The sequence below is a fragment of the Gordonia oryzae genome (assembly GCF_003797185.1).
GTDB classification, from domain to species: domain Bacteria; phylum Actinomycetota; class Actinomycetes; order Mycobacteriales; family Mycobacteriaceae; genus Gordonia; species Gordonia oryzae.
Window position 1 is genome coordinate 1 of record NZ_RKMH01000016.1, and the last position, 57,671, is coordinate 57,671.

General features: G+C 66.9%; 48 protein-coding genes, 1 tRNA gene and 1 pseudogene. 23 read left to right on the forward strand and 27 right to left on the reverse strand.

The features are described from left to right. Positions 1 to 456: 456 nt before the first annotated feature. The 3 genes from EF294_RS17955 to EF294_RS17965 form a co-directional block, all read right to left on the reverse strand. Positions 457 to 912, reverse strand: coding sequence for a nuclear transport factor 2 family protein (locus EF294_RS17955; protein ID WP_123932331.1), 456 nt, complete (start codon positions 910 to 912; stop codon positions 457 to 459). A gap of 54 nt (positions 913 to 966) precedes the next feature. After that, entirely contained in the window at positions 967 to 1,839 is an 873-nt protein-coding gene (locus EF294_RS17960) for an SCO6745 family protein (RefSeq protein ID WP_123932332.1), read from the reverse strand. A gap of 63 nt (positions 1,840 to 1,902) precedes the next feature. Beyond that, a complete protein-coding gene (locus EF294_RS17965; protein ID WP_123932333.1) occupies positions 1,903 to 3,021 on the reverse strand; it encodes an EamA/RhaT family transporter in 1,119 nt (372 codons plus the stop codon). A gap of 258 nt (positions 3,022 to 3,279) precedes the next feature. Here EF294_RS17965 and EF294_RS17970 point away from each other — a divergent pair, with 258 nt between their 5' ends. Further along, complete coding sequence (locus tag EF294_RS17970) at positions 3,280 to 4,443, forward strand: ATP-grasp domain-containing protein (RefSeq protein ID WP_123932334.1); 1,164 nt, start codon at positions 3,280 to 3,282, stop codon at positions 4,441 to 4,443. A 70-nt stretch (positions 4,444 to 4,513) separates the two neighbouring features. After that, positions 4,514 to 5,920, forward strand: a complete 1,407-nt coding sequence (locus tag EF294_RS17975) for an amidohydrolase family protein (protein WP_123932335.1) — start codon at positions 4,514 to 4,516, stop codon at positions 5,918 to 5,920. Here the strand turns inward: EF294_RS17975 and EF294_RS21565 are convergent. Both EF294_RS21565 and EF294_RS17980 read right to left on the reverse strand, forming a co-directional pair. Next, entirely contained in the window at positions 5,881 to 6,039 is a 159-nt protein-coding gene (locus EF294_RS21565) for a hypothetical protein (protein ID WP_185091145.1), read from the reverse strand. The genes EF294_RS17975 and EF294_RS21565 overlap by 40 nt on opposite strands. 137 nt (positions 6,040 to 6,176) lie before the next feature. Next, positions 6,177 to 6,557, reverse strand: coding sequence for a PLDc N-terminal domain-containing protein (locus tag EF294_RS17980; RefSeq protein ID WP_123932336.1), 381 nt, complete (start codon positions 6,555 to 6,557; stop codon positions 6,177 to 6,179). Positions 6,558 to 6,742: 185 nt separating this feature from the next. Here EF294_RS17980 and EF294_RS17985 point away from each other — a divergent pair, with 185 nt between their 5' ends. The 3 genes from EF294_RS17985 to EF294_RS17995 are packed head-to-tail and all read left to right on the forward strand — an operon-like array spanning position 6,743 to position 8,905. Next, positions 6,743 to 7,174 (forward strand): DUF6325 family protein, encoded by a 432-nt coding sequence (locus EF294_RS17985; protein ID WP_425459451.1) that lies wholly within the window; start codon positions 6,743 to 6,745, stop codon positions 7,172 to 7,174. A gap of 22 nt (positions 7,175 to 7,196) precedes the next feature. Then, positions 7,197 to 7,499: an SHOCT domain-containing protein gene (locus EF294_RS17990; RefSeq protein WP_123932338.1), complete on the forward strand. Its 303-nt coding sequence runs from the start codon at positions 7,197 to 7,199 to the stop codon at positions 7,497 to 7,499. Further along, positions 7,496 to 8,905 carry a DUF2252 domain-containing protein gene (locus EF294_RS17995; RefSeq protein ID WP_123932339.1) on the forward strand — a complete coding sequence of 470 codons (1,410 nt, stop codon included), beginning with the start codon at positions 7,496 to 7,498 and terminating at the stop codon, positions 8,903 to 8,905. The genes EF294_RS17990 and EF294_RS17995 overlap by 4 nt, the downstream gene beginning before the upstream one ends. A 180-nt stretch (positions 8,906 to 9,085) precedes the next feature. On the opposite strand, the gene leuA is transcribed toward EF294_RS17995, so the two are convergent. The 5 genes from leuA to EF294_RS18020 all read right to left on the reverse strand — a co-directional run bounded on the left by leuA (position 9,086) and on the right by EF294_RS18020 (position 17,097). Then, positions 9,086 to 10,936, reverse strand: a complete 1,851-nt coding sequence (gene leuA, locus EF294_RS18000; RefSeq protein ID WP_123932340.1) for a 2-isopropylmalate synthase — start codon at positions 10,934 to 10,936, stop codon at positions 9,086 to 9,088. Between the two features lie 226 nt (positions 10,937 to 11,162). Continuing rightward, positions 11,163 to 12,785, reverse strand: coding sequence for an FUSC family protein (locus tag EF294_RS18005; protein ID WP_123932341.1), 1,623 nt, complete (start codon positions 12,783 to 12,785; stop codon positions 11,163 to 11,165). A gap of 174 nt (positions 12,786 to 12,959) precedes the next feature. After that, entirely contained in the window at positions 12,960 to 14,237 is a 1,278-nt protein-coding gene (locus EF294_RS18010; RefSeq protein WP_123932342.1) for a condensation domain-containing protein, read from the reverse strand. Beyond that, positions 14,237 to 15,634, reverse strand: a complete 1,398-nt coding sequence (locus EF294_RS18015; RefSeq protein WP_123932343.1) for a condensation domain-containing protein — start codon at positions 15,632 to 15,634, stop codon at positions 14,237 to 14,239. The genes EF294_RS18010 and EF294_RS18015 overlap by 1 nt, the downstream gene beginning before the upstream one ends. Next, positions 15,631 to 17,097: a condensation domain-containing protein gene (locus EF294_RS18020; RefSeq protein WP_123932344.1), complete on the reverse strand. Its 1,467-nt coding sequence runs from the start codon at positions 17,095 to 17,097 to the stop codon at positions 15,631 to 15,633. Before EF294_RS18020 ends, EF294_RS18015 begins: the two co-directional genes overlap by 4 nt. A gap of 612 nt (positions 17,098 to 17,709) precedes the next feature. On the opposite strand from EF294_RS18020, the gene EF294_RS18025 reads away from it, so the two are divergent. The 3 genes from EF294_RS18025 to EF294_RS18035 are packed head-to-tail and all read left to right on the forward strand — an operon-like array spanning position 17,710 to position 21,453. After that, positions 17,710 to 18,672, forward strand: coding sequence for a glycosyltransferase family 2 protein (locus tag EF294_RS18025; protein ID WP_123932345.1), 963 nt, complete (start codon positions 17,710 to 17,712; stop codon positions 18,670 to 18,672). A gap of 58 nt (positions 18,673 to 18,730) precedes the next feature. After that, positions 18,731 to 20,056 carry a hypothetical protein gene (locus EF294_RS18030; RefSeq protein ID WP_246007940.1) on the forward strand — a complete coding sequence of 442 codons (1,326 nt, stop codon included), beginning with the start codon at positions 18,731 to 18,733 and terminating at the stop codon, positions 20,054 to 20,056. Positions 20,057 to 20,079: 23 nt separating this feature from the next. Then, a complete protein-coding gene (locus tag EF294_RS18035; RefSeq protein WP_123932347.1) occupies positions 20,080 to 21,453 on the forward strand; it encodes a glycosyltransferase in 1,374 nt (457 codons plus the stop codon). A gap of 17 nt (positions 21,454 to 21,470) precedes the next feature. On the opposite strand, the gene EF294_RS18040 is transcribed toward EF294_RS18035, so the two are convergent. The 6 genes from EF294_RS18040 to EF294_RS18065 all read right to left on the reverse strand — a co-directional run bounded on the left by EF294_RS18040 (position 21,471) and on the right by EF294_RS18065 (position 30,035). Continuing rightward, entirely contained in the window at positions 21,471 to 22,790 is a 1,320-nt protein-coding gene (locus tag EF294_RS18040) for a hypothetical protein (RefSeq protein ID WP_123932348.1), read from the reverse strand. A gap of 1 nt (position 22,791) precedes the next feature. After that, positions 22,792 to 23,640: an ABC transporter permease gene (locus EF294_RS18045; protein ID WP_123932349.1), complete on the reverse strand. Its 849-nt coding sequence runs from the start codon at positions 23,638 to 23,640 to the stop codon at positions 22,792 to 22,794. Beyond that, a complete protein-coding gene (locus tag EF294_RS18050) occupies positions 23,637 to 24,620 on the reverse strand; it encodes an ATP-binding cassette domain-containing protein (RefSeq protein WP_123932406.1) in 984 nt (327 codons plus the stop codon). Before EF294_RS18050 ends, EF294_RS18045 begins: the two co-directional genes overlap by 4 nt. A gap of 48 nt (positions 24,621 to 24,668) precedes the next feature. Continuing rightward, positions 24,669 to 27,665 carry an ATP-binding protein gene (locus EF294_RS18055; protein ID WP_123932350.1) on the reverse strand — a complete coding sequence of 999 codons (2,997 nt, stop codon included), beginning with the start codon at positions 27,663 to 27,665 and terminating at the stop codon, positions 24,669 to 24,671. A gap of 18 nt (positions 27,666 to 27,683) precedes the next feature. Then, positions 27,684 to 28,256, reverse strand: coding sequence for a nitroreductase family protein (locus tag EF294_RS18060; protein ID WP_123932351.1), 573 nt, complete (start codon positions 28,254 to 28,256; stop codon positions 27,684 to 27,686). 258 nt (positions 28,257 to 28,514) lie between these two features. Then, complete coding sequence (locus EF294_RS18065) at positions 28,515 to 30,035, reverse strand: MFS transporter (RefSeq protein WP_123932352.1); 1,521 nt, start codon at positions 30,033 to 30,035, stop codon at positions 28,515 to 28,517. A 116-nt stretch (positions 30,036 to 30,151) separates the two neighbouring features. On the opposite strand from EF294_RS18065, the gene EF294_RS18070 reads away from it, so the two are divergent. Next, positions 30,152 to 30,907: a TetR/AcrR family transcriptional regulator gene (locus tag EF294_RS18070; RefSeq protein WP_123932353.1), complete on the forward strand. Its 756-nt coding sequence runs from the start codon at positions 30,152 to 30,154 to the stop codon at positions 30,905 to 30,907. Between the two features lie 11 nt (positions 30,908 to 30,918). Here the strand turns inward: EF294_RS18070 and EF294_RS18075 are convergent, their stop codons facing one another. Next, positions 30,919 to 32,232, reverse strand: coding sequence for a hypothetical protein (locus EF294_RS18075; protein ID WP_123932354.1), 1,314 nt, complete (start codon positions 32,230 to 32,232; stop codon positions 30,919 to 30,921). A gap of 156 nt (positions 32,233 to 32,388) precedes the next feature. On the opposite strand from EF294_RS18075, the gene EF294_RS18080 reads away from it, so the two are divergent. Genes EF294_RS18080 through EF294_RS18090 form a run of 3 tightly spaced genes read left to right on the forward strand, consistent with a single transcriptional unit; the run spans position 32,389 to position 35,798 of the window. Further along, positions 32,389 to 33,654 carry an aspartate kinase gene (locus EF294_RS18080; protein ID WP_006369521.1) on the forward strand — a complete coding sequence of 422 codons (1,266 nt, stop codon included), beginning with the start codon at positions 32,389 to 32,391 and terminating at the stop codon, positions 33,652 to 33,654. Positions 33,655 to 33,688: 34 nt separating this feature from the next. Further along, on the forward strand, positions 33,689 to 34,714 hold the full coding sequence (locus EF294_RS18085; RefSeq protein WP_123932355.1) for an aspartate-semialdehyde dehydrogenase: 1,026 nt from the start codon (positions 33,689 to 33,691) through the stop codon (positions 34,712 to 34,714). Positions 34,715 to 34,769: 55 nt separating this feature from the next. Beyond that, on the forward strand, positions 34,770 to 35,798 hold the full coding sequence (locus tag EF294_RS18090; protein ID WP_123932356.1) for a fused (3R)-hydroxyacyl-ACP dehydratase subunits HadA/HadB: 1,029 nt from the start codon (positions 34,770 to 34,772) through the stop codon (positions 35,796 to 35,798). 73 nt (positions 35,799 to 35,871) lie between these two features. Here EF294_RS18090 and EF294_RS18095 read toward each other — a convergent pair whose 3' ends face one another. Then, positions 35,872 to 36,579, reverse strand: a complete 708-nt coding sequence (locus EF294_RS18095; RefSeq protein WP_123932357.1) for a FadR/GntR family transcriptional regulator — start codon at positions 36,577 to 36,579, stop codon at positions 35,872 to 35,874. Between the two features lie 154 nt (positions 36,580 to 36,733). Here EF294_RS18095 and EF294_RS18100 point away from each other — a divergent pair, with 154 nt between their 5' ends. The 5 genes from EF294_RS18100 to EF294_RS18120 all read left to right on the forward strand — a co-directional run bounded on the left by EF294_RS18100 (position 36,734) and on the right by EF294_RS18120 (position 42,215). After that, a complete protein-coding gene (locus EF294_RS18100; RefSeq protein ID WP_123932358.1) occupies positions 36,734 to 37,249 on the forward strand; it encodes a gluconokinase in 516 nt (171 codons plus the stop codon). Further along, positions 37,246 to 38,700 (forward strand): GntP family permease, encoded by a 1,455-nt coding sequence (locus EF294_RS18105; protein ID WP_123932359.1) that lies wholly within the window; start codon positions 37,246 to 37,248, stop codon positions 38,698 to 38,700. The genes EF294_RS18100 and EF294_RS18105 overlap by 4 nt, the downstream gene beginning before the upstream one ends. A gap of 51 nt (positions 38,701 to 38,751) precedes the next feature. Beyond that, positions 38,752 to 40,035: a lipase family protein gene (locus EF294_RS18110; RefSeq protein ID WP_185091146.1), complete on the forward strand. Its 1,284-nt coding sequence runs from the start codon at positions 38,752 to 38,754 to the stop codon at positions 40,033 to 40,035. Between the two features lies 1 nt (position 40,036). Beyond that, a complete protein-coding gene (locus tag EF294_RS18115; protein ID WP_123932361.1) occupies positions 40,037 to 41,476 on the forward strand; it encodes a hypothetical protein in 1,440 nt (479 codons plus the stop codon). 82 nt (positions 41,477 to 41,558) lie between these two features. After that, positions 41,559 to 42,215 (forward strand): hypothetical protein, encoded by a 657-nt coding sequence (locus EF294_RS18120; protein WP_123932362.1) that lies wholly within the window; start codon positions 41,559 to 41,561, stop codon positions 42,213 to 42,215. A gap of 27 nt (positions 42,216 to 42,242) precedes the next feature. Here the strand turns inward: EF294_RS18120 and EF294_RS18125 are convergent, their stop codons facing one another. Continuing rightward, positions 42,243 to 43,571 carry an amidohydrolase family protein gene (locus tag EF294_RS18125; protein ID WP_123932363.1) on the reverse strand — a complete coding sequence of 443 codons (1,329 nt, stop codon included), beginning with the start codon at positions 43,569 to 43,571 and terminating at the stop codon, positions 42,243 to 42,245. Then, positions 43,568 to 44,629: an isopenicillin N synthase family dioxygenase gene (locus EF294_RS18130; RefSeq protein WP_123932364.1), complete on the reverse strand. Its 1,062-nt coding sequence runs from the start codon at positions 44,627 to 44,629 to the stop codon at positions 43,568 to 43,570. Before EF294_RS18130 ends, EF294_RS18125 begins: the two co-directional genes overlap by 4 nt. Positions 44,630 to 45,193: 564 nt before the next feature. On the opposite strand from EF294_RS18130, the gene EF294_RS18135 reads away from it, so the two are divergent. The 4 genes from EF294_RS18135 to EF294_RS18145 all read left to right on the forward strand — a co-directional run bounded on the left by EF294_RS18135 (position 45,194) and on the right by EF294_RS18145 (position 48,526). Beyond that, the gene (locus tag EF294_RS18135) at positions 45,194 to 45,625 is read left to right on the forward strand and encodes an organic hydroperoxide resistance protein (protein ID WP_123932365.1); all 432 of its coding nucleotides are present in this window, start codon (positions 45,194 to 45,196) and stop codon (positions 45,623 to 45,625) included. 76 nt (positions 45,626 to 45,701) lie between these two features. Further along, entirely contained in the window at positions 45,702 to 45,833 is a 132-nt protein-coding gene (locus EF294_RS22490; protein ID WP_281276020.1) for a hypothetical protein, read from the forward strand. Positions 45,834 to 46,213: 380 nt separating this feature from the next. Beyond that, complete coding sequence (locus EF294_RS18140) at positions 46,214 to 46,810, forward strand: histidine kinase (protein ID WP_123932366.1); 597 nt, start codon at positions 46,214 to 46,216, stop codon at positions 46,808 to 46,810. A gap of 366 nt (positions 46,811 to 47,176) precedes the next feature. Then, positions 47,177 to 48,526, forward strand: coding sequence for a dipeptidase (locus EF294_RS18145; protein ID WP_123932367.1), 1,350 nt, complete (start codon positions 47,177 to 47,179; stop codon positions 48,524 to 48,526). A gap of 759 nt (positions 48,527 to 49,285) precedes the next feature. Here EF294_RS18145 and EF294_RS18155 read toward each other — a convergent pair. Both EF294_RS18155 and EF294_RS22780 read right to left on the reverse strand, forming a co-directional pair. Then, the gene (locus EF294_RS18155; protein ID WP_123932368.1) at positions 49,286 to 49,954 is read right to left on the reverse strand and encodes a lipocalin family protein; all 669 of its coding nucleotides are present in this window, start codon (positions 49,952 to 49,954) and stop codon (positions 49,286 to 49,288) included. Between the two features lie 130 nt (positions 49,955 to 50,084). After that, positions 50,085 to 50,222 (reverse strand): annotated as a pseudogene (locus EF294_RS22780) (DUF7144 family membrane protein); the annotation flags it as partial. Between the two features lie 253 nt (positions 50,223 to 50,475). Between EF294_RS22780 and EF294_RS18165 the strand changes: the two are divergent. After that, positions 50,476 to 50,549 (forward strand) — tRNA-Pro (locus EF294_RS18165). Between the two features lie 275 nt (positions 50,550 to 50,824). Here the strand turns inward: EF294_RS18165 and EF294_RS21570 are convergent. Both EF294_RS21570 and EF294_RS18175 read right to left on the reverse strand, forming a co-directional pair. After that, entirely contained in the window at positions 50,825 to 51,010 is a 186-nt protein-coding gene (locus EF294_RS21570; protein ID WP_185091147.1) for a hypothetical protein, read from the reverse strand. A gap of 609 nt (positions 51,011 to 51,619) precedes the next feature. Further along, positions 51,620 to 52,159: a hypothetical protein gene (locus EF294_RS18175; protein ID WP_123932370.1), complete on the reverse strand. Its 540-nt coding sequence runs from the start codon at positions 52,157 to 52,159 to the stop codon at positions 51,620 to 51,622. A gap of 125 nt (positions 52,160 to 52,284) precedes the next feature. Here EF294_RS18175 and EF294_RS18180 point away from each other — a divergent pair, with 125 nt between their 5' ends. Then, a complete protein-coding gene (locus EF294_RS18180; protein ID WP_123932371.1) occupies positions 52,285 to 53,073 on the forward strand; it encodes a crotonase/enoyl-CoA hydratase family protein in 789 nt (262 codons plus the stop codon). Between the two features lie 87 nt (positions 53,074 to 53,160). Here the strand turns inward: EF294_RS18180 and EF294_RS18185 are convergent, their stop codons facing one another. From EF294_RS18185 to EF294_RS18195, 3 genes are all read right to left on the reverse strand, one after another. After that, positions 53,161 to 53,856, reverse strand: a complete 696-nt coding sequence (locus tag EF294_RS18185) for a haloacid dehalogenase type II (RefSeq protein WP_123932372.1) — start codon at positions 53,854 to 53,856, stop codon at positions 53,161 to 53,163. A 13-nt stretch (positions 53,857 to 53,869) separates the two neighbouring features. Beyond that, complete coding sequence (locus tag EF294_RS18190; RefSeq protein ID WP_123932373.1) at positions 53,870 to 54,868, reverse strand: metallophosphoesterase; 999 nt, start codon at positions 54,866 to 54,868, stop codon at positions 53,870 to 53,872. A gap of 71 nt (positions 54,869 to 54,939) precedes the next feature. Continuing rightward, on the reverse strand, positions 54,940 to 57,390 hold the full coding sequence (locus tag EF294_RS18195) for a penicillin-binding protein (RefSeq protein ID WP_123932374.1): 2,451 nt from the start codon (positions 57,388 to 57,390) through the stop codon (positions 54,940 to 54,942). Positions 57,391 to 57,671 lie beyond the last annotated feature (281 nt).

The window sequence follows — 57,671 nt, forward strand, 5'->3', positions numbered from 1 at the left end:
TGACGCAACAACTCACGGCCGGTCTCGATGAGCCTCATCGCGTGGCATGGCTGCGATCGCGGCAGCATCGGCACCGGAATTGGCATCGGTGAACGTCACCACACTCGACACCCGAAACCTTCCCCTCCCACGATCGCACCCGGTGAGAACAAGTGTACGAATAGGTACCGACAAAACCAGTGCGGCGATCGCCAGGCCGGAGAAATCCGTGGACTAGAACTTTCGCGCGCGTCGACTGGGGATCAATGTGGTTGCGATACTTGTCATCTCGCCGGGTCGAGAGGCAAGGGCCGCTCATCGGTCGGGAAGCGGCCGTCGCCGTTCTGATGGTCGAGGTGCCCAGGAGCGCTAGCGACGCGCCACGAGACCCGTTGTGACGATGGGTATCCGGGCCACAGTGGTCGAGAATCGGCAGCGGTGAGAGCTGCTCGCCATAGCCTCAGGGGGACACTGAGGTCACTTGCCGGCCCGGATCGCCGGCCCCACCTTCAGGGTGAAGCCGGGAATCGCGGCCAGCGGTACATGGGCCTCGTAGGTGCGGTCGTAGCCGGTCGCGCAGATTCGCCAGCCGCGACCCGTGCGGCGATAGGTGTCGTCGTAAAACGCGGCGCCGATGAGCATGAACTCGAAGTCGGGCACGATCACCCGATCCGACAGGTACCAGCGACCGTGCGCAACATCGCCGGATACCTCGATCTCCGGATGCGAGACGTGGTGCTCGGTGATCACCCCGGGCCCCACCGACGTCCGCATGAAGCCGACGAGTTCATCGCGAGTGGTGAAGCTCAGGGAGTCGCCGTACTCGCCGGTGACATCGTCGGTCAAGGTGTCGGCGAAGGTGTCCCAGTCCTTGGTGTCGAGGGCGCGGAGGTACCGGTACTTGAGCGCTGTGATGGCGGCGGCGTCGTTCACCCTTCGAGGACTACCGCACCCGCATGGCCGATGACCCCGGAATCGCCGAGTTGATCAGCTCTTGCGGGTCGTTCCCGGCAGCACGCCGGCGTCGATGACCGCCTTGACGTATGGCCGGATCGCCTTCAGCGCATCGTCGAGTTCGGTGTGGGCCCAGAGTTGCTCACCGAGAGCATCGGTGGTGGCTTCGACGTCGTCGTAGAGAGCGGCACCTGCGGCGCTCAGTCGGTGCCCGTCACCAGCGCGTTCGGCCAGACCGCGGTCGACGAGCCGATCCACCGAGGCCTCCCAGTCCTGATCCGACCACCCGCGGGTGAGTAGCGTCATCTCGCGGCCCATCGACCGACGGCGCACCGTCGGATCGGGAAGTGTGGCCTCATGGAAGACCGCGGCGTCGATGCCGTTGAGCCCGTTCACAACCAGTGCGGCAATGTGGTTGTCGCCGCGCCATTCTCGCAGTATCGCGACCGCGTGCCAGAGTCGCAGGTGTGCAGCGGTGGGAGCCGGTGACTCCGCCCACGCGGCGGCCAACGGGCGACCGGTGTAGGGCAGCGTACGTCCGGCGTCGGCGAAGACATCGGCCAGACGGGCGATCTCCGGATCGTCGGCGCGTTCGCCGAGGATGGTCCGCAACTGCTCGTCGAGCATCGTCCACCGCGCCTGCGACACCCGCTCGAGGCCACAAGCCACCGCCTTGGGCCAGCTCTTCGCGATCGACGCCGGAGCGAAGTTGAAGAAGGCCGAGGTGACCACCGTCGGCGCGCACTCACCCAGTGGCGCCCCGCGAGCACCGACATAAAACGCGTGCGGATTCAGGCCCGTGGCCTGGTGTGCGGCACCGAGACCGGGGTTGAAATAGGCGAGGATGTGGAAGGGCTCGAGCGTCTCGTACGCGCGGCGCGCATGCGAGATCTGGTCAGACGACATGACCCACACGTTTGCCGCTGACTGGTCCGGGTGTCAAGACGAGGCCGGGATGTTGCCGTGACGTCACTGCGCTCGATCGCGCCTATTGCCGGTCGCCGGGCGATGTCCGTCGCCGCGCGGTATGCCGACGTCGGTCTCGAGGTCTTCTTCGACGAGAGTGAAGGCGGCGTCGCGGAAGCCGTTCTCGTTCGGGGACCTCTCCAGACGCGCCTCGTCGTCGAACTCTTCTGCGCCGTATTCCGCCTCATCGAAATCCTCACGGCCGCGCCGCCATCCACCCTTCATCGGTGGTGCCTCGCCGAAGTGGTCGGGATCTCCGGTCCCGTACCACGCGACGAGAACGGCACCGACCACGGCTCCGATGAAGCCGACCACGGCCAGCCATCCCAGCCCGGACTTGGCGGTGTCGCCGAGGAACAACACTCCGACGAGGCTCGGGCCCGCGGTCTCGCCGACCACGAGTACCGCGGTCACACCGTTGACCGCCCCAAGCTGCAGGGCAACGGTCTGCACGAAGAACCCGCAGGCACCGGCAACGGCGATGGTCCACGCGGCCGGGTCGAGCAGCAGCACTTTGAGGTCGAACGGGTGTACCCCATCGAGGATGCGCACGGCGATCGCGATCACACCGAACAGCAGACCGGCCATCGCGCCACCGACGATCGCGCCGTGGCGTCCGAGCCGGTATACCCCGAGCAGAGCCAAAGCCGACAACAGGATCGTCGCTGTGAACAGGCCCCAGTGGATGGTGTCTGCCTGGCCCTTTCCGGTGGTGTGTGACGAGGAGAAACCGAGTAGGCACAGCGAGAACACGACCAGCCAGATGGCAATCCAGTCGCGCGTGTGCAACGCAATGTTGAGCATGATCGTGCCGAGTAACGCCGTCACGACGAGATTCGCCGAGACGATGGTCTGCGACAGGAACAGCGGGAGGAACCGCGCGGCGACCGCACCGCCGGCGAATCCGACGATCACCATAACGGTGCCGAGGATGAAGGAGGGGTCGACGAGCGTCGACATCGTCGACTGCAGTGTCGGGCCGCCCGCGGCGTTGGTGCCGACGACGCCGTCCTCGCGTTCGGTCTGCGCGACCCGGCGCGCTCCGAGCGCGCGGAGCACCGTTGACATGCCGTAGGCAATGGCGGCCAGCGATGCCGAGATGACGCCGATCACAAACAGCATCGCCGCACCCCTTCCGTTCGACCGAACATAGCCAACCTAACAATCCAGACAATCCCAACGATGACCGCGGGTCCGCTATTCCGTGTCATCGGCCCTCCTACTCGATGCGATCGATGTATTTACCCCTTGTCCGACTTGTCGTCCCGCCCCAGATCGGGGCGAGGCGGTGCGAGGTGACTCTGCGGCAGGGGTCCGACAAACCATCGCGGCCCGGCAGCCGTCGCAGAGACTGGGACGAGCACGCCTACACTCGCCCCCGTGGCCTTCTCCGGTAAGCACATCCTGATCACCTTCGGCCGGTCCTTTCTCAGCCTGAACCTGGCGCGCCTGCTCGCGGCGGCCGGGCATCGGGTCACCACCGTCGACTCGATCCCGGTGGTGTTGACCAGGGTCTCGAAGGCCGTCGACTCGTTCCATCTTGTCCCGCCGCCCAAGTTCGCGCCGCAAGAATACTGCCGTGAACTGGCCAGGATCGTCGTCGATGAACACGTCGACATGGTGATCCCGATTCACGAAGAGACCGACATCCTGTCGATGATGCGGGGATTGTTCCCACCCGAGTGTGAGCTTTTCCTGTCCGATTTCGAGCTCGAGAACCGGTTGCACAACAAGTACGAGTTTCAGGAGATGCTCGACGCGCACGGCGTCGACACCCTGAAGTTCGCGCGGCTCGACGGTCCGGAGGACGTCGACAAGCTCGACTTCACCGGTCCCTTCGCGGTCAAGAAGTGCTACTCACGCGGCTCGCAGAAGGTGCACAAGGTGTACCCGGGCGACCGGATGGAGTGGCTCGATCACGATCCGAGCAACCCGTGGCTCGCGCAGGAGTGGTTGACCGGCGATCGATACTGCACGTACTCGGTGGTGCGGGAGGGCAAGATCTTCGCGCACGCGACCTATCCGGTTGAATACGCGATCGGTGGCAGCTCGTGCCTGTCCTTCGTCTCGGCGCACCACCAGCCGATTTTCGACTGGGTCGAGAAGTTCCTGGCCGGCACCGATTTCACCGGGCAGGTCGGCTTCGACTTCATCGACCACCCGGACAAGGGACTCTACTGCATCGAATGCAATCCGCGCGCCACCAGCGGGATCATGATGTTCCGGCCGCACAATCGCGTCGATGAGGCGTTCTTCGGTGAGAATGACGAGCTGATCGTCCCCGACGACGATGTGCACACCATGATCAAGGTCGGCATGACGATCTTCGGGTGGCGCCAGGACGCGCGGCAGGGACGAACCATGCGGCAGTACTTCCGGGACCTGCGCGGATTTGAGGACGTCATCGGTATGCGCGGTGACCGGCTGCCGGGTTACGCGCTTCCCGTCGCCTACCTCGGAATCGTGCGCAGCTGCCTGAAGTACCGCGTCGGCCTCGCGGAGGGCTTCATGCACGACCACGAGTGGGACGGGCAAGTCATCTGAGGTCCGGCGGTATCCGACACCCGGCGCTGTTCGCCGCGCCGAATCGGCGGCGCTGTGTTTTCGTGTTCCGGTGACCATCCACCTCGGCCATCTGATCCACATCACCGGTGCCCCGACGCTGCAGGAGGCCCCCGCGGCGGTGGTTGACATCGCCGACGGCGCACTGGTGATCGACGACGCGACCGGCGTCATTGTCTACAGCGGTCCGCGCGCCGGCCTGCCCGAGGACACCGGCGGCGTCACCGTCGACCATGGTGAGGCCTATCTGATCCCGGGATTCGTCGACGCCCACATCCACTTCCCGCAGACCTATTCGCTCGATGCCTACGGGGGTGGGCAATTACTGGAGTGGTTGAGCACCTGCATCTTTCCCGCCGAAGCGCGACTCGCCGACCCGCAGTTCGCGCGGCGCATCGCCCGTGACTTCACCGCGCGACGGGTCTCTACCGGCACGACCGCGGCCCTGGTGTTCGGGTCAGCGTTCGGCCACGCCCAGGACGCATTGTTCACCGAGACCGCCCGGGTGGGGCTGCGACTGGTCAGTGGACGTGGAATCCAAACGGTTGGACCGGATTCAGCCGAGCCGCTGCTCACCTCCGAGGCCGACGCCATCGCGCTGACCCGTGCGGAGATCGAACGCTGGCATGGTGCCGATACCGCCGACCCGGCGACGTCGTTGTTGCACACCGCGATCGTGCCGCGGTTCACGCTGTCGGTGACCACACAGACGTTGCGGGCACTGGGCGAGCTGTATGCGGAAGTGGCCGATACCGGGGTGTATGTCCACACCCACCTCAACGAGAACAATCGGCCAGGCACCGGTGAGATTGATTCGGTGAAACAGCTTTTCGAGGTCGACACCTACCTCGACACCTACGATGGGAAGTTCCTGCCGGGCTCGGCGTACGGCGGAGAGGGTCTGCTGGGACGTCGTACGATCCTGGCGCACGCCGTGCACTGCACCGACGCCGAACTTGACCGGATGGCGCAGACCGGGACGTCCATCGCGCACTGCCCGACCTCGCAGCTGTTTCTCGGATCGGGCACGATGCCGTGGCGCAGAACCGTGGGTTCCGGGGTGACGGTGGCGGCCGGAAGTGATTGCGGTGCAGGCGATGAGTGGCTGATCTCCCGCGTGCTCTCCGATGCGTTCAAGGTGCACATCTCCGAGCCGGGAGACGCGGGTGTGTCGATTCATCCGGCACAGTTGTTGTTCACCGGAACGCTGGCCGGCGCACGAGCTCTCGACGCCGAGGATCGGTTCGGCAACCTCGACGTCGGCAAGGAAGCCGACTTCCTGGTCATCGAGCCGTGGCGATGGCCGCCGCTCGAGTCCGTCTTGGCGAACGGGATTCGCGCCGACGACGCCGATCTCGCCCGCGAACAGGAGCTGTTCGCGTTGCTGATGGCGTTGCGCGAGCCCGCGATCGCCGAGGTCTACGTCCGCGGCCGGCGGGTGAGCTCGGACGAGGTGTGAGTCCGGACGTGGGTGCCCGGCCCGGACTGGGCGATGATGCCGATGAGTGCACCGATTCCCGCGGCGCAGGCCACGAGTACGAACACTGCGGAGAGTGCGAGGAATTCCATGGTGGTCATGTGGTCCCATTGTCCGTGGCAGCGCCCTCACGTCCACTCACCAGCGCATATGGTGTCCATCCTCACCCGTCCGTCGCTGATGTGACCCGGCTCGGATCGGTCGCGGGCGAGCGCCGATCCGAGCGCGTCGGCGCCGGTCAAGCCAGTGCTTTGGCCTTCAGCGCCCCGAGCTCCGCCTCGGTGATGGTCCCGGCGTCGAGGAGGGACTTCGCGTCGGCGATCTGCTCGGCCGCCGATTTCCCGGCAACGGACCTGATGTAGTCGTTGGTCTGATCCTGCATCTGTTGCTGCGCGGCGATCGTTCGCCGGCTCATGCCGCGTCCGCGGGCGATGAGGTAGACCAGCGACGTCAGATACGGCACGACGATCAGGAAGAGGATCCAGGCCGCCTTGGCCCATCCGGAGAGTTGATGATCGCGAAACAGGTCGCTGAGGATGTAGAACAACACCAGCAGATAGGCGACGAAGGCGAAGATCACCACCATCAACCAGGTGAACTCCCAGAACGAACTCCACATGTCGATCTCCTCGGGTGTCGGACCCGCGCGGGGTCGGTGCGTTCAGACGTGTCGGCTCCACCTTGCGCCGAAGCCGATGCATCCGGATCACCCGCCGCGGATGAAAACGAGTGGTCGGGTCACCGGTTTCTCGGTCTTCATCCCGATGGGGTGATGATTCCGGCACGTCCCGGTGCGAGCCTGGGGTGATGTCCGCCGATGATGTGCCACTCGGTCCGATCGACTATCTCGTCGTCGAATTCCCCTCCGACGCCCGCTTCGACGGCTCTGCCCTCGCGCATCTGAGAGACCTCGTCGAGCGGGACGTCATCGCCGTCCTCGATCTTGCGTTCGTGCGGCGAGACGCCGAGAAAGTGGTGGCGATCGACATCACCGAGCTCGGACTCGACGGCGATATCGACGTCTCGCTGTTCGCCGAGGCAGCCTCCGGGCTGATCGGTGACGACGATCTCGCCGAAGCCGCAGGCATTCTCGAACCCGGTCATGCCGCAGCGACCATCGTCTACGATAATCGCTGGGCTGCACCGTTCGTCGGCGCACTGAACCGCACCGCGGTCCAGGTGGTCGCCTCGGGTCGCATCCCGGTCGCCGACTTCCTCGCCGCTCTGGATCGATAACCTTCTCGAGAGGACTTCACCCATGCCCGGACTCCTGCGCGGGATGACCCGCACTGCGGTCGTCGCCGGTACCGCCACGGCGGTCTCCAATCAGGTCTCACGCCGTCAGGGACAACGGTGGACCCAACAGCAGTACAACCCACAGCAGTACGGTCAGCAGGCGGCGGCGCCGCAGTATGCCGCTCCCGCACCGCACTACGAGGCACCGGCGGCGTCGAGCGCCGACCGCATCGCAGAGTTGCAGCAACTGGCCGACCTGCGTGCATCGGGTGTGCTGACCGACGAGGAGTTCGCCGCCGAGAAGCGGCGAATCCTCTCGTCGTGACCACACCGTCGGCCGGAGCGCGACCACACCCGAGCGTCGCCGACCGCGCGGAGTCTGGGAGACAGGCGGCTGCGCGGGTACCGCTCGACGGTCTGGGCGAGGTCGGCGACGGTGCCGACCGTGACCCGGTCGGGCTGCTGCTCGGACAAGCCGCCGACCGCGTCCCCGAACTGGTGCCGATCCGGCACGGCCGGATGGCGCGCACCCCGTTCACGTTCTATCGCGGGGCCGCCCTGGTGATGGCCGACGATCTGTCACGCACCCCGAATTCCGGTCTGCAGGTGCAGTTGTGTGGCGACGCGCACCTGAGCAACTTCGGTCTGTACGCCACCCCGGAACGTCAGCTGACCTTCGACGTCAACGACTTCGACGAAACCTACCCCGGCCCGTTCGAGTGGGACGTCAAACGATTGGCGGCGAGTCTGGTCGTGGCGGCCGTCGCCAACGGCGCGACTCCCAAGGCGGGCAAGGAGATAGCGCGTGCCTGCGCGCAGGAATACCGGGAGACGATGGCGGCGCTCGCCGGCATGGGAACGCTGACGGCCTGGTACAGCCACGCCATGCCGACCGAGGGACTCGAACAGGTCGGTGCGCTCCTGGACCGCACCACCGCCAAGACCGTGCGCCGCACCATCCGAAAGGCTTGGGGCCGTGACAGTCTGCAGGCACTGGGGAAGCTCACCGTCGTCGAGGACGGTCAGCTCCGCTTCGTCGACCAGCCCCCGCTGATCGTGCCGATCGAGAGTCTCCTCGGGGACAGCGCCGCGGGATTCTACGACGAACTGCGGGTCCGCTACGGAGACTTCCGATCCACCATGGCACCGCACCATCAGGTGTTGCTCGACCGATTCCACATCGTCGCGATGGCCCGCAAGGTCGTCGGGGTGGGCAGTGTCGGGACCCAGGCGTGGGTTCTCCTCCTCGAGGGCAAGGACTCCGGTGATCCCTTGATCCTGCAGGCCAAAGAGGCCCAGCGCTCGGTGCTCGCCGCCTACCTCGAGGGCCCCGAGTACGAGAACGAGGGAGAGCGGGTCGTCCTCGGACAGCGACTCATCCAGGCGGTGAGCGATGTGTTCCTCGGCTGGAACGGCGGTGCGGGTGTCGACGGCAAGCATCGCGATTTCTATCTACGCCAGCTCCGGGATGCCAAGGGCTCCTTCGCGATCGAACTGTTCGACACGCCCGCGCTCACGGTCTACGGGCGGATGTGCGCGCGGGTGCTCGCCTTCGGACACGGGCGCTCGGGAGATGCGGTGGCCATCTCGGCCTATCTCGGCGAGACCGACATGTTCGACAAGGCGATTCGCCGTTTCGCTTCTCGGTATTGCAAGGTGAATGCGGCCGATCATGCCGAGTTCGTCGCCGCCATCGAGCGGGGGACGGTCACGGCTATTGCCGAGTACTGAACTCACGCACAGGCTCTCGTGAAGTGTCTTCGCTGAGACACCGCACGGGCCGGACACGATTCGAGGGTCACTCGAGGTGTGTCCGGCCCGTGCGTTCACACGATGCGGCAGGGTTCACCCACGCATCGGGCTGACTGTGATGCCCCGGCTGCGATAGTCCGGCTCGGGTGTGCGCCGGCGCTACGGAGCCCAGGTCCGCGGTGCGGCGTCGGTGGTGGCGTCGGCAGGAGTAGAGACCCGATGTGCCCGGTTTACCGCCGAGACCACGGCGCGCAACGAGGCGGTGGTGATGGACGAGGCGATGCCCACTCCCCACACGGTCTCGCCGTTGACCTGTGCCTCCACGTATGACGCGGCGTTGGCGTCGCCGCCGGCGGTCATCGCGTGCTCGCTGTAGTCGAGGACTCGGACGTCGAATCCGACTGTCGCCAGAGCGTCGACGAAGGCGGCGAGCGGACCGTTACCGGTCCCGTTGACCTCCTTCTCCACGCCGTCGACCTTCACGACTGCGGTGATGGTGTCGTCGCCGCCGTCAACCTCGGAGGCGTCCACACGCTGGCGCATCCGCTCGAGCGGACGTACCGGGTGCAGGTATTCGTCGGCGAAGACGTCCCAGATCTCCTTCGGCGACACCTCGCCGCCCTCACCGTCGGTGAGTTTCTGGATCTCCCGGCTGAACTCGATCTGCAGGCGCCGCGGCAGGCTCATGCCGTGATCGGTCTTCATGATGTAGGCCACGCCGCCCTTGCCGGACTGGCTGTTCACGCGGATGACGGCCTCGTAGCTGCGTCCGACATCCTTGGGGTCGATCGGCAGATACGGTACGGCCCAAGTGATGTCGTCGACATTGGAGCCGTCGGCATCGGCGTCGACCTTCATCTGGTCGAGGCCCTTGTTGATCGCGTCCTGGTGGCTACCGGAGAACGCGGTATAGACCAGGTCGCCACCGTACGGATGGCGCTCGGGCACATTGAGCTGGTTGCAGTATTCGACAGTGCGACGGACCTCGTCGATGTCGGCGAAGCTGATCTGGGGATCGACGCCCCGGCTGAACATATTCATGCCCAGGGTGACCAGGCAGACGTTGCCGGTGCGCTCACCGTTGCCGAACAAACAGCCCTCGATACGGTCGGCGCCCGCCTGATAGCCCAATTCCGCTGCGGCGACCGCAGTTCCGCGGTCGTTGTGTGGGTGCAGGCTCAGGATGATCGAGTCGCGACGAGCCAGGTTGCGGCTCATCCACTCGATCGAGTCCGCATACACGTTGGGGGTGGTCATCTCCACGGTCGCCGGCAGGTTGATGATCATTGGCTTGTCCGGGGTGGGGGCGATGATCTCGGTGACCGCGTCGCACACCTCTTTGGCGTAGCTCAGTTCGGTACCGGTGTAGGACTCGGGGGAGTACTCGTAGCGCCAGTTGGTGTCGGGGTACTTCTTCTCCTCCTCGAGGACCCGGTGCGCGGCGTGGGTGGCGATCTCGGTGATCTTGTCCTTGTCGGCGCGGAACACCACGCGCCGTTGCAGCACAGAGGTGGAGTTGTAGAAGTGGACGATCACATTCGCCGCGCCGCGGCACGCGTCAAAGGTGCGCTCGATCAGTTCGTCACGGCACTGGGTGAGGACCTGAATGGTGACGTCGTCGGGGATGGCACCATCCTCGATGATCTCGCGGACGAAGTCGAAGTCGGTCTGGCTCGCTGAGGGGAATCCGACCTCGATCTCCTTGTAGCCCATCCGGACCAGCAGGTCGAACATGCGACGTTTGCGAGCGGGACTCATCGGGTCGATCAGGGCCTGGTTGCCGTCGCGCAGATCTACCGCACACCACAGGGGTGCTCGGTCGATGACCTTGTCGGGCCAGGTGCGGTCGGAAACCGATACGGCCTCGACCTCGTCAGCGAACCGACGGTAACGGTGTACGGGCATCGCCGAGCTGCGCTGCCTGTTCCAGATCGGTTGGCCGGCGGGAATGGGTCCGGTGGGCTCGACGATGCGACTCGCGCCCGAGGTGAAGGTGTCTGCTGGTGCCATCATTGGTCAATCTCCGTAAGTCAAAGAAGGAAGATGACCGGCGCATAAGAAGGCCCGCGACGGAGGGCCGGTCGAGTCAGACCCCGCCGCGGCAACCGAGAAGGAGCGCGCGCTGCATGAGCTCGACAGTACCCCTGATGGTTGCGACGGATCAACCATGGGGTGGTTGGCCTCTCGGTGGTCGTCGATCCGGTGGTCGTCGATCCGGTGGTCGTCGATCCGGTGGTCACCGTGCCGGGCGACCGAGGAGCAACCGGCGCTCGGTCAGCATTCCGACGAGCGTCGGGTCGAGCGATCGGCTCTGATCTGCACGCCAGCACCATGACAGTGTCTCGTATCCGACCTGACACACCGCCACGTGGTGTGCCCAGTGCTCGCGGGCCCATGGTGGTTCGTCGCCGGCCGCATCGGTCGCGGCCATCTCCGACTCGAGCAGGGTCCACTGCAGGTCCCGGCGGGTGACCAGCGTTTCCGCCGCTCCGACCGGCAGGACTGTGGCCGTCTCCAACACGTGGTCGACATCGGCGAGTACGGCGTCATCGGCGCGGGTCGCGCTGCGCCGATGCAGGTGGGCGCCGACCAGCCACATCGAGGCGATCGCCAGAACCACGCCCACTAGGGTCTCCAGGAAACGATCGCGGACCGGGACGGTGATGTCTGCCGATGGAGTGCCCATGAGCATCGCCAGCGGCGTGATGAAGGTGACCGCCACCGCGTAGTTGCCGACGATCGTCAGCTCTATCAACACGTTGAGCACGGCGATGACGACGATGAGCGCGGGCACGCCGAGATCGAGCAGATGGAGGGCTGCGAAGACCGCAAGTCCGACGACGGTGCCGGCCAGCCGGTGAGCGCCACGGATGACCCCGCGAATCCGATCGGGTCCCAACTGCAGGACGAGCACCGCGCCGAGGATCGCCCAGTCCGGCCGTGTGAGGCCGACGACGACCGAGGTCGCTCCTGCGCAGAACGCCGAGACGATCACTCGGCCGGTGGTGATCTGGGCGTGGCTGAATGGTGCCGTGGCCATGCGCAGGCGGTGAGCGACCGTCGGACGGCCCAGCGGCGGGGAGATCGCCAGTGGGTCGCCAGCGCCGTGCAGTCGATGCATTGACTGCCAGAGCTGTTGTGCCAAAGCGGTATTCGTTGCCGCTGCGTCGTGCAGCACGGTCCACGCATGCAGAGTCGACAGGGCAACGCCGTGCCGTCGGGCGCGATCGGCGCCACGATTGCCCTCCAGGTAATCCTCCACCGCCGCCATCGCGGCGAGGGTTGCCGCCGTCTCCGGGCCGTGGGGACGCCACAGGCCGGGCGCCATCGCCACGATCAGGGAACCGACGACACCGGCGGTGGTCGCGACGACGAGCGGACCGAGATCGACCCCGTGACGGGTCACCACCGAGGCGACCGCCGCGGTGAGTACGAAGAAGAACGGACCGGGTGGTCCAAGGCGCAGAGTGTTGACCCCGAAGGTGGCCAGAGCGGCACCGCAGACCAGTAGTGCGACGAGCACCAGATCCTCGGATGTTGATGCGTCGGGTCCGGCCCACGCACCGAGCGCGCCGTATCCCGCGGACGCCGCCACCAGCAGGACTGCCGCGGTGAGCACCGCTCGCCACCGCACCCGGTAGGGTCGCTTCTCGCCATACAAGGCCGCGAACCCGCCGAGAGCTGCGAGAAGTGCATCCCGCTCGAAGCCCATCAGGTACAGCGCCGCGGCAGGTATCGCGAATGCCAGACCGGCGCGCAGGGCCGCAGCCCATCGGCCGCGGATGTCGGGGACGGCGAAGAACGCGCGTCTGATCGACGGACGCGGGGGTGGCACGGGGCGGGGGTCGGCGTGGGGCATCGCCGATTCACTCTAGAGCGCACGACCGTTGCGGTCACCGGCGATCAGCAGCACGAGGACCAGAAGGTCTCGTCGCTGGCGCTCCTCGGCACCTCGACCAGCCTCGACCATCGGGGTGGGGCGCCATCTGATGGGATAGGGGCGGAAGTGCGCTCCTGGTTGGTGATGTCTCGATCAGGGTGCGGGCAGGGCGAGCGGACGCGGCTGCCGCAGTCGGCGGTGAAGCGCGGTCAGTAGGCCGGCGATGACGCCGTCGGCGACCGGGCGCGCTGGGTGGCGCACGCGCAACTCGAGACCGCCCTCGGAACGGGTGAACCAGAACTGTGCCGTGTCGGTCGACGTCACTGCCGAGATGTGTTGTCCGCCAGGAAGTGCCGGGCCGAACTTGCGGTAGTCAAGGTACGAGACCATGAAGACGTCCTCGGTGGGCAGATGCGGACGGCACTGCGCCAGAACGTGGTCGAGAGGTAGGCCGGCCAACTCCGACGCGTGACGTAACCACGTGGTGGCACTGGTCGGGTCGCCCGCATTCACGACGACCGGAGCATTGGATACCAGCCACCCGGCCGTGGAATGCCACCCGGATGTCCGTGATCCCCGCGTGTGTATCGGTATCAGCGTCGCCAGCCGCTCCGGACCACCCACGTCGGCCACCGCGGCCGCCAGTGCGGACAGGATCGTCGCGAACGACAAATCCGACAGCAGTTCGGCACATTCGGACTGGGTGAGTAGCGCAACGATGACAGTTCGTTGTGGTGCGCGGCCGGTACCGAGGCACAGCGGAAACGCCGGAACGGCACCTTCGGTGAGGGTGAAGAAGTCGTGCCACACCTGCATGAGTCGCGTTGAGTCCGCATCGAGGCATCGGCTCGGCGACGACGCTTCGGCGGCGTCGATCAGACAGCGATCGGCAAAACTGAGTGTCGGACGTCGCGGCGTCGTCGGGTCGATGTAGTACTCGCACAGGCGGCGGAGGACCAGGTCGATGGTGATCGCGTCGGCGTGTGCATGGTCGAACGCGCAGATCACCGTGTCGTCGAGGATTCCGAAGAAGATGCCGGGAACATCGCCGGCACGGCAGCGCTGCGTGAGCAGGGACTCCACGAAACCGTGCCACACCCGCCCGACCACCCTGGGACGGACCTGCACCTGCGTGGCGTCGAAAACGTCTTGCGTTGGGACCACTGACACGGTGAAAGACGCTCGGAGGGCGTCATGTTCGCGGAGTACGCGAGCCACCGCACCCGCGACCCTCGACGGATCGGGATGGGCGGCGGGGAGTCTGACCCGTCCGGCCAGCCATGCCCCGCGACCACTGCGCTGGGCCCGCAGATGATTGCCCTGATTGAAGCTGACGGGAAGTCCGCGCCGCGCGGGGGCGCCGACCCAGGTGACCGACAACTCGGTGAGGGTGCCGGTCAACTCGACCTGATCGATGGCGGTGACCCGCATCAGCCCACCTCCACGGTATCTGCCGCCACGGCGGCGGCGAGAATGGTGCGGAGCGTGTGAAACCAGCGGCGCACCGAGTCAGCGGCCACCGGGTTGTCGGGGCGCTGAGTGGCGATCCGGAGCCCGTCGACATCGCGGGTGATCCACAACGACGCATTGCCGGTACGGCCCTCGCCGGTGAAGACGAGGAGATCGGAGGTGGCCGGCGGTGCCGGAAACCACCGGAGATCCAGGTAGGTCACCATCTGCGGGCTCGCCACGACGGCAGGGTCGATGGAACCTTCGGCGAGGAGGACACTCAACGCGGCATGGACCGGGTCGTCGGCGGCGGTACGCGATCGGGCAAGTGCAGCAGCCGCGTCGTCGAGTACCTCCACAAGCGCGTCGCCGGTCACCTCGAAGCCGAGTGGTGCGAAGTTACAGAACCACCCCTGGGAGCCGGCGTACTCGTCGGCCCGCCTGGTGCTGACAACGGTTGCGGTTGCATACCATTCGGCACCGTTCAGTGCGCGCTGCGCGAGTCCGAGTGCCGCGTAGATCACCGCTGCCATCGAGGTGTGGTGCGCGGAGGCGAGCGCGGCGAGCCGAGCCGTCGTCGCACTGTCGGCGAGGTCGTCGCTGTGGATGTACACGGGTTGCGGAATCACTCCACCTGCACCGGAGTCGAGGCCCAGAGGTAGAGGGCAGGCGGGGATCGTTCCGCCCGACCGCCCCAGGACCCAACGCCACTCGGTCACGCCCGGCGATTGTGGCGAGATCTGTGCTGCGCGAGCCGATTCGGCGCCAACGTGCTCAAGGAAGCTGTCATGGACATCGATGACCAGCGGATTGTCAAGCGAACCACGGTATCGCGCGAGGATCTCGGCGATACCGAGAATCTGCGAAGCGCCATCACCGTAGGCGTGATCTACGCCGTAATACAGATCGAACGATCCTGGACGCGCCACCGCCCCGAACGCGCACCCGGGCCACGAATCGAATACCGCCGCAGTCGGAAGGCGTTGTGCCAGATGCTCAAGCGGATTGATCGCGCCGAGCACCGACGCCGTGAAGTCGACGTCCGTGACGTCGACGACGTACCGCGAGACCGCTGATCCGTCGAGGCGGAACGATGAGCGTAGACCCTCGTGGGCACGGACGAAGTCCGTCAGCGCACGCGCCATCCGTTGGGCGTCGAGATCCTCGTGCACCGTGACGACGCTGCAGGTGAAACCGCGGTGCTCCCGACCGGCCTCGCGGTGCCGGAGTGTCGAGGAGATGTGGTCCTGCTGGAGGAAAGACGGCCCCACCGGATGTGGCGGGGCGGCGGCCGCTGCGGTGAGCGACCGTTCCGATGGTGTCCAGCACACGACGTCACCGGCCGCGGGTGTCCACTCGCGAGCCGCGCCCAGTCTCATCGCCGCTCCACCGAGCGCGTCGTCGACATGATGCGCTCCGTCGGCGCCCCGGTGTCCCAGGTGAGCTCGCCGTGATCGGCGACCTCGAGCAGAACCGCCCGGTACTCGGCGAGCAAGGCGTGGATCGATGTCGTAGCGATCTCGTTGTTGGGGAAGCGAAGGGAGACGTTGATTCCCGCATGTGTGCGATTGATCCAGAGGTAGACCTCGTCGAGGTTGTGAATCCGGCTGCGTAGCACTCGATCCCGATCACCCCAGGAGTCGGCGCCCGGCACATGTCGGCCGTCGACATAGGAGACCGCGAAGCGCGGCGCCTCGGCGATGCCGAGAAGTGACGCGATACGCGGATGCGGCGCGTGTGCGAGCGCCGCATGTCTACGCACTCCGGTACTCACCGAAGTCAGCGCAGCACTGAAGGTGTCAGATCCCTCGAGTGACAAGTCGACCGGGACCAGGCCGACGTACCAGCCGGCCGCGGCCAACGACTGCGGGTCGGTGCGCGTATGCACCGGCATGACGAACCGGATTGAGGAGTTGCCGGTGAGCCGCTGAATCGCCACCGCAAGTGCGGTGAACGCGCCGCCCGACATCGACGCACCGTGATTCTTGCAGGCCGCGGCGAAGCCGTTGGTCTCCTGCGCGGTCAGTAGCCACCGGGAAATGCTCGACTGCCAACCCGCGCCGCCTGCCACTGCACCAGCGGGTTGTGTCGGCAATGGCAGGCGAGGCATCTGTAGCCGGCCGTCGTCAGTGGTGAGGAACGATCGCCACGCCTGCACCGCAGGGTGATCGATGGTCATGGTTTGCGCGGCGTGGAATTCGCGCGCGCAATGGTCGACGTAGGAACCGCACGTCGGCAGCGCCGGGGCCCGACCCTCGACGAGCGCCCGATGGATCTCGCGGAACTCCGCGATGAGTAGAAGCTGAGTGTAGGCGTCCATCACCGAGTGGTCGGCCGCGACGATGACGGTGACCCCCTTGGCCGCCTCGACCGGGCTGTCGGGTTCGATGGTGACGGCTACGACATGCGGCCACCGCACGGCACTCACCTCGCGGGCGAAGAAGCGCTCGAGATGCCGGTCGACACTGACTCCAGGTGGGGGAGCCTGTTGCGTCCGGGCGCAGATGGTCACCGAGTCGGCGACCACGACAACCCGGGCGTGGGTATCGCCGCGACGGGTGACTGTCGTTCGGAACGCATCGTGCCGAACGATCCACGCACGCAGTACTGCGGTGAACACCGAGTGATCGAAGTGGCCGGGCAACCGGAAAGCCGTGCCTATCCATGATCCCAGACCCAGGTCGCCGGAATCCGGTGCTGATTCCGAATTATACAGATGTGCAGTGTGATTCGGTGACAGTGGTCGATCGTCGGACTGCCAACGGTCGGGTTCGACCGTCGGGATCCACTCGGTGATCCGGCCCGCAGGGACCGGATAGTCGGCGAGTTCTGTGTACTCCATGACATCCCCCGGGGTGACTAGGCGGACAGGAAGCGGAGTGGGCGCGGACCCCGTTCCGCGCACCAATGCCATGGGGAGAATGGCTTCACATCGATAGCCGTGGTTACGCGTCGACAACACCCACCATCGGGCCGTCGATAGCATGCCGACCGCCATCCCCAACCGCTGACGGCGACACGTCTACGACATTAGGGCGGTCGCCGTGAGGTGGCCAGCGGAGAAGAGTGAGACATAGGTGACGTTTCGCTGGGCTTGCCGCGGCCGTGAGTAGTGATGCAGAATATTCCGCTCTTGCGTGAATTCTCGTTGCGCGGCTTCAGTGGGCGCGGCGGCTGCCGATACCGTACGACGTCCATCGGTGATCGTTGTATCCGAATTCATTGATGTGACCCAGAACCCTTTGTCTTGCCAGGCATCCGAACCTGACCTACGCTCCGCTGGAAAGAACATCACGGGGGTCGTGTTCGATTGCGGTGGCGACGCTTGGGCGCTCCGTATCAACTTCCTCCGGTGTGTTCACCCGATGTTCATACAATCCGGCACCGACCCCGGCGAACTTATCTCGCTGGCCTGTCAGCGCACTGAATGGCTACGACACAAGGGATTACAGTGATGATCTCAGATACGAACACCCGCGAGATTGACCACGGTGTGGACAGCACGCTGGCGTCGCGCGGCGCCGGACGGATTCTCTTGTCGGTGGTGATCCCAGTGTTCAATGAGGCGGACACCATCGGGACGTGTCTGGACCTGCTCATCGATCAGATCGACGACATCGCCGAAATCGTAGTGGTAGACAACAATTCGACGGACGCCACGCGTGGGATCGTCGAGGATCGAATGCTGCGGAGCCGTCGAATCCGGATCGTCGAGCAAGCCGAGCAAGGTCTTGTGCACGCACGAAATGCCGGTATGGACAGCGCGACCGGTGACGTCATCGCCCGCATCGATGCCGACACCCGAATTCCACCGGGGTGGGCGCAGACCATCGTGGAATTCTTCGAAGCGGATACGCAGGGCCAGTGGTCGGCGCTGTGCGGCCGGGGCGCCGCGTACGGTTTGCCGTTCGAAGGTTCGATGAGCCGGGTTGCCCGGCACCTCGGATCCGCGCTACGGCACCTACGTCGCGTCCGGACGACTGTGCCGGAATCATCCGAACCCCGGGAGATACCCGTTCTCTACGGATCGAACATGGTGGTCCGACGCGAGGTGTGGTGGGTGATCCGTACCCGCGTGAGCATGCGTCGCGACATCTTCGAAGACGTCGACATGGGTCTGTGTGTCCAGGACATCCACGGGCGCAACGCATTTCTGGCGTCGCTGACAGTGGGGGTGTCGCCGCGGAGGATGGAAACCGGTGTGCCGGCCTTTGCCCAGTACATGAGCTTCCTGCCGCGGACACTGCTCCTGCATCGCCGCTACGGCCTGGCTGCCGGTGCCGCGTTCGGCTATCTGCCGCCGGTCATCGTCGTCCATGCCGTGCGTCTGGTTCTGATCCGCGCCTACGATGCCGACGCCGGCACGTTCTCGGTGCGCAACCTCCTGCGCACGACGACCGAGCGGGGCCTGCCATGACGGCGCCGGCCGCTGCAAGTTCCAATGCGACGGCGCGCCCACCATGTCGGATCCTGCGGTGACACCGGTTCCGCGGGTGAGCGGGCCGGACGAGGCGTTCCTCCTGGCCGAGGAGAAACTCGGCTATGGCACATCCATTCAATATTGCTGGGTGCTCGACGACGACCCCGGAATCGGTGCCGTCGAACGGTTCGCCGAGCGGCTGAGTCATGGACAGCTCCATCGCAGTGTGGGGCCACGCCGGGTGCCGGGGGCGCAACGTCGGTGGCTGCGGTCACCGTCTGCGCCACAGGTGATCTCCGGCGCCCGCATCGATGATGCGGCTATCGGGGTGTGGGCCGACGAGGTCCTGCGGGCCGCCGATCTCCGGCCTTCTCGCGGACCGGCGTGGCGCCTGCACACCACCACCACGACGCGAGAGCGCCGCGTCGTGGTGCTCCTGGTCTCGCACCTCGTCGCCGACGGCGAGGCCATCATGCGCGCGATCGTGGCAGCCGCTGACGGCGAGGTCGCGCAGTTACCGGCACCGCGCAGCGCCCGAGGGGCCCGAGCCATGCGTGCCGACCTGCGCGACAGCGCACGCCAGGCGCGGGCAGCGGGGCGGTCGGCCCGGGCGGTGTGGCGTTCGGCGCGGCAGAAACGTCGGTCGACGGTCCCCATGCCGACGGCCGGAAACGTCTCGCCTGCACCGACGTACGATCCTTACCGCGCGAGCCTGGTCACCGTCGACATTGATCGTGACCGATGGCATACGTGCGCGAAGGCGCATGGCGGCACCGGCAATACCTTGTACACCGCGGTGACCTGTGGTGTGGTGCGCAGGTCGGGAATCCCTGTCGGAGAACAGCTCCGCGTCAGTGTCGCGGTGAGCAAGCGTGGCGGTCGCGAGGACCAGCGGGCGAATGCCTCGGGCGGGGTGTGGCTCCGGATCGACCCTCGGCGCCGCTGGCCCGGCGACCTGGGATACCTTCGATCACTCAGTCGAGAAGCGTTTGCGGCCTATGCGGCGTCGGGTACCGACGTCCCCGACGACCTGCTGGCGCTGGTCCGGGTGATGCCACGCCGTGTTCTGGGTGCCGCGCTGCGCAGCGTTCCGGCGCCTGAGGTCAGTGTGTCCAATCTCGGGGTGCTCGACGAGAAGGTCCGTGCGATCGGCGGTGTGCCGGCATCGTCGTTCCTGCTGCGGATGCTCGTTCGCGACCACGCGGACCGGCCTCTAGTGGTGCCGGGCCCGGGTCTGTCGACGTGGATCGTCGAGTACGGCGACCGCATCACCATGACGGTTGCCGGTTTCGTGCCTGAATACCACGGCGACGGTGAACGACTCGCGGGAGTGGTTGGAGACGAGTTGTCCGACTGGGGCCTCCCGCACAGGTTCTGGTGACCTCGGCGGTGGTGCACACATCAATGCCTACCGGCGAGCCCGACGCCGCGCACCTGGTCTTCCTGCTCTACGGCAGCCGAGGCGACGTCCAACCGGGTCTGTGTCTCGCTCTGGAATCGGCACGCCGCGGACACCGTGTCACCGTGGCGGTTCCGCCCAACCTGGTGCCGTTGGCCACCGCGGCCGGGGTCGGGGAGGTGGTGCCGATCGGCGCCGACACCAATCGGCAATGGTCCTCGGACGAGGCACGTGAGGTCCAGCGATCGGCACATCCGTTGCGTAAGGCGACGTTCGCGATCGACACCGCACGCTCGGGCATCGCGGCGTTCGACGACGCGATGATGGCGACCTTTCTGGACGACGATCCCACGATCGCAGGTGTCGACGCCCTCATCGCCGCACCGCTGTGTCAGGCCCGAGGGCTGGCCGTGGCCGAGCGACTCGGTGTGCCGCTGACGGTGCTGCGATATGCGCCGATGTCGGAGAACGGCCTGTTCGGGCCGGTCCCCGGGGTCACCGACGGGTGGACACCGCGGTGGACCCGCCGTGCGTGGCGAATGCACGATAGTGCGGTGTGGTCGGTGATGCGGCACGGCGAGAACCACTTTCGGCGACGAGCAGGTCTGCGCCCGGTTCGCACGGCCTGTGCGCAGCGACTCAGTCTCGCACGGATCCCACAGATCCAGGCCTACGATCCGGGTGTCGTGCCCGGCCTCGCCGAACAATGGCGGACGGGACCGTCGATCAAACCGGTGGTCGGGTTCCTCGATCTGCCCTCCCATGCGCGTGCGACGCTCGACGAAACCTCCGGCGCCGATGTCGATCTGGTGCGTTGGCTCGATGCCGGAGAGCCGCCCTTGTTCGTGGGTTTCGGGTCGATGCCGATCGCCGATCCGGCGGCGACGCGAGCGACGATCGCCGCGGCCGCCCGGCGCCACGGTATGAGATGCGTATTCGCCGTCGGTGGTCGGTCGAGGGCGCAGGGAGTCTCCTCGGATTCCGGAGTGTCATCCGGAGCCGACGAGTCGTCCGATATCTACGACGTGGGTGCAGTGAATCATTCATGGCTGCTGCCTCGGTGTTCTGCGGTGATGCATCACGGGGGCGCCGGAACCACCGCTGCCGGTCTGCGTGCCGGCATCCCGGCGATCGTGTACTCGTTCACCGCTGAACAACCGTTCTGGGCCGGCCGAATCGCCGACCTCGGGCTGGGCACCGGGCGGCGATTCACCCGGCTCACGATCGAGACGATGGTCGACGACCTGACGGTTGCCCGCAGCGAGTCCGTCCGTACCGCCGCAGCCACATTCGCGGCGACGATGATCAGTGCCGATCGTGCGGTGCGCACCGCCGCCGACATCGTCGACGTGCGCCTGCCGCAGGGAGTTGCCGGATAACTGCGGTCTGCGGGCGGTCAGGCACCCCAGAAGGTGGCAGGCAACCGCCACCGCTCAAGTTCTTGGGTGAACAGACCACTCAGTGTCGGCTCGTCGGGTACCCGTTCGGGATCGAGAGCGGTCAGACACAGGGTGACCACACCGGCGCTGCGCGACGACCAACCGCTGATACCACCGTCCATGCGGCGCAACGCTTCCGTGGTGGCGGCCTGCGTCATCGACCGCATGGCGACGGGTCCGGGTCGGCCGCAGCCGAGGCCGGCGAAGGCGTCGCCCAGTGTCCCGAGATTCGACGCGAGGCATAGTGGCGCCCGGGCATCGGCGGCCAGACGCTCAACGATGGTGTCGCCGAACGGTTGCGCGATCCGCCCGAGAAGTTCGAGTGCACCCGGAGCGTCGGAGACCGCAGCGAACGCGGCCTTGCTGGCTGCGCGTAGTGGGCGCAGATCGCGGCGTCGTGCGGCGCTCACCCGATAGAGTGCGGTGGCGCCGATGGTGGCGTTGGCGCGTCGATCACCGGGCGTTCGCGTCGAGACCGGTAGCCCGATCGGTATCTCGTCGCCGTCGGCAACTCGGCCGGTGGCTTCGAGGACGCCGATCACCAGCGCGGTGAACAGCGTGTTGGCGGTTCCGCCGACAGCAGCTGCAGCAGAGTCGAACTCGGACTCGTCGACCGTGACCACCACCGAAGGGCTCAGCGCTGGGACACGCGGCTGTCCGGCGGTGGGCACCGGCGTGACCGGCGGTGCCGGCGGGCGGGTGAGAGTCGCCGGCCGTGACATCGCCAGCCTGCGGGCGGCGTCGGCGGCAGCGAGCAGGGTCCGGGCGCCCTCCCTGACCGTGTCACCGACGCCGGCTCGGGCGTCGGTCACGTCGAAGGTTTCACCGGACATGGCCTCCTCGATGCCGGTGATCACCGCGCCACCGTCGGCGATGACGTGTGAATTGACCCATGACACCGCGGTTTCGCCGGTGTCGTCGACGTACACGGCTGTCAGGCGCCATGCCGGGCCCATCACGGCATCCACACCGACCTCGGCCTGCCGCCGGGCCCACGCCGGTATCTCGTGCGCCGCGATCGCCTTCTCGCAGAACTCGTGGGCACCGGCAGATCGGGTATGAATCCATATGTCCCGCTGCGGAAAAGGTGTCCGATCCACCAGTCGGGCCAGGCGGCCGCTGCTCAGTCTCCGGCCGAGCGCCGCGAACTCGCCGGGGTCGATGCGGCCGGGCAGGCGCCAGATGGCCTGGTTGACAACGGGGAGACCGAGGGCATGCTCCATGCGCAGGAAGAGGTCGTCGTCGACGGTGAGGCGTTCGGGTCGGTCCGGTGACACATCAGGCCTGACGGAGATACGCGCGCACGGTGATCGGTGCGACGACGACGATGATGGCGACCGCACCGATAAGTGTCCAGCCCACATGCGCGGTGACCTGCCCGTCGTTGATCAGCGAGCGTAGCGAGGACACGAGATGTGAGATCGGATTGACCTCGGCGAGCGTGCGCATCCAGCCGGGCATGGTGGTCACCGGCACGAAGATGTTGGAGGTGAAGGTAAGCGGCATGAGCACCAGCATGGAGACCCCCTGTACTGCAGATGCTTTCGACATGAGCACTCCCATCAGCGCAAAGATCCAGCTGATCGCGAAGGCTGCGAAAAGGGTCAGGATGATGCCGGTGATGGTGCCGAGCAGACTCGACGGCCGGTACCCGAGGATTACGCCGACGCCGATCGACATGACCGCGGCGATGAGGTACCGCACGACGTCGGCGATCAGTGAGCCCGCGAGCGGGGCGATGCGCGCGATGGGCAGCGAGATGAAGCGGTCGAAGACTCCGCGATCCATGTCCTCACGCAATTGCACGCCGGTGACCACCGAGGCGGTGATCGTCACCGAAACCAGCACGCCCGGAACCAGCTGGGGCAGATAGGCATCCACGCTCCCGGCGATGGCACCCCCGAAGATGTTGGCGAACATCACGGTGAACACGATCGGGATGACGATCACGTCGAACAGTTGCTGTGGAGTGTGCTTGAGCCGCAACAGGCCTCGGCGCGCCATGGTGATGGTGTCCCGAATGGCCTTGCCGATACCGATGTGGTCGACGGGGGTACCCAGGCGCATTCCGGGGGTGGAGATTTCGGTGGCGGCGTATATGTGGCCACCGCCGGCGGCGGTGCTCATGCGGCCACCTCCGTGGCCGGCCCGGCGGTCAGGGCGAAGAACACGTCGTCGAGGCTCGGGCGCCGCACCGAGACCTCCCCGACACCGATGCCCGCTCCGTCGAGCGCCACGACCGCACGAGCCGCGGCCGACGGATCGGTGATCGCGGCGATGAGCTGTCCGTTCTCGGGTGTGGTGGTGACCGCCGTGTCGAGAGCGGTGCGTAGCACCTCGCGTGCCTCAGAGAGGTGTACCGGGTCGACGGTGATTTCCAACGAGCGGTCGCCGACCCGATCCTTGAGGGTGTCGGCGTCTCCGGAGGCGATCACGCGCCCGGTGTCGATGACGACCAGGGAATCGGAGAGCTGGTCGGCCTCATCGAGATACTGCGTGGTGAGCAGGACGGTGCTCCCCTGCGCAACCAGCTCGCGAACACTGGTCCAGACCTGGGTGCGGGTGGTCGGGTCGAGCCCGGTGGTCGGCTCGTCGAGGAACAGCAGTGCCGGGGTGCGGATCATCGACGCCGCGAGATCGATGCGGCGCCGCATGCCACCGGAGAATCCGCGAACGGGGCGTCGCGCGGCCGCACTGAGCCCGAACCGGTCGAGGAGATCGGTGGCGCGCGCGCGTGCGGCCCGGCCGCTGTATCCCAGCAACCGCGCGAACAACTCGAGGTTCTCCGCGGCGGTGAGATCCTCGTCGACCGAGGCGTACTGGCCGGTGAGTGAGATGAGCGACCGCACCGCGGTGGCCTGGGCGGCCACATCGCGGCCGAAGATCGTCGCGCGTCCGGCGTCGGGGCGGATCAGGGTCGCCAGCATGCGCACGGTGGTCGTCTTGCCTGCGCCGTTGGGGCCCAGGACGCCCAGGATGGTTCCGCGTGGCACGGTGAGCGACACGTCGTCGACGGCGACGACGTCACCGAAGGTCTTGCGCAGGTGATCGGCGTGGATCGCGGTGTCGGGAAGCGTGTCGCAGTGGTGGGTGCTGTCGGCGAACATGGTGTCGAGAGTGCCCGCGGCCGCTTTCATTTCGCTTTCACATGCCTCTTAGCGCAGGACCGTGAGCAGCGCTGTGCGTCGTGAATGTGGGCCGTCGCCGAGATCGATGACGGAGAAGTCGCGCCGGTACCGGGCGCCCCGGGCGGCGCCGGCGAGGACGTCGGTGGGTGCGGTGCCGGTGACGAGGGACACCGCGGCCGAGGCGGCGCCCAAGGCCGGCAGATTGGCCGCCGGAGCTGCGGCCAAGCGCGACAAGGAAATCCGCAGCGACTCGGCGGCCAGGCGGGCCGCGACCATCTCGCCGGTCCGCGCCAGGATCACCGCGCGCACCCCGTGCAGATAGGCGCAGTGGGCATCGGTGGGCGGCCCGACGATCTCGATGGCGCGCTCGGCGGACCTGCGGGCTCCCGACGGGTCGTCGCCGACCCGCAGGTCGGCGAGCGCGGCGTGTGCGGTCGCGACGAACGCTCTCGGGGTGTCACCGGAATCGCGCAGACAGGTCTCGAGCAACTCGACCGCGACATCCGGCGCGGAGTCCGACAAGGCGATCGCCTGATGAACCCGGGTGCGGGAACTCTCCTCCTGGAAGCCCAGGGCGGCATAGTCATCCGCGGCGCGGGCGAACAGGGTTGCCGCACCTGCACGGTCGCCGAGGAGCAGGTGGCCGCGGCCGAGACGGTGCCGTGCCGCGGCGGTCAACCATGGATGCCCGGCGAGCTCGGCGGCGACGACCGCTCGCAGCGCCGACCGCCGGGACATCGACGGCGCGGCCGCGAATTCGGCGATGTCGGAGCGCGCGATCTCCGCGACAGCGGCCACCACCGGGTTGGCAGACCGTGATGCCCGCGCGAGGACTTGCGCGAGTCGCCGGGGCGAGCCGTTGACGGCCTCGACCAGTGGGGCGAGATGTGCGGCGGGCGGGTGCCGCCGAGCCGTCCGCCGCAATGCGGTACGGGCCCGGCCGGCTGCCCGATACCTGCCGAGAGCAATGAGATAGCCGGTGGCGCAGAGGAGTCCGGGAATCTCGGCCGAGTCGCCGCAGCCGGGGTCGTCACAGCCCGAGACAGCTGCCTCGGCGAGGTCGCCGAGGCCCGGGTGTCCGCCGGTGCGCACCACCCGCCATAGGGTGATCGGCAGCAGCCGGGCGGGCGCACCGGGGTCGGCCGGGTCGGGGTCGCCGACGACGGAGTCGAGGATCGCGAGCACCGCGTCGGTGGTCTCGTCGAGTCGCGCGAAGGCCTTGACGACGTCGGTGCCCGACAGTGTTCCCGCGACATCGGTCACGAGGCGGCTCGCCCAGGCGATCTTCTCGCGACGCAGTGCGGCCTCGCGCGCCGGATCGGCGGCGGTGTGGGCGCGCGCGAATTCCCGGACCGTCTCGGTGAGTCGATACCGGGTCGCCCCGTCCGGATGGTCGACCACGACGGCGAGCGAATGATTGCAGACCTCGGCCAGTGATTGCTCGGTCACCTCGGCGAACGTCAGAGCGTCGTCGAGGCGGACGTCACCGGGAAGCGAGGCGAGCACCTCGAGTGTGCGCTGTGCATTGTCGGGTAATAATTCCCAACTCGTCGAAACGATCTCGGACAAGGAGCGTCGGCGTCCACCGGTCGGGGTGAGGAGTTCGAAACGGGAATCGACACGTTCGAGGAGGTCGCGCGGCGACAGGTGCCTCAACTGCGCGGCAGCGAGTTCGATGGCCAGTGGTGAACCGTCGAGCCGTGTGCACAGCTCGGCGAACACTGCGACGTCGGTCTGTATCTCCGGTCGTAGTGCGCGAATCCGCCGTTCTAACAGTGCGGCGCCACGCTCGGGTGGCAACGGGGGCACCGTGAGGTTCCGCTCATCGACCAAGCCTAGTCCGATGCGGCTGGTGGCCACGATGGTGAGATCGTCACGTCGGGAACGGATGTCGGTGATCAGATCGGCGACGAAGTCAACCAGATGCTCGCAGCCGTCGAGTACGATCACCGCGCCGGCGGCGGCCAGGTGTGCCAGGGCGGCGCCGGCAATCCCGGACGCGGACACCGGAGAAGCGGTGGGTGTCGCGGCGGTGCCCTGCTCGGGCAGTGCACCGCGTCCGAGCGCCGCGGCCACCGCCGCGCGCACATCGTCGGGGGCACGTGCGGCGGACAGATCCACGAAGACGTTCATCGGGGTATGGACGGCGATGTACTCGGTGACCAGTCGCGTCTTGCCGATCCCGCCGGGACCCAGCACCGTCACCACCGACGACTCACGCAGTGCCGCGGTCAACTGCGTCATCATCTCGGGATCGGCGAGGTACTCGTCGGAGGGGGGTGGGGGAGTCCGTGGCATCGGTGCGTAGGTGAGTGCGGCGCTGTGGGCCGCCGCCAATTCGGGTCCGGGGTCGGCGCCGAGTGCCTCGGCGAGCCCGGCGGCGATCCGGGCATGGATCTGCAAGGCGGCGTTGGGATCTCCGGCCGCGAGAACGGCTCGCATGTGTACTGCGGCGAGATGCTCGTCGAGTGGTCGGCGCTCGCGCGCCATCGCCAACTCGGTGGCCACGGTCTGCGGTTCGGTGCGTAACCGCCGGCGCCAGTCGGCTTCCTGCAGAATGCGAAATGCGCGATCGGCGCGGGCGGTGAGCCGTGCGCGCAGCTCGCCGTCCGGAAGGTCGGTGCCCGGCTCACCGCGCCAATTCTGCAGCCCGGTTGGGTATTCGAGTTCGGCGGACCGCGCTGACCGGGAGAGATCCTCGACGACAGCGAGATCTGACACCGGACCATCGGTGACGAGGCGATACCCCGCCGCCGACCCGGCAATCATCTGGGCGCCGAGACTCTTCCGCAGACGCGAAATCTGGGTCTGGACCGCCCCATTCGGGTTCTGGGGAGGCCGGTCCGGCCAGGCGTCGGCCACGAGCGCTTCGATTCCGACGGGTCGCGGGTGCGACAGGACGAGTGACACCAACAGGCTGCGCGCCCGCCCCGAGGTGACCGGCGTCGCCTCGCTCGCAGTGGTGAACACGCAGACCGGCCCCAGGACGCCGATCCGCGGGTGGGTCCGGGGAGCCTCGGTCACGACGACGTCAGGCCGGGATCACTTGGTGACGGTGAACGGCTCGCCCCACCTGCGGGAGAATGCGATCTCCCTCAGCGGCAGCCGTTCTCGGGGTTGGCGGTCGCGATCGGCGACGTCCGGGTCGAGAAGAGCCGGGTCGTCTGCCAGACGGCCGAGCCCGAGAATCACCATCGGCCGTTTGTCGGCCGGGATGTCGAAGGCCGCGCGTGCGATGCTCGCGTCGAAGCCGGCCATGGGATGGGCATTGATCCCCATCGAGACCGCCTGGATGCTCATCTGGGCCACCGCGAGACCCAGGTCGACGGCGCCGTAGTCGTGCAGCTTGGTATCGTCGGCGGCGTCGCTGGTGCACACCAGGATGAGGGCGCCGGCCGATGGCGCCCACCCCTTGTTGCCGCGAGTCAGGGTGGCGGTCAGCTGCCCGAACGTGGCGTCGCCGCGGAGACCGACGACGAAGCGCACCGGCTGGATGCGCCCCCACGTCGGCGCCCACCGCCCGGCCTCGAGAATGTCGGTGATCTCGTCGGTGCTGAGCGTGGCCTCGGGGTCGTATCCTCGCGCGCTCCAGCGTTCTTCGATGAGTTCATGCACGCCGTCGAGACTACGTTGTCGGCTCGTGGTCGGCCGGGGAGCGCAGCGTGGCTGTCACGCGCGACGCACCACCTGAGCGCTGTGGCCGAGACCATCTCAGGTGAGCACTGTGACCCGACCCCGACGCCCTGCGGTTACCGTGCCGTCGCATCGTCGGCGACATGGCAATGGTGCCGCAGGGTTCGTAGCTGGGGCGCTTCAGCGCACCCGCCGGCGTGTCGACGCCCCGGTCGGTCATCGAGTGGGCCACACCGGCGATCAGCGCCCGCTGATCGTGTCCTTCGGGTTCCGCATCACCACGGCGAGGACGACTGCCAACACGGTGAGCGTGATCACCGAGGCAAGTGAGGCGGCGTGGACCCCGTCGACGAAGGCTGCGCGGGCAGCGTCGGCGAGTGCGGCGCCGTCGGCACCCATCCCGGTTGCCTGATGCAGGGTCTCGCCGAGGGTGTCGCCGAGCCCGGCTCCCGAGATGTGCTCGCGGAACACCAGCGTCGCCAGCGACCCGAGCAGCGCCAGACCGAGCGCGGTGCCCAGCTCGAAGCTCGTCTCGGAGATACCCGACGCCGCGCCCGACCGTTCGGGCGGAACCGAACCGACAACGACCTCGGAGACCAGGCTGAACTGCACGCCATATCCGATACCGGCGATCGACGTCGACGCCAGATAGATCCACAGCGAGCTGTCGGTGGACAGCCACAGCAACCCGAGGTTACCCAACGCGGCGAGCGCCACCGACCCGACCAACGCGGTGCGGGTACCTACCCACGCAGTCACCCGGCTGGCGCCGATCGAGAAGACGGCCACGGCGATCGACATCGGCAGCCCGGCCAGCGCGGCGGCCAGGACGTCGTGACCCATCACCGACTGGAGGTACACACCCGTCAGATACGACATACCGCCTAACGCCATCATCCCCACCAGAGCGCAGGCGACCGCGGCGCTGAAGGCGATGTTGCCGAACAGCATGAGGTCGAGCAACGGGGCACGGGTCCGACGTTGCTGAAGGAGGAACACCGCGAACATGATCACGCCGACGACACCGATCACCGCGATGAGCGGGGACACGCCGTCGGCGGCCACGGTCTTGATCGAGTACACGATCGGCAGGATCGCCAGCAGCGACAACGCCACGCCGAGGAAGTCGAAGGGGTCGGTCGACGGCGCGCGGTACTCGGGAACCAGGCGCGGGGCGAGCGCGAACAGCACGGCCAGTACCGGCACGTTGATCAGAAACACGACGCCCCACCAGAAGTGGTGCAGCAGAACGCCGCCCACCACCGGGCCGATGGCCGAACCGCCAGCGAACGCGGCCGTCCAGACGCCGATCGCGCGAGCACGATCGCGGGCGTTGGGGAACATGTTGGCGATCAGCGACAGACTCGACGGCATCAGTGTCGCACCGCCGATGCCCATCAGTGCGCGGGCGGCGATGAGGACGCCGGCGCTCGGCGCGAAGGCGGCGATGACCGAGGCAATGCCGAACATCGCGGCACCGGCGAGCAGGATTCGTCGCCTACCGAGGCGGTCGCCGACATTGCCCATCGTGATCAGCAGACCGGCGATGAGGAACCCGTAGATGTCGAGAATCCAGAGTTGCTGGGCTGCGCTGGGGTCGAGCGCATCGGTGATCGACGGAATTGCCAGATAGAGCACCGAGAAGTCCATCGACACCAGCAGTACGGGCAGCGTCAGCACGGCCAGCCCGAGCCAGGTACGGCGATCGGCGACCGAGGTGTCCCGGTTGCGCTGATCGGTCGTGCGGCATTCGGTGGTCATGAGGAGGGCTCCGTATCTGGTGTCCGGGTATCTGCACCCGGGACGAGGTTGATGTGGCGTACGCGTCGCCGCGGGCCGGAGCCCGCGTACGACGTACGCTCATTGACGGTACGGATATGGGTACGCTGTACGCAAGTGGAAAATTCCCCGTGCGGGGTGAGGGGAGCGTGGTGGTGGCCCAGTCGGTCCAGAAGCTGACGTCGTCGGTGATCGTCGAGGCGGCCATCGTCGTCGCCGACCGGGACGGGCTCGATGCGTTGTCGATGCGACGCATCGCCGACGAACTCGGCGTCGGCGCGATGTCGCTCTACCGGCACATCGCCGACAAGGACGCGTTGCTCCAGGCGATGGCCGAGGAGATCGGCACCCGGTTTCCCTATCCGGTGCAGGAGTGCTCATCCACCTGGCGTGAGCGCATCGAGATTGCCGTCGAGATCGACTGGGAGCTCTATCAGCGTCACCCCTGGGTGGTGCTGGCATATGCAACGCCGCGCTACGCCTTCGGTACCGAGTCGCTGGCCGGACTCGATTGGCTCATCGCCGGATTCGTCGACGTCGGGGTCGGGCACGTGCGGGCTGCGGAGATGGCCCTGGCGTTCTGGTCATTGGTGAACGGCGTCGCGCTGGCCGCCGTCGGGGAGCAGCTTCTCAGCGTGCAACTCCGACGCCGGGGTGCCGAGGCGTCGCCGTCACCGGACGGCGGTCTGGCCGACCTGATCGCCGGGCGACTGGCCGTCGATCCGACGACCCTGCCGCAGCTGGCGGCCCTCGCCGGCAACCCGGACGCGACCCGACTCTCGGATCCGCGAGCGGTGCTCGACGCCGGACTTCGCGTGCTGTGTGCGGGTTTCGTCACTGAAGTGTCGGGCTGAGAGGCTCGGACCTACATGGCGTGCGGGTACACCGTCAGCATGTGCGCCCCGAACCATGAACTGGCCAGGACTATCGGCACCATCACCGCCACCCCGATCGCCGGGCGGGCCCGGGCGAGGACGATGGCCAGGGGCAGGAGCAGTACGAATGCGGGCAACAGCAGCCGGGGTCGGCTCATCATGAGACCACTCGACGCCACGATCGAGGCAGTCACCAGGGCGCCGTAGGTCAGGACCGGCCACGGCAATCGGGCCCAGAGCGCCACCACCACCATCACCAGCGTCGCGATGATGATCCACGAGGTCGCAACCGGAGCCACCTCGCCGGAGTTCACGAGCTGATCATTGACGAAGGTGAATGCAGCCACGCCCCAATCGAAGCGGGTGTCCCAGCCCTGGGTCTGGATCGTGAACCACCCTGTCGGTGAGCCGGTCTGGGCCCACACCACGGCCAGGTAACCGAGGTAGCCGAGCGGACTGAGGAGCAGAGCGAGCCAGGCGCCGGCGGTCGTCCACCCCGATCCTGATCGGCCCGACCCTTCCTGCCCCGACCCTGAGCGGCCGAACACATCGATCAACGCGGCCAGCATCACCACTCCGATGACGACGACAGCGGTCGGACGAACCGTTCCGACCAAGCATGCGCAGATCCCGGCAAGCACCCACCGCTGTTGCAGTACGCCCACCAGCGCCCAAATGCTCAGCGCGCAGAACAGGGTCTCGGTGTATGCCATGTTGAGGACCACCGACATCGGGGTTGCCGCGAAGATCGCGACGAGATAAAGCCCGACGCGTCGCGCGTACGAGTCACCCGGGTCGGTGTGGGCGAGCGCGGCGACCATCGGTGTCCGCCCGGCCATCCACGCCACGCACAGCGCACCCAACTGCGCTGTGCCCACCGCGGCCACACATCCGAGCACCAGATTCAGCAGCACGGCGGCACCGAACGGACTCAGGAACGGCAGGTGGGCCAGCGCTCCCACGGTGTACGGATATCCGGGAAAGAAGGCGAAGGCGGTGTCGGCGGTGTGATAGCCGCGCGCGTCGGTGAGTTCGACGGGCACTCCGTCGTATCCGTGTTCGGCAATCGCGAGCATCCACTTGCCGTCCCACGCCGACAACGAGTCCCTCAGCGACGATCCGCGCAGCGCGTCAAAACGGGCCAGCATGAGTACCCCGACGGCTCGAATCAGCAGGTAGATGCCGATCGGCGCGAGCCATGACCGCCACGCGAGGGCGGGCGGTGCACTCGCTGCCGACGCGCGCTCCGGTTGGCCGGGGTCGGGTATGCGCGCGTCGTGGCCGACGGCACTCGTGGTGGACACGCAGAGATGGTAGGTCAGCGACCTGTGGAAAGCGCGACCTGTGGAAAGCGCGACCTGGGCGGGCGGCCGAGCGGCGGCTGCGAGGTGCATGCCGGCCGCCGGTAAGGTTGTCCCGGCATACAACGCATCGACACACCTTGCAGGAGGGCAGCCGACGTGGCACTCGTGGTGCAGAAATATGGCGGATCCTCGGTCGCGTCGGCCGAGCGGATTCGTCGCGTCGCCGAGCGCATCGTCGAAACCAAGAAGCAGGGCAACGACGTCGTGGTCGTCGTCTCGGCGATGGGTGACACGACTGACGAGTTGCTCGATCTGGCCCAGCAGGTCAATCCGGCGCCTCCAGCCCGCGAGATGGACATGCTGTTGACCTCCGGTGAGCGCATCTCCAACGCGCTGGTGGCGATGGCGATCAGTTCGCTCGGCGCGCAGGCGCAGTCGTTTACCGGCTCGCAGGCCGGTGTGATCACCACCAGCAGCCACGGATCGGCCAAGATCATCGACGTCACACCCGGGCGCGTTCGCGCGGCTCTGGACGAGGGCAAGATCGTGTTGGTCGCCGGCTTCCAGGGTGTCTCGCAGGACACCAAGGACATCACCACCTTGGGCCGCGGTGGCTCGGACACCACCGCCGTCGCGCTCGCCGCGGCGCTGGAGGCCGACGTCTGTGAGATCTACACCGACGTCGACGGCGTCTACACCGCCGATCCGCGCATCGTGCCCGACGCCCGGCGGCTCGAGACCGTCTCCTTCGAGGAGATGCTGGAGATGGCCGCGTGCGGCGCGAAGGTCCTGATGCTGCGGTGCGTGGAATACGCCCGCCGATACAACGTTCCCGTTCACGTGCGCTCGTCGTACTCGACCAAACCCGGCACGATGGTGGCCGGATCGATGGAGGACATCCCCGTGGAAGAAGCGATTCTCACCGGCGTCGCGCACGATCGCAGCGAGGCCAAGATCACCGTCGTCGGCCTTGAGGACCGGCCCGGTTATGCCGCCAAGGTGTTCCGCGCGGTCGCCGACGCCGAGATCAACATCGACATGGTGTTGCAGAACATCTCCAAGGTCGACACCGGCAAGACCGACATCACCTTCACCCTACCGCGCGAACTCGGGCCGCTCGGTGTGGAGAAGCTGACCAAGCTGCAGCAGGAGATCGGGTTCACCGAAGTCCTTTACGACGATCACATCGGTAAGGTGTCGCTGGTCGGCGCGGGCATGAAGAGCCATCCCGGCGTCACCGCCACCTTCTGTGAGGCGTTGAGCGAGGCCGGCATCAACATCGAACTCATCTCCACCTCCGAGATCCGGATCTCGGTGCTGTGCCGTGACACCGAGCTCGACGACGCGGTGCGTGCGTTGCACGCCGCGTTCGATCTCGGTGGCGACGAGGAAGCCGTCGTCTACGCGGGAACAGGGCGGTAAGGGACATGGGCGAGCGAAGCGACGGGAGATTGTGATGGGACTTTCCATCGGAGTCGTCGGAGCGACCGGGCAGGTCGGCGGCGTGATGCGAACCCTGTTGGCGGAGCGCAAGTTCCCCGCCGATTCGGTGCGGTTCTTCGCGTCGTCGCGCTCGGCGGGCAAGAAGCTGCCGTGGGGTGACGGCGAGATCGTCGTCGAGGACGCCGCGACCGCGGATCCGTCGGGACTCGACATCGCACTATTCTCCGCGGGGGCGACGATGTCGCGCGAGCAGGCACCGCGCTTTGCCGCCGTCGGGGTGACCGTCATCGACAACAGCTCCGCCTGGCGCAAGGATCCCGATGTGCCGCTGGTGGTTTCGGAGGTCAACGGCGAACTCGCCAAGAACCCGCCGAAGGGCATCATCGCCAACCCCAACTGCACCACCATGGCCGCGATGCCGGTGCTCAAGCCGCTGCACGATGCGGCGGGCCTGCAACGGTTGATCGTCTCGTCGTATCAGGCGGTGTCGGGTAGCGGGCTGGCCGGCGTCGAGGAACTGGCGTCGCAGTCGCGCGCGGTGATCGATGACGTCGAAAAACTGGTCTACGACGGGTCGTCCGTCGACTTCCCGGCACCCGACAAGTACGTCGCGCCGATCGCCTTCGACGTGATCGCACTGGCCGGGGCGTTGGTGGACGACGGGTCGGGGGAGACCGACGAGGATCAGAAGCTACGCAACGAATCCCGCAAGATCCTCGGACTGCCCGAGTTGCTGGTGAGTGGTACGTGCGTGCGAGTGCCGGTGTTCACCGGGCACTCGCTGTCGATCAATGCCGAGTTCGCCGAGCCGCTCGCGCCGCAGCGTGCGAGGGAGATCCTCGCCGGTGCAGCGGGGGTCGAGGTCGTCGATGTTCCAACGCCGCTGGCCGCCGCGGGCCGCGACAACTCGCTGGTCGGGCGTATCCGGACCGATCCAGGTGTGCCGGACGGGCGGGGTCTGGCCCTGTTCGTCTCAGGCGACAACCTGCGAAAAGGCGCTGCACTCAACACGATTCAGATCGCGGAACTGCTCGTCTGACGATGTGGTTTGCCTCGATGCCCCAGCCTCACCTCGATGATCGGTGGATGTTGCCATGACTGCTCCGGATGCCTCTGCCCTCGACGCGCGGGTCGGCCACTATTACGCGATTGATGAGGCCTATCAGGTCGGTCGCGAGAAGGTGCGCGAATACGCTCGGGCGGTGCAGGATTCGCATCCGGCCCATCGCGACGAGGCGGTGGCCGGAGAACTCGGCTACGCCGGGGTGGTATCGCCGCTGACGTTCACCGCGATTCCTGCGATGGCGGCCAACCAGGAGCTGTTCGAGTCGGTCGTGGTCGGGTACGAGACCTATGTGCAGACCGAGCAGGTCTTCGAGCAGCATCGGCCGATCGTCGCCGGCGACGAGTTGCACACCGACGTTGAGCTGAGTTCGGTGCGCCGGGTGGCCGGGCGTGATCTGATCACCGTCACCAATACCTTCACCGACGCCTTCGGCGAGGTGGTGCACACGATGCACACCACCGTCGTCGGGGTGACCGCCGACGAGGTGGACCCGTCGATTGCCGAGGCCGTGCGGACCATCATGGTGCACGACGTGAACATCCTCTCGCGCGAGCAGTCGGCCTCCGGCTACCGCAAGACGGTCCGGTCCGACGGTGCGCGCCGTATCGCGACGGCCGGTGCGACGCGTACCCCCGGCTCGCGCAACTTCGACGACCTCGCCGTCGGCGACGAGTTGCCGGTGCGGCACGCGCGACTTTCGCGCGGCGATCTGGTCAACTATGCGGGAGTCTCCGGCGACGCGAACCCGATCCACTGGGACGAGTCGATCGCCAAGCTCGCCGGCCTGCCCGACGTCATCGCGCACGGGATGCTGACGATGGGTCTCGGGGCGGGCTTCGTCTCCGCGTGGTCGGGCGATCCGGGTGCGGTGACCCGTTATTCGGTGCGCCTGTCGCAGGTGGCGGTGGTCTCGGCCGCCGAGGGCGGCGACATCGAGTTCAGCGGGCGGATCAAGTCCCTCGACGCCGAGACCCGCAGCGGCGTGGTGATCATCGTCGCGAAGTCCGGCGGCCGCAAGATCTTCGGGCTGGCGACGATGAACGTGCGCTTCGCCTGACGGCCGGAATCCCCGACGCCTGGAATCCCTGACGACCGAAAGGGCAACGCGCCCAGGATATGTGGCGGGCGGGTCAGCTGCGCTCGTCGGCGACCGCTTGCGCCGCCTCATCGATGATTGCGCGCATGGCGTTCTCGGCGGCGTCGGGTTCGCCGAGCCGGATCGCGCGGGCGACGTCGTCGTGCAGTGCGATGGCCGCGGGGTTGGGCCGGGCGGGCATCATGCCGTGATGGGTACGGCCGGTGAGGACCTCGCCGACCACCCCGGTCAGTGCCCGGAACATCTCGTTACCGCTGGCCTCGAGAAGGCCGCGGTGAAAGATCTTGTCGGCCAACAGGTAGGCGTCGAGGTCTCCGGTCCGTCCGTGTACGGCCATGTCGGAGGCCGCGGCGGCGAGTACGCGGCACTGGTGTTCGTCGGCGCGCTGGGCGGCCAGTGCGGCCGCGGCGGGCTCGATACCCCGGCGTAGCTCGGACAGCGTCAGCAGGAAGGCGGCGCGATCGGCGCCGTCGAGGCGCCACCGGATCAGTCGCGGATCGAACACACTCCAGCGGGTTCGGCGCTGCACGGTGATCCCCACGCGTCGCCGCGACGCGACGAGTCCCATCGATTCGAGTACACGGATCACCTCGCGGGCCAGGGTGCGGGACACCGTGAACTCGGTCCCGATCCCGTCGAGGGTCACCACGGCGCCCTCGGGCAGATCGCCGGAGGCGATGCGCACCCCGAGTTCGGTGAGCACCTGTTCGTGCCGATCGGTGGCGGCAGTGGTCTCGGTCACCCAATCATCTTCTCATTCGCGGGTGTCAATCGCGAAGCGCTGCCGTTTACGGTCGTGCGATCCATATAAAACGATGATTGGAGTCTTGGGCTTGCAATAGTCATACCTTTAAGGCAGTCTATGTGACCAGTAGCACAGCAGCAGAGGAGCGGGCATGGGGTCGCCGGTGGTGGTCATGGGAGTATCCGGATCGGGAAAGTCGACGGTCGGCGCCGCGTTGGCGCAGCGCATGCGGGTGCCGTTTGCCGACGCCGACGACTTTCATCCGCAGTCGAACATCGACAAGATGACGGCCGGTCGCGCGCTGACCGACACCGACCGGCAGCCGTGGCTCGACCTCATCGGGGACTGGCTCGGTGAGCACGGCGACGGCGGGGTGATGAGTTGTTCGGCGCTCAAGCGCGCCTACCGCGACCGGTTGCGCAGCCACTGCCCCGACACGGTTTTCGTCCACCTCGACGGGCCGCTCGAGGTGATCGCGCGGCGGCAGGCGTCCCGGCCCGGGCACTTCATGCCGACGTCGCTGCTGCACTCACAGTTCGACATCCTCGAGCCGCTCGGGTCCGACGAGCGTGGAGTCATCGTCGACGTCGACCAGCCCGTCGACGCCATTATCGACCGCATCGCCGCCGCACCACTGATCGCCGACGCCACCGGAGGCGCCCGATGAACACGCTCACCGTCCTCGCCGCCGAGACGACACTGCCCGACCCGGTCGGCTCCGGCTGGCATCTCGTCGTCGCCGCGCTCGCGGGCATCGCCGTCATCGTCGCCCTCATCACGTGGGCCAAGGTCCATCCTTTCCTCGCCCTGATCGCCGGTGCGGGCACCGTGGGAATCGTTGCCGGCGAAGCGGTTCCGAAGGTCATCGACTCGTTCACCGCGGGCTTCGGATCGACTGCGGCCGGGGTTGGCATCCTCATCGTGCTCGGCGCGATGTTCGCCAAACTGCTCGCCGATTCCGGCGGTGCCGACGAGATCGTCGACACCATCGTCGGCCACGCCGGGCCGCGGATGCTGCCGTGGGCGATGGCCCTCGTGGGTGCGGTCATCGGGCTGCCGATGTTCTTCGAGATCGGCCTGGTGTTGTTGATGCCGGTCATCTACCTCGTCGCCCGGCGCTCGGGTCTCGGCCTGATCCCGATCGGTATCCCGGCGCTCGCCGGACTCTCGGCCATGCACGGCTTCGTCCCGCCGCATCCCGGGCCGCTCGTCGCCATCGACGCACTCCACGCCGATCTCGGCCTCACCTTGGCTCTCGGTGTGGCCGTGGCGATTCCGACCATCATCGTTGCCGGTCCGCTGTTCGGCATGCTGGCCGGGCGATGGGTCGTCATCGACGCGCCCCGCACCTTCGATGCCGACCCGGGTACCGTCGGCGCCCGCTCCGAGAGTTCCCCGGAGGAGTCCGAATCAGACTCCGGCGCAACACCTTCGGCACGATCGCCCAAGGGGCCGGGATTCGGCCTCACCCTCGCGACGATCCTGCTGCCGGTGGTGCTGATGCTCGGCAAGGCCATCGCCGAGATCGTCGTCGACGACGACGGTCAATGGATCCGCAGGATTCTCGACGTGCTCGGCACGCCGTTGGTCGCACTGCTGATCGCCGTCGTCGTCGCGATGTTCACCCTCGGCCGCCGATCGGGCATGACCCGCGACACCCTCTCGTCCTGTGTGGGATCGTCGCTGCCGCCGATCGCGGGCATCCTGTTGATCGTCTCGGCCGGTGGCGGCTTCAAACAGGTCCTCGTCGACACCGGCATCGGCACCCTGCTCGCTGACTGGGCATCGGCCGCCAACATCTCGGTCATCCTGCTCGGCTGGGTGCTCGCCGCACTCATCCGTGTCGCCACCGGATCGGCCACCGTCGCGACCATCACCGCGTCGTCATTGATGCTCGGACTCGTCGACGGGCTGAGTTCGGGCCAGGTGTCGCTGGTGGTTCTGGCGATCGGCGCGGGCTCGGTCTTCCTCTCACACGTCAACGACGCCGGATTCTGGCTGGTCAAGGAGTATTTCGGGATGAGTGTCGGGCAGACCTTCAAGACCTGGTCGGCGATGGAGACGATCCTGTCGGTGACCGGACTGATCGTGGTGTCGGCGCTCGGCCTCGTGATCTGAGGGTGACCGGGATCTACCCCGCGAGGTTACTGTGCGGTAGCTTACCTAGCCATGAGACGAATTCGGGGATTGAACTCATCACGGCGAACCTGGGGGATTCGGGGTGCGGCGGTGCTCACCGCCGGCGCGCTGGCCGCCGCCGGAGCGAGCCTGGCAGCACCGTCGGCCCAGGCCGCAGACTTCTACACACCGCCCGCGCACTTCGCGAGCGCACCGGGATCGATCATCCGCAGCGAGCCGTCACCGCTACTGCTGCAGATTCCCGGCATTCCGAACCAGTGGCCGGGCACCGCCAAGCGCGTCATGTACACCTCGGAGTACCAGGACGGTTCGCCGGCCGCGGTGACCGGAACGGTCATCGAACCGACCGCCCCGTGGCGTGGCAAGGGCCCGCGACCGACCGTCGTGCTCGGCCCCGGCACCGTCGGGCAGGGTGATCAATGCGCCGGATCGAAGCTCATGTCGTTCCCGCTGGCGATCGATCCGAGCAAGCCGTCGATCGCGGTGAACTACTCCGGTCTGGAGATGAATCTCCTGCTCATCAACGGTGTGCGCGTGGCGATCACCGACTACATCGGGATGGGCACACCCGGCATCCACACCTACGTCAATCGACTCGAATCCGGCCACGCCATGCTCGACGCCGCGCGCGCAGCGCTGAAGATTGCCGGGGCACCGGCGAATTCACCGGTCGCGTTCTCCGGCTACTCGCAAGGCGGTGGTGCGGCGGCATCGGCGGCCGAACTCGCCTCGACCTACGCACCCGACCTCAACGTCAAGGCCACCTATGCCGGTGCTCCGCCCGCGGATCTGTCGAAGGTGATCGACCGCATCGACGGCACCGCGATCTCCGGCGCCATCGGCTACGCCATCAACGGCCTCGAAGCCCGGTACCCGGCGCTCAAGACCGTCGTCGACCGGCAGACCAATGCGGCCGGACACACTGCACTGCAACGGTTGTCGACGCAGTGCATCGGTGACACGATCCTGTCCTACGGATTCCAGCGGACCAACTCCTGGACCCGCAGCGGTCAACCGCTGTCGGCGATCGTCAACGCCGACCCACAGGTCCGCAAGATCGTCGGGGACCAGCTGATCGGCAAGCTCAAGCCCAACGCCCCGGTGTTGCTCGAGGGCGGGATCAACGACGACGTCATCCCGTATGACCAGGTCGCCCAGCTGTATCGGGACTGGAAAGCGCAGGGCGCCACCGTGTCCATGGTCACCAACACCCTCCCGCCGATCTTCCCGGGACTGGTCGTGAACCACGCGCTGCCTATGCTCACCACACTGTTGCCGGCGACGAATTTCCTCCTCACCGAACTCGCCAGGTGACATGACGGCGGGTCGACGGGTCCGGGCGGCGGCGGTCGCGGCGCTGATCACCGGCATGGTGGTCGCCGGCTCGGGCCGCGCTGCCGGGGACCCGCCGCCCGATCCGGGGCCGCCGATCCTCGGACCGCCGGGCACGTCGCTGATGCACGGGGATCTCGAGTCCACCGACTCCACGCCTCACCCCGGACCCGGCCGCGGCGCCCGGCTGCTCGCGTCGTCGGTACCGGGAGCCGCGTGCGCGGCAACCTTCGTGGGCAGCGGCGGCATGCCGGTCTCGTTGTGCACCAGGTACATCGGAGCACCCGGAGACGGGTCTGCAGGCGGGTTCGCGGTGCCGTCGGTGACGCTGTTCGATCCGGCGTCCGCCGCACCGCTGGCGTCGGTTCAATTGGCCAAGGGCGGATTGCTCGGCGGGGTGTACGGGTACCTCGACGGCCGCGACCGGGTGGTCGTCGCCGACGGCTCGAACGCGATCCTCTTCGTTGCCCACCGGCACACCACCCGCGGGTGGCAGGTGTACGTCGACGACCGGATCGACGTGTCCGGGCACATCCCCTCCGGCGACTCGATCACCGGCCTGGCGCCGGATGGGTTGGGCCGCATCTGGTTTGCGACCGCCCACGGCGTGATCGGCACCGTCGACACCGACCGTCGCGTGCACTCGGTGCATCTGCCGCCCGGCGAGGACCTCGGCAACGGACTCAGCGTCCGCCCCGGTGGTGTCTCGGTGCTCACCACGCACGCGCTGTACGAGATGTGGGCGACCCCGGGTGCCGCGCCGCACACGATCTGGCGACAGGCCTACGACCGCGGCCCGGCACGCAAACCCGGCCAGCTGACGTGGGGATCGGGCACGACGCCAACGTATTTCGGTCCCGGCGGCGAAGGCTGGGTGGCGATCGTGGACAACGCCGCGCACCACCCGTCGCTGATCGTGCGAGACAGCGACACCGGTCGGCTCGTGTGCACAATGCCTGCCTTCGGCACGTCCGGTCAGGGCACCGAGAACTCGCCGATGGCGTGGGGTGACTCACTGGTCATTCCCAGCACCTATGGCTATCAGTACCCGCCGCTGGCGGTGTCGGGGCCGTCGGTCCCGGCGACTTCGGGCTTCGTCGGCGGGTCGACCCGCATCGACGTGACCGCGCGCGGCTGTCATCGGGTCTGGGAGAACAACGACCGCCTCGCGTCGTTGCCGAAGCTCTCCCGCGCCGACGGACTCATCCACGGCCTCGGATACGGGCCGTATGTGCCGGGGGCGATCCAACAGAGCGGGCCGGTCGACTACATCGCGAGCGACTTCGCCACCGGACGGCGGGTGGTCACCCGGCAGATCGGTACCGCTCCGATCGACGAGCCGCTGGAACTGACGGGCACCATCGCCGCCGATGGCATGTTGTGGCAGGCGACGGTCGGTCACATGCTCAAGATCGGCCGGTGAGCTCGGTGGTCGACGGTCGCCCTCCGTGTTCCGATGACCGGGCGCGCCACCGCGCCGACGCGACGAGTGTCACAATGCGACCATGATCGATCCCACCTCCGAGGACCCCGACCGCAGGCCCTCGCAGGCCGAGCTCGACGCGCAGGACCTTGCCGAACTGCAGCGGACCTCGGCCGACCGGGACCGGGCCAATCTGTACCCGAAGCCGCCCACCGCGCCCGGGCCTGCGCCGGCTGCTTTGGCGCTGCACGCCCGGGTGGCCTTCTGGGGCGCGGCCGCTGCCGGTTTGGTGTGCGTCGTGTACGGGGCGATCAATCTCGGAGCGATCCGAGATCTTCTTCGTGATCGGATGCTCGCCGACGCCGTGGCCACGCCGAAGGGTCAACCCAGCGCCGGTCAGATCAACACCTTCGCGTCGGTGCTGCCGGTCGCCGGGCTGATCGTCACCGTGCTGTTCCTTCTCGGCGCATACCTGTTTCTCCGGGCCACTGCCACCCATCACAGCCGCAACTGCCGCAATTTCTTCCTCACGATCGTCGTCCTGAACCTCATGTGCATCCCGGTGGGACTCGATCTCTTCTTCCGCTATCCGAGCTTGTGGTCGGGGACCGTGATTCTCGGATGGATTCAGTTCGCGTTGCTGCTGGTGTCGGCGGTCATGACCCTGCGCCGTGTCGTCGATCGCTGGCTGCCCGAGTCGACCCGGATGCGCCCGACGCGAATGCTGCGGGCCCGGTAAGGAACTCGCCGTGGCCGCAGCCACCGGTCACCCGGCCGTCGCGGCGATCAGCTCCTTGGTGAACTCGGCCTCGTCGATGCGCGTGCTGCGACCGTCGGCGACGACGATCTCGCCGTCGACCATCACCGTGTCCACCAGACGCGGGGAGCCGGTGGTCAGTAGCGCGGCGCCCGGATCGCCGACCGGGAGTGTGGCGTAATCCCGGTCGAAGCGCAGCAGTGTCAGGTCGGCGGGGGCGCCGACGGCGACGCCACCGATCGATTCGGGGAGCCCGAGCGCCACGTTCGCGCCGCCGCAGGCGATGTCGAGCATCGTCGCGTTGCCCATCAGATCCGCGCGCCGATGCACCGCCCGCTGCAGATAGGCGCCGATGCGTAATGTCTCGAGCATGTCCTGGGTGTCGTTGCTGGCCGCGCCGTCGACACCGAGCCCCACCGCGAGGCCTCGATCGAGCATCGCAGGCACCGGGGCGACGCCACTGCCGAGTCGCATGTTCGACAACGGGTTGTGCGAGATCGCCACACCGCGGTCGGCGAGCAGAGCCTGGCCGTACTCGTCGAGTTCGACGCAGTGCACCGCGAGCACCCGATCCCAGAGGAAACCGCCGCGATCGAGGTAGTCGACGGCACCGACACCGGCGTGTTCACGGCACATCACATCGTCGGTCGGCGTCTCCAGCAGATGGATGGAGACCGACAGGTCACGCTCCTGGGCGAACTCACGCAGCGTCGTCATGCCCGGCTCGGTGAGCGAACGCGGATTCGGGACCGCGAGGGCGATCGAGATCGTCGACCCGTCGACCTGCGTCCGTAGGTGATCGATGTGGTCCACGACCTCGTCGAGGGGTTGCATGAGCCGTGGCTCGAAGCCCCACTTGCGGGTCGCGTCACCCCGATCGGCGACGCCCCGCCCGAGTAGGGCACGAATCCCGGTGTCGTGCAACGCCTGGATCACCGCACCGTGGACCTCATCCGAGGGGTGGGGCCACATGTGCTCGACGAGGGTCGTCGTGCCCGATCGCAGACTCTCCAGGCAGGCTGCCGCCGCCGCGAGATAAGCGCGTTCCGGCGTGATGACCACCGACTGCTCGCCGACGGCCAAGAGCCACTCCAGAAGTGGTGTGCACTCGGCGATTCCGCGCATCAGCGACTGCTGCAGATGGGTGTGGGTATTGACGAAGCCGGGGATGAGTACCGCGGGCAGTGCGGAGTCGGGAGAGGCGGTGGTGTCGGAGATCGCGCTGATGACCCCGGCAGCTACATACACATCCTGGTGGGCGACCCATGTGCCGCCCATGCGGACGGTGACGTCGGTGAATGCCCGCTCTCCGGCCGGAGAGCCATCACGGGCGGTCATCGACGGCTCTTGGTGGCGTCGAAGTTTGCTGAAAGTCGTTGGGCAATATAATCGGCCGCAGTAATCGGAGGGTACTTGCCCCCCGCGCTCTCGATCAGCACGTCGGTGTTGGCCTGCGCGAAGTAGGCGATGGTGTAGCGCGGGCCCTGGTACTCGCCGCGACGCGGTGCGCGCACCCGATGGAAGTTCGACGGCAGGGTGTCATCGGACCAGCGCATCAGCATGTCGCCGATGTTGCAGGTGATTGCCTCGTCTGACGGGTCGACGGGAGTCCATGCCTGGCTGTCGGCTTCGGCTCCCGGCAGGACTTGCAGACCGCCCTGCCCTGACCGCTGGAACAGCAGGGTCAGCACATCGAAGTCGGTATGCGCACCCGCTCGCCAAATGGTGGGCTCGTCGAGCAACTCGTCGGGGAAGCGGTAGTAGTGCAACAGCCGCAGAGTGCACTGATAGGTATCAACGTCCGGATCGTGTGCGCGGGTGAAGAACTCGCGATCGAAGCCGAGCTTGTCGGCAAAGCAGCCGAGCAGCGACATCGCGAGTTTCCGGCACCGCGACTCGAAATCATCGAGGGTACAGCGGAATCCGGCGAGTTCGTCCTCGGTGGGCCACAAACCGTCCATCCGTGGGCGGGTGAACTGGTAGGACTCCTTCTGATCCGGGGTGCCGACCGACGGCCGGACCTGGGTCATGAACTCCCAGCCCGCGTTCCGCCCCCTCTTCAGCGGATAGCGCTCCTTGATCTTCTGGGGCAGTGCGAAGAACCGCTCGGACATGGTGAACGCATGGTTCACCACGGACATGTCGATGCCGTGATCGACGATCTGGAAGAACCCGATATCGGTTGCGGCCGAGAAGAGTTGCTCGGTGATCTCGGCGCGGCGGGCGGCGAAATCGGCGAGGGAGATCTGGCGGACCTCGCGGTCGGCGGTCTCGGTGCCCACATCACCCATCCGTGACTCCCGGGTGAGTTCGGCCATCGGAGTGGCCGGGATGTGGGTGGGATCGGTATGGGTGGCAGACGTGTGAATATCGACGGTGGTCGTCGTGTCGTTCATGGTGTGACTCTCTCGGTGGTCATGAGACGGTGTGCGCTTTTCGACGCCGGCCGCGTGAGAGAGGAGTGGCCGACGGACGCGAACAATCGGCTTCTTGCCGGTTGCTACACACGATCTCGTGCCGAAGATGATACGACGCCTTCGGCGGGCCCGCCATTCGGAAGGGGCGCGGGTGAGTAGGTAGGTCGAACCTGCCCAGGTTGGAGTTGATCCGATAGTTGGATCTCCTCCACACACCTGGTGTGCCGCAGCCGCGGGGACAACAGAGCCGTCGACTGCGTCGTCGCCGCGACACCGTATCGGAACCCCGACCACGGGTACCTCCTCGAAGAGGCCGAGATCACCTTCTGGGTGGTGTTGCCGATCCCGCGGCGCGGTTTCGGTGACCGCCGTCACCGAGGCCCGTGATCTGTTGCCGGGAATTCTCGCCCAATTCGTCGCATCGGGAACGCGGAGACGTCGAGAATGGTTGATGAGCAGGGTAGTTCGACAACAACCGGAAATTCGCTCGATCGAGTACGTCCAACACGCCGTCCACGGGCGGCCGACAACCGAGGAGACATCATGGCAATCGCACCCGCATACAGCATCTCGTCCAAGGCCAGTGGCGGCGGCCGCGACGGAGAAGTGGTCTCCGCGAGTGGTCAGATCGACCTCGAACTGCGTCCGCCGAAGGAACTCGGGGGCAGCGGCGAGGGTAGCAACCCCGAGGAGCTGTTCTCGGCCGGCTACGCCGCCTGCTTCCTCGGCGCCCTGCGCGCCACCTCCACGCAGGCGGGCTCGCCCGCACCCGACGACGCCACCGTCACCGTGACCGTGGGCATCGGCAAGGACGAGTCCGACGGCGGTTTCGGGCTAGTCGTGGACATCGAGACCTACCTGCCGGGCCTCGACGAGGCGAAGGCCAAGGAACTCGTCGAGAAGGCACATGCTTTCTGCCCGTACTCCAAGGCCACCAAGGGCAACATCAATCACACTCTGACGGTCCGTGTCTGAGGACGTCACGGTCCACCGCGCCACCGCGCGTTGCCGGCCACAGTCAGGCAACCTCACCACAAGTCGGGGTCACACCATGTCTGCGCCGTCCACCCCCATCGCCGGCCGCCTCATCGCCGGCCGCCTGAGAGATGAGCAGAAGGAGATCACCGTCACGACCCTCGTCGATCGGATCGCTCTGTCGCTGATCGCCGCGCACGCCCACTGAGACGTCGCCGGCGACCAACGCCGGTCGATGCATGCACCTCGAACTCGACGAGCTCGTCGGTGTCGCTCGCGCAATTCACCGACGCGGCCCGCCGAGCGTGCCACAGCCGTGGCGTCAGCCCGCATGGGCGCGCAGACCGTCGCCACGACCGCAGGCACTAAGGGATTCGGAGAGGGCGGAACCAGGGACACCGGTGGCAGCCATTGGTGGCCTGAGTGCACCGATACCCGGTGGATGCGAGGGCGACAGCCTGGACCTCGGCTCCGTCGTCGTATCCGGGGTGCGACGTTGTCGCCGACGGGGCCGGGCGGCGGCTGTGACCTGACGCACGGCGCAGAGGATGACGGCGGTAGCGTGAGGGAGTGGAGTACTGGGGAGTCATGGCAGGGATCGGACTGCTGGCCGTCGTCGTCGCGGGTATTGCCTTCGTCCGCTACCGCGATCGGGAAACAGAACAGCTACGACGCGGCGCGTCGCTGGCCGCCGAGTTACGTGCCCTGGCCGACGGTGATGCGGTGCGGTTGGCTGCGGTCGAGGAGTACGAGACCTCGCTCTATCAGCGATTGTTCTACGTCTCGACGGTGTCGCCGCGGGTGCGCAGCGCGGTGTGGTCCCTGCTCGCGGCGGTCCTCTCGGCCGGCGGTGCCCTGGTGACACGCGGTGACGGTCTGACGCTGGCCATCGTGCATTGGACAACGTTGTTCCTCGCGGTCGTCTTCGCCCTAGCAGCGTTGTTCTTCGCGGGTCTGGCCGCGTTCCACGCGGCCACCACACCGCGCGTCTCGTTCGCCGAGTCCTACACCAACGATGACACTGCTGGTTCCGGGGGTGCTGGTTCTGACACCGCTGGTTCTGGCGCTGCTGACACCATCGACCCGCCGGCGGACACCGACGCGTCGGCGGACGAGGACACTTCGGCCACCGCAAAGGCGGCCACCGAAAAGGCGACCACCGACGAGGCCGTACCGACTCCGTAACTTGCTGAACTCTGTGAATTCGTGCGCCAATCCGGGACAAGAACCGATCAATTCGTCCACGTTGTCGCACTTGTGCTGCGCGGTCGGTCCGAGGTCGTCGGGTGAGGCGCTGCCGCGCATCATCATCCGTTCGGCGTGCACGTCGTTCTGAACCCGGCGGAGTATCGACGGCGGATGACCGTCGTCGCCGACTCGACGCCGCCGACGCGGAGGCGAGAATGGCCGATCCTCGATCCCGCCGCGAACTCCGCAGCCCAAGGCCATTTGCCGCGCCACCTGCCTGCGCGACGGGATAACTTGGGGACACCACCTCGCTGCGCGGGCATGCGCGTGGCGTCGAGGAGGCCGACGACGAGAGGACCCGACGTGACCGACGATGCGATGGCAGACCGCGTGCACGATCTGATGGGAAGGGCGCACACAGATCTCGCGGAGATGGTTGCCTTCGAATCGGTCTACGACCCCACCGCACCCGCGCCCGCCGACTGCGCACGGATGGTCGACTGGCTGCAGGAGACCTTCACCGAGGCCGGCGTATCCGATGTCGAGGCGCACGTCACCGCCGACGGATCGCAGGCAGTGACCGGACACATTCCCGGACCGGCCGACGCACCGACGGTGCTGCTGTATTTCCACCACGATGTGCAACCGCCCCTCGATGCCGATGCGTGGGACTCACCGGCGTGGACGCTGACCGAACGCGGCGGCCGCTGGTACGGCCGAGGTGCGGCCGACTGCAAAGGCAACATCGCCGTGCACCTGACCGCCCTGCGAGCGATTGGCGCGGACCTCGGGGTCGGCGTCAAGATCATCGGCGAGGGATCGGAGGAGCAGGGCTCCGGCGGGATCGAGGATTTCGTTCCCAAGAACCCCGAGCTGTTGCGCGCCGACGCGATCCTGATCCTCGATTCCGGCAACATCGAAGTGGGGCGTCCGACCCTGACGACGAGTCTGCGCGGAATCGCCAACGTCGTTGTCAGTGTCGAAACACTCTCCTCGGCAATGCATTCGGGAATGTTTGGCGGTGCGGCACCGGATGCGCTCGCCGCGCTGATCGCCATGCTCGCCACGCTGCGCGACGATGCGGGCAACACCACCGTCGCCGGCCTCGACACCGATCAGGCGTGGACGGGTATCGACTATCCCGAGAGCCAGTTCCGAAGGGACGCAACGGTTCTCGACGGGGTAGAGGTGCTCGGTTCGGGATCGATCGCCGAGATGGTATGGGCCCGCCCGGCGGTGACCGTGCTGGGTATCGACTGCCCGCCGGTGGTCGGCTCGTCGGCGTCGGTCGTCCCGCGGGCCCGTGCGCGCATCAACTTGCGTGTGCCACCCGGCATGGATCCGGCAGCCGCCCAGGATGCGCTGATCGCCCACCTGCACGCCGCCGCGCCGTGGCATGTGCGGGTGTCGGTGGAGCGTGAGGCGACCGGAGCGCCATTCACGGGGTCGACAGAAGGGCCTGCCTTCGAGGCGATCTCGCGCTCCTTGAGCAGCGCCTACGGAACCGACGTCGTGCAGCAGGGACAGGGTGGATCGATTCCCTTGTGCACGGTGCTGCAGAACACCTTTCCCGACGCCGAGATCATGTTGTTCGGAGTTGAAGAACCGCGCTGCCTGATCCATGCACCCAACGAGAGTGTCGACCCCTCCGAGATCGAGCACATGGCGTTGGCCGAGGCGCTGTTTCTGCGGGACTACGGCTCTGCGCGGTGAGCTGATCAGCTCCCGCTGAACCGCTGCACCAGAAGGGCTTTCATTTGCGGGCGACTGGCCGCGACGAGGGTGAACTCTGGTCTGTGGGCCAGAGCTTGCGCGTCGTTGCCGGACAGCAGAGAACGTGCATCGTCGGCGAAGATCAGCGCGGGGCGGCGTCGACCACCGGCCCGGTGTCGTCGGCGCCGAGGGCGTTATCGAGTCGCGCGCGGGCCCCACCGGACCGTTTCCGAAGCGCCCGAGCGGCTTTCACCTCGCCGCCGCCACCGCGTTCGAGCAGAGCAGTGGCACGACGCAGGATGCCGGACGGGAGGGTGCCGTTGAAGCGTAGGCCGTGATCTGGGTGGCGAAGACCTGCTCGAGGCTGACGCGAGAGACGATGGCGTCGTCGATCCGCACCCCCGCCACTCCCCGGAACGCCGTCCTGGTGGTGTGGACACCGACAGGTGACATCAACGATCGCCGCGATCACCTCCTCGGTCTGCACATTTCGGGCCCAGATCTGCAGGATATGCACGATGCCCCAGGGCTGACCAACGGTGCGTATCCGTCGCGTATTCAGCCGCCCTCGGTCCGTGTGGCCGCCATCCGCGGCGGGGGCGGGGCGACACCGGTGTGGCCACTCCCGCCCGGATTCGGCCGGTGGCGGTCGCGTCGAGATACAGATCCTGCAAGCGTGCCGGTCACCCGGCCACTGCAACGCCGTCGCACCGGCCGCAGAGCGATGCGGCCGGTGCGAGAACGAACGGAATCAGTTGGTTATACGGTGCACAGCGGCGAGTAGTCCGAGCGTCCGCCGGTCGTCGGTGAGATCAGGAAGGTGCAGGAGTTGAAGCCCGCGGCCTCGGTGCGGCGCTTGAGCATCCGCAGCGCATCGGTGGTCAGCACCTTCTCGCGGCTCAACACGAATCCGGACAGTCGCGTCGGATCGCCGACAATCGCGAACTGGTACGGCTCTGTGCTGGTCGCACCCGCGCCGATGGCGTCGCGACCCTGGGCGTCGCCCACCCACGTCACGATGTAGTTGGGGTTGTTACCCGGGTTGATGGTGTTGGGCACGCCCGGAAAGGTCACCACCAGTTGTGCTTTGGTGACCGGATCGACGACGGTCGCCTTGCCCTTGATGCCGTCGGACTGCCCGGTGAACGAGGTGCACTTGTTGTCGACGCCAATGGTCGTCGCATTGATCGGGGTGTAGGTGGCGTTGGTGTCCTTCGCGCAGCGCGCCCCGAAGAACGACGGGACGGTCGCCTGCTGCCACCACGTCCCGAGATATCGCGTGATGTCGAGCTTGGCGACCGGCCGGAGCGGCGCGGCGTCCGCGGTCGCGGGGGTGGCTACCAACGCCACCACGGCCCCGAGGACGACCAGAAGCGGTACGAGGAGGCGGACGGTTCTGCGAGTGTGTGGCATGCGCGGGAGCGGCATGGTCGGGAGTCCCTTCGGTCGTCGGTGCCGGACGAGCGGTGATTCGCCGCCGACCCGGTCCCCGGATGGGTGGGAACTGCTCGCCCAGGCGTGCGTGTGTCGGCCTAGAGCCTAGTTGTTCGGCCGTGCGTCACTGGCGCGGGTTCCACGAGTACACCGCGCAGATCAGGAGGACGTCGAGGTCGATGATGAGGATCGGCCATGTGGGGCAGTGCGGCAGCCACAGGAACTGGACGATTGACAGCGCGGCGATGATGATCGCCGCGACAATCGTGAGCCCGACAACGAAACCCCGCTGGACGGCCGACGCGGCGCTTCGTGGTCGACCCTCCGCCGGCTCGTCACGGCCACTTCTTCCGTCGTTCTGCGCGATTCGTGAATCGGCGTGGTCGGATTTCCGGCTCCCGTTCGTCGCTTTCGCCCAGTGGGCGCCCGCCTGTCGCCGCAGCTCCACTTTTGGCCCTCTACCAGGCGATTTAGTGCCCGGCCATCATCGGGGGTAAGCTATCGCAGGTTGTACACGGGGTGTGGCGCAGCTTGGTAGCGCGCTTCGTTCGGGACGAAGAGGTCGTGGGTTCGAATCCCGCCACCCCGACGTGTTGGTTGAGACACAGTTGAGGCCCTGGCCAGGAGAAATCCGGTCAGGGCTTCCTCGTTTCTGCGTTCGATTCGGTTCCGGTGTTGACCGCCGTCCGCAGTGCGTCCGCAGTGCGTCCGCAGCAGCTTCACGCGCGGCGTCGAGAGCATCGGCCATACGTTCGAGATCGTCGGGGAAGAGATCGGCTAGGTGTCGAGCGTGAGCGCTGCGGACTGGTGGCCGAGCATGGTCTGGACCGCTTTCACAAGGGCGCCCGCTGAGATCGCCAACGACTACGCGGTGGACCGCAGATCGTGGATCGTGGCCTTGGGGAAATCGCTCAGCACCTCTCCGTCATCGCTGACAGGGCGAACCGACTCGATGGCCTTGTTGAACCTGCGGGTGCGAAACGTCGCAATCCGGAGCACGCCTCCCTCGGCCGCGGTGAACGGGAGTTCGTTGCGGTTCTTGCTGGCCATCGCGGCTGCCAGGTCATCGACGAGGAACTTAGGGAACGGTACCGACCGGCGTTCGTGATTCTTCGGAGATGGTCGTAGAGGTTGAGGTGGCGGGTGGTCAGATCGGCGATCCGGCGCTCGGGCGTCATCGCAGCCTACCTTCCACAGACACGACAGGTACGGCAGCCGATGCGGTCGTGTGCGGCAGCCCGGACGAGCGCGACGCTGGTCCGGTGCCAGGAGGGCGGGTTCGGAGACGAAGACGCCCAGGTGTGCTGTAGGGGAAATCAGTGCCTCGAAATCAGGTTGTATGCCGCGCTCGTCTTGAAAACGAGCGCGGGCGATCCCACGCAGCCAGCAAGGGCGTCCGCAGTCAGTCCCCACTCATCACACCCAATACGCGACCAAGATCATCAACGCCGATGAGCACGTGTTTCACGCTCTGCCGTGACTCACCAACATCAGCAAACACCCAGGTAACCGACGTTCGGGACGAAGAGGTCGTGGGTTCGAATCTCGCCACCCCGGACCAGCGGATGAGGTTTGCCGAATCCGACAGAGCGTTCTCGTTCCGGTCTCCGCGGACCACGAGATCGGTCGAGATCCGATAGGCAATCGACGTGGTGGCACTCATGATCGAGCGCTGCACGTGCCGCGTATTCGTGCCGACACCTCGGCGGCTACGCGGCGGGGTGCCTTCTCTCGATACAGCGACACCATTGCTTGACAGTAGAGGACGTCTCCAAATCGAGTGACTCCGGCGAAGTTGACCGCGTAATCGAAGGTCTCTCCTTGGTACGGGACGTCGAGGGTGGCGCCGGTGGCGTGCTCGGACGGTGAGACGATGACCGCACTCACACGGACGAACGGCGTAGACCGGGCGAGAGCCACGTGCGATATCACGTTTTGGGCGGCAACCTTGGCATATGTGTCACCGGTCGCCGCGCCCGCGCTGACGGCAACGGCCGGAATGCCGACGCAGAACCATCCGAGGAAAAAGAGGGCGGACTGCCACCACTGCCAGGCATGCAGCCATCGTTCGCGCCACACGATGAGCGGTGCCGCGAGTACCACCACTGCGCCGATCACTATCGCCATTTGCCAACCGGAGACGTCTGTTGTGGCAATGTCGGGAATCGTTGTCCACGGTATGTCGAGCGGCGCTGTCATAGCTTCATGATATTGACCAAGGGACATAGCCAATTTGATTTATGGAATCAGGACGATTCCTCGCCGCCTGTCGACGTCCTTTCGTCGAGTGACGACGGCGGAACGATCACGTGGGGCGACGGGGCATGATCGGAGTGGTGAGCACTCAGACGATCCTCGAACGTTCCGATGGGCCGGTGCGGATTCTCGGCCTCAACAGACCCGAGCGCCGCAATGCCGTCGACCGTCCGACGGCGCAGGCGCTCGCCGATGCATTCCGTCGTTTCGACGCCGACGAGAGCGCGTCGGTGGCCGTGCTCTATGGAGAAGGTGGAACCTTCTGCGCGGGAGCCGATCTCAAGGCCATAGCCGATGGCAGCACCCGCAACCGGGTGGAAGCCGACGGCGACGGGCCGATGGGACCGACGCGACTGCGATTGGGTAAGCCGGTGATCGCCGCCATCTCCGGGTACGCGGTCGCGGGCGGATTGGAGCTGGCGATCTGGGCTGATCTCCGTGTCGCCGACGACGATGCGGTGCTGGGGGTGTTCTGCCGCCGCTGGGGCGTACCGCTCATCGACGGCGGCACCGTGCGGCTGCCGCACCTCATCGGGTCGAGTCGCGCGATGGATCTCATCCTCACCGGCCGTGCGGTGTCGGCGCGCGAAGCCCTAGACATGGGGTTGGTGAATCGACTTGTGCCCTCCGGGCAGTCCCTGGAGCGGGCGGTGGAACTCGCGCATGAACTCGCGTCGTTTCCGCAGACCTGCCTACGCCACGACCGGCTCTCGGCGCTCGAGCAGGAAGGGATGGCCGAACCCGACGGCATCCACAACGAATACCTGCACGGACTGCACTCGATCCAAGCCGATACCGTCACCGGGGCAACACGATTCGCGCAGGGCGCCGGGCGGCACGGGTCGTTCGGGGAGTGACGCGGTACCACGCCTCGATCCGTCTGCCAGGCAGCGTTGCGGCGCCCATCGCGTCACCGGACAAGGGTGACGCTCGGCTGCACTCCGTCAGCACCCCAGCTGATCGGCCAGGTCGTCGAGGTCTCGGGCGTGGATGTCGTTGTCCGGCGAGCCCGAATCGTCTTTGAGTGCCGGGTCGCCCCACTCGAGGGGACGCTCGACGAACGCCGACCGCAACCCGTGAGAGCGGGCGGCGTCGAGATCGGATTGGTGGGTCGCGACCATCATCACCTCGTCGGGCCGCGCTTCCATCAGCCCGGCCAGCCCGAGATAGGTCTGCGGCGCCGGCTTGTAGTGATGCCACAGATCCGAGCCGCCGATGAAATCCCAGCCGAAGCCGTTGCGTTTGGCCATCTCGGTGAGCAATGCGACGCTCCCATTACTCAACGCGCACACCGTGAATTGACGTCGCATACGAGCCAGCCCGCGCGCCGAGTCCGGCCATCCGGGGATCTCGCGCCAGGCACGCACGAGGTCGGCGGCACGGTCGGCGCCGATCGCGACGCCGAAGTGTGCGGCGACCTCGGCCAGGGTGTCGGACTGTAGTTCGTCGAGTCCGCGCCAACCGGTTTCACCGGCCTCGACGCGAGCGATGGCGGGTGAGTAGCGGGCTCGCCACTGCCGGGCGAACTCGGCCGCGTCGACTCCGGGCACGCAGCGCGCCACCGCGGCACTGATACCGCCGAGCCAGTCGGTGAGGGTCCCGAAGGTGTCGAATGCCAGCACGCGAGGAGTCGTCGACATTTCCGGCGTTGCGTCAGCGCGCGTCGGTGGCCAACTGCGGCAGCGAGTGGTCCTCCTCGAATTCGGCGTCGCCGTGGGAGACCGGGGTGAGGGTGAGCAGACTGGCCTCGGGCCGGCAGCAGAACCGTGCGGGAACATACGGAGAGGTACCCAGACCGGCGCTGACGTGCAGCTTCATCGTCGACCCCCAGGCCGAGGTGCCCTTGACCCGGGAGCGATCGAGGTGGCAGTTGGTGACGAGCGCACCGACAAGCGGCAGACACAGTTGGCCGCCGTGGGTGTGCCCGGCGAGCACGAGATCGTAACCGTCTTCGGCGAACCGGTCGAGGACCCGAGGTTCGGGTGAATGTGTCAGACCCAGACGCAACTGGGCGAGCGGATTGGGCCGTCCGGCGATGGTCTCGTAGCGGTCGCGTTCGATGTGCGGGTCGTCGACACCTGCCGCGACCACCCGCACCCCGCCGACCTCGAGTTCGCGTACCGAGTGCGTGGCGTCGAGCCAGCCGCGCTCGACGAATGCGGCCCGCAGGTCCTGCCACGGCAGGGGATCGCCGTGCGTGCGTTTGTGTTCGGTCTTGAAGTATTTGAACGGATTCTTCGGTGTCGGACCGAAGTAGTCATTCGATCCGAACACGAAAAGGCCAGGGCGCGAGAGTAATCCGCCGAGCGACTGGATTACCGCGGGCACCGCTTGCGGATGCGCCAGGTTGTCGCCGGTGTTGATCACCAGGTCCGGTTCGAGCGCCTCGAGTTCGGACACCCAGGCCTGCTTGAGTCGCTGGTTGGGCACCATGTGCAGGTCGCTGATATGCAGGACCCGCAACGGGGTGGCGCCGGGTTCTAGTACCGCCATCGTGGTGTGACGCAAGGTGAATGCGTTGCGCTCGATCAGCGTCGAGTAGAGCAGTCCGGCAGCGGCCGCCCCCGCGCCGACGGCAAGCGCCCGTGCTGCCGTCGACGTGCGAAGACGAGCGTCCACGCGCCAGGGCCGGGTCGAATCGAGGATGGACATTTTCTCAGGATACGCGCCGCCGGAGGGCGCGTGTCGGGGTCGTGACGGACAACCCGTCCGGCGACTCGACATCAGCCGGGCAGATCGATCACCACCGGCCCGACACCGGGTACCTGCACCGTCGTCTGGGTTGGACCGTTGCTGCCGCCCGCGGACTGACGTCCGTTGCTCACGTAGATCGTGATCGTGCTCCCCGGCAACGCCGAGTCCGATGGGGCGGTGAACACCACGGTGCCCTGCGGGCGCGGGGAATCGATCTCTAGCTGAGTGACCTTGAAGCCGGCCGCCTGCAGCCGAGCGGTCGCGTCGCTGGCGGTGAGACCGGCGACGTCGGGGACACGTCCGCGACTGTTGCCGGACACGTACTGCGGATCCTGCGGTGGCAGGCTCGTTGGCCCGAACTTGTTCGCAACCGGCAGGACCGCCGAATACCAGGTGCGTGCCGGCTCGTATCCGCCATAGAGATTGCCGTCGTAGCACGACCGCAGTGGGCTGGTGCAGATGCCCTCCGGGTTGGGGCCGTCGCTGTAGACGTAGACCGACCCGGCGATGTTGTTGGTGAAGCCGAGGAACGCCGCCGAGCGGTGCGCCTCGGTGGTGCCGGTCTTCGCCGACACCGGCAGGTTCCAGCCCGTCGAGCCGGCGGCTGCCGCCGAGGTGCCCCCGCCTCGGTCGTCAAAGCTCATCGCATTGGCCAGGGTGTTCGCCAGACCCTGCTCGACCACGCGGTCACATGCCGGTGCGTTGAACGGCACCGCGGTCAGGACCGGTGCGCCGTTGGGGCCGGGCACCGCGTTGCTGTTCTCGTCGCGCTTGATGGTGCTGATCGAGCCGATCGGATTCGGCGGACACCACACCCCGCCGGAGGACAGGGTGGCCGCCACATTCGACAGCTCGAGTCCGTTGACCGGGAAAGGGCCGAGAGTGAACGAACCGAAGTTGCCGTCCTTGACGTACTGGGCGATCGACTTGTCGCCGACACCGGAGGTGCCCGGCGTGTTGTAGGAGCGCAGACCCAGACGCACGGCCATATCGACGGTCGGCTTCACCCCGGTCTGCTGCAACAGCTTGACGAAGGCGGTGTTCGGTGACTGGGCCAGCGCCTGGGAGATCGACATCGTCGCCGGGTAGCGGCCGTCGTTCTTGACGCAGTAGCTGTCGGCAGGACATCCGTTGGAGCCGCCGCTGCTGCCCATGCCCTGCACGGCCAGGGTTGACGGGACTGGGATGTTGGAGCCCGAGCCGAGACCTTGCTCCATTGCAGCGGCCGTCGTGAAGACCTTGAAGACCGAGCCCGCACCGTCACCGACCAGTGAGAACGGCTGCGGCTGCACGGTTTGGTCGGCATTCTGATTGAGTCCGTAGTTGCGGCTCGACGCCATCGCCAGCACGGGATGGGCGGTAGTTCCCGGCCGGATCGCGCTCATCACGCTTGCGACGCCGTCGGCCTGCGGATCGGCCTGCGTCTGCACCGCTCGCTCGACCGAACGCTGCACGTCGGGGTCGAGGGTGGTCTTGATGATGTATCCACCGCGCATCACCGAGTCGCGGGAGATCCCGTTCGTGGCGAGGAATTGCAGTGCGTAGTCGCAGAAGAATCCGTTGTTGCCGGCGCCGATGCACCCCTGGGTAGGGATGTTGGGATTGGGAATCACCCCGAGCGGCTTGGTCTTGGCTGCAGTCAGCTCGTCGCGGCGCTTGGGGAAGTTCTGGATCATCGTGTCGAGCACGGTGTTGCGTCGCGCCAGCGCAGCCTGCGGATTGGTGTACGGGTTGAGCGCGCTGCTCGACTGCACCATGCCCGCGAGCAGTGCGGCCTGCTCGACGGTGAGGTCCTTGGCGTGCTTATTGAAGTACACCTGTGACGCGGCCTCGATGCCGTAGGCGTTGTTGCCGAACGGCACCACGTTGAGATACCGCGTAACGATCTGCTTCTTGGCCTCCTGCTTGGCGGCCGCGTCGGAGAGGCCCTTGCTTTTGGCCTGCGCGGTGAGCGACTGCTCCATCGTCAGCGCCATGCGGACCTCACGCAGCTTGCGCGCCGGAGTGGTCTCGGTGGCTGCCTGCCGATCGGCCTCGGTGCGCGCGAGCACGAGGAGTTGATAGTTTTTGATGTACTGCTGGTCCAGCGTGGACGCGCCTTGCTGGACCTCTCCCGAGGACGAGTTCTTCAGCGCGGCGCGGATGGTGCCCTTCCAGTCGACGCCGTCGTGCTCGAGGAATCGACGGTCCTCGATGGAGATGATCGCGGCAACCATGTCGGGCGAGATGTCGTTGTACCCGACCTCATAGCGGTACTGGTCGAACAACAGCGCGATCGGGTTGCCGGCTGCGTCGGTCATCGTCGAGACCTGGGGCAGGGTGCCGTTGAGCAATTCCGATGAGACGTTCTCGACTGTCGAAGCGGCTCTGTTGAACACCAGTCCCGCCCCGCTGGCGACCGGGTAGAGGAGTCCGGCGACGAGTACGCCGGCCAGCACGCACGCGGCAGCGAGCGGCCCAAGCTTCTTCGAGATCGGCACCCCGACAGAATACGTGTGATTTCCTCAACACCCTCGCAGCCCGCGTCGCCGCGCATGGCACCGGCCGGGGGCGGCGGCGATGACCAGGTGTTTCGCCGAGAGTTTGCACGGTTGTGCCAGTTTTTCGGCCTCAGGGGTTGCGGTCGCATACACAGATCCCTAGATTGAGGGCAGAATGTGACTCACGTAACAGCTAATGCGGCAGAGTGCGAGAGATATCAATACTCGATCCACTGTCCAGGTGAGCAAGCGGGTTGCAGTCGCAGTGCGGTGACGTGGTT

What these genes read in the sequence shown, in the direction of transcription:
- EF294_RS17960 (WP_123932332.1), bottom strand. Translation starts at nt 1,839, where the DNA reads ATGTCGTCTGACCAGATCTCGCATGCGCGCCGCGCGTACGAGACGCTC.
- EF294_RS17965 (WP_123932333.1), bottom strand. Translation starts at nt 3,021, where the DNA reads ATGCTGTTTGTGATCGGCGTCATCTCGGCATCGCTGGCCGCCATTGCC.
- EF294_RS21565 (WP_185091145.1), bottom strand. Translation starts at nt 6,039, where the DNA reads ATGACCACCATGGAATTCCTCGCACTCTCCGCAGTGTTCGTACTCGTG.
- EF294_RS17980 (WP_123932336.1), bottom strand. Translation starts at nt 6,557, where the DNA reads ATGTGGAGTTCGTTCTGGGAGTTCACCTGGTTGATGGTGGTGATCTTC.
- EF294_RS17990 (WP_123932338.1), top strand. Translation starts at nt 7,197, where the DNA reads ATGCCCGGACTCCTGCGCGGGATGACCCGCACTGCGGTCGTCGCCGGT.
- leuA (WP_123932340.1), bottom strand. Translation starts at nt 10,936, where the DNA reads ATGGCACCAGCAGACACCTTCACCTCGGGCGCGAGTCGCATCGTCGAG.
- EF294_RS18005 (WP_123932341.1), bottom strand. Translation starts at nt 12,785, where the DNA reads ATGCCCCACGCCGACCCCCGCCCCGTGCCACCCCCGCGTCCGTCGATC.
- EF294_RS18010 (WP_123932342.1), bottom strand. Translation starts at nt 14,237, where the DNA reads ATGCGGGTCACCGCCATCGATCAGGTCGAGTTGACCGGCACCCTCACC.
- EF294_RS18015 (WP_123932343.1), bottom strand. Translation starts at nt 15,634, where the DNA reads ATGAGACTGGGCGCGGCTCGCGAGTGGACACCCGCGGCCGGTGACGTC.
- EF294_RS18020 (WP_123932344.1), bottom strand. Translation starts at nt 17,097, where the DNA reads ATGGAGTACACAGAACTCGCCGACTATCCGGTCCCTGCGGGCCGGATC.
- EF294_RS18025 (WP_123932345.1), top strand. Translation starts at nt 17,710, where the DNA reads ATGATCTCAGATACGAACACCCGCGAGATTGACCACGGTGTGGACAGC.
- EF294_RS18035 (WP_123932347.1), top strand. Translation starts at nt 20,080, where the DNA reads ATGCCTACCGGCGAGCCCGACGCCGCGCACCTGGTCTTCCTGCTCTAC.
- EF294_RS18045 (WP_123932349.1), bottom strand. Translation starts at nt 23,640, where the DNA reads ATGAGCACCGCCGCCGGCGGTGGCCACATATACGCCGCCACCGAAATC.
- EF294_RS18050 (WP_123932406.1), bottom strand. Translation starts at nt 24,620, where the DNA reads ATGTTCGCCGACAGCACCCACCACTGCGACACGCTTCCCGACACCGCG.
- EF294_RS18065 (WP_123932352.1), bottom strand. Translation starts at nt 30,035, where the DNA reads ATGACCACCGAATGCCGCACGACCGATCAGCGCAACCGGGACACCTCG.
- EF294_RS18070 (WP_123932353.1), top strand. Translation starts at nt 30,152, where the DNA reads ATGGGTACGCTGTACGCAAGTGGAAAATTCCCCGTGCGGGGTGAGGGG.
- EF294_RS18085 (WP_123932355.1), top strand. Translation starts at nt 33,689, where the DNA reads ATGGGACTTTCCATCGGAGTCGTCGGAGCGACCGGGCAGGTCGGCGGC.
- EF294_RS18090 (WP_123932356.1), top strand. Translation starts at nt 34,770, where the DNA reads ATGACTGCTCCGGATGCCTCTGCCCTCGACGCGCGGGTCGGCCACTAT.
- EF294_RS18100 (WP_123932358.1), top strand. Translation starts at nt 36,734, where the DNA reads ATGGGGTCGCCGGTGGTGGTCATGGGAGTATCCGGATCGGGAAAGTCG.
- EF294_RS18105 (WP_123932359.1), top strand. Translation starts at nt 37,246, where the DNA reads ATGAACACGCTCACCGTCCTCGCCGCCGAGACGACACTGCCCGACCCG.
- EF294_RS18110 (WP_185091146.1), top strand. Translation starts at nt 38,752, where the DNA reads ATGAGACGAATTCGGGGATTGAACTCATCACGGCGAACCTGGGGGATT.
- EF294_RS18115 (WP_123932361.1), top strand. Translation starts at nt 40,037, where the DNA reads ATGACGGCGGGTCGACGGGTCCGGGCGGCGGCGGTCGCGGCGCTGATC.
- EF294_RS18120 (WP_123932362.1), top strand. Translation starts at nt 41,559, where the DNA reads ATGATCGATCCCACCTCCGAGGACCCCGACCGCAGGCCCTCGCAGGCC.
- EF294_RS18125 (WP_123932363.1), bottom strand. Translation starts at nt 43,571, where the DNA reads ATGACCGCCCGTGATGGCTCTCCGGCCGGAGAGCGGGCATTCACCGAC.
- EF294_RS18130 (WP_123932364.1), bottom strand. Translation starts at nt 44,629, where the DNA reads ATGAACGACACGACGACCACCGTCGATATTCACACGTCTGCCACCCAT.
- EF294_RS18135 (WP_123932365.1), top strand. Translation starts at nt 45,194, where the DNA reads ATGGCAATCGCACCCGCATACAGCATCTCGTCCAAGGCCAGTGGCGGC.
- EF294_RS22490 (WP_281276020.1), top strand. Translation starts at nt 45,702, where the DNA reads ATGTCTGCGCCGTCCACCCCCATCGCCGGCCGCCTCATCGCCGGCCGC.
- EF294_RS18140 (WP_123932366.1), top strand. Translation starts at nt 46,214, where the DNA reads ATGGCAGGGATCGGACTGCTGGCCGTCGTCGTCGCGGGTATTGCCTTC.
- EF294_RS18155 (WP_123932368.1), bottom strand. Translation starts at nt 49,954, where the DNA reads ATGCCGCTCCCGCGCATGCCACACACTCGCAGAACCGTCCGCCTCCTC.
- EF294_RS21570 (WP_185091147.1), bottom strand. Translation starts at nt 51,010, where the DNA reads ATGGCCAGCAAGAACCGCAACGAACTCCCGTTCACCGCGGCCGAGGGA.
- EF294_RS18175 (WP_123932370.1), bottom strand. Translation starts at nt 52,159, where the DNA reads ATGACAGCGCCGCTCGACATACCGTGGACAACGATTCCCGACATTGCC.
- EF294_RS18180 (WP_123932371.1), top strand. Translation starts at nt 52,285, where the DNA reads ATGATCGGAGTGGTGAGCACTCAGACGATCCTCGAACGTTCCGATGGG.
- EF294_RS18185 (WP_123932372.1), bottom strand. Translation starts at nt 53,856, where the DNA reads ATGTCGACGACTCCTCGCGTGCTGGCATTCGACACCTTCGGGACCCTC.
- EF294_RS18190 (WP_123932373.1), bottom strand. Translation starts at nt 54,868, where the DNA reads ATGTCCATCCTCGATTCGACCCGGCCCTGGCGCGTGGACGCTCGTCTT.